The organism is Sphingopyxis sp. GW821-FHT12C06 (assembly GCF_058807415.1).
In genome coordinates, this window is the sequence record NZ_JBXAQR010000001.1 from 343,543 (window position 1) to 401,213 (window position 57,671).

The 57,671-nt window shown below is 64.4% G+C and carries 49 protein-coding genes and 1 tRNA gene (2 of these 50 only partly in view); 34 read left to right on the forward strand and 16 right to left on the reverse strand.

The genetic code is table 11. The features are described 5' to 3' along the window. Together AC1RRJ_RS01465 and AC1RRJ_RS01470 are read left to right on the forward strand one after the other, a co-directional pair. Positions 1-1,891, forward strand: the 3' portion of a protein-coding gene (locus AC1RRJ_RS01465) for an RNA degradosome polyphosphate kinase (RefSeq protein ID WP_493119932.1). 287 nt of this gene lie to the left of the window's left edge; 1,891 of the gene's 2,178 nt are visible here — the last part of the coding sequence; the start codon falls outside the window, past its left edge; the stop codon is at positions 1,889-1,891. 4 nt (positions 1,892-1,895) lie between these two features. Beyond that, positions 1,896-3,380 carry a Ppx/GppA family phosphatase gene (locus tag AC1RRJ_RS01470; protein ID WP_493119933.1) on the forward strand — a complete coding sequence of 495 codons (1,485 nt, stop codon included), beginning with the start codon at positions 1,896-1,898 and terminating at the stop codon, positions 3,378-3,380. Between the two features lie 3 nt (positions 3,381-3,383). Here the strand turns inward: AC1RRJ_RS01470 and rnd are convergent, their stop codons facing one another. Continuing rightward, positions 3,384-4,574, reverse strand: coding sequence for a ribonuclease D (gene rnd / locus AC1RRJ_RS01475; RefSeq protein WP_493119934.1), 1,191 nt, complete (start codon positions 4,572-4,574; stop codon positions 3,384-3,386). A gap of 113 nt (positions 4,575-4,687) precedes the next feature. On the opposite strand from rnd, the gene AC1RRJ_RS01480 reads away from it, so the two are divergent. The 9 genes from AC1RRJ_RS01480 to trhO all read left to right on the forward strand — a co-directional run bounded on the left by AC1RRJ_RS01480 (position 4,688) and on the right by trhO (position 14,469). Next, on the forward strand, positions 4,688-5,026 hold the full coding sequence (locus tag AC1RRJ_RS01480; protein WP_493119935.1) for a hypothetical protein: 339 nt from the start codon (positions 4,688-4,690) through the stop codon (positions 5,024-5,026). Beyond that, positions 5,026-6,537 carry an FAD-binding protein gene (locus tag AC1RRJ_RS01485; RefSeq protein WP_493119936.1) on the forward strand — a complete coding sequence of 504 codons (1,512 nt, stop codon included), beginning with the start codon at positions 5,026-5,028 and terminating at the stop codon, positions 6,535-6,537. Before AC1RRJ_RS01480 ends, AC1RRJ_RS01485 begins: the two co-directional genes overlap by 1 nt. 102 nt (positions 6,538-6,639) lie before the next feature. Then, complete coding sequence (gene aspS / locus AC1RRJ_RS01490; RefSeq protein ID WP_493120680.1) at positions 6,640-8,421, forward strand: aspartate--tRNA ligase; 1,782 nt, start codon at positions 6,640-6,642, stop codon at positions 8,419-8,421. Positions 8,422-8,424: 3 nt separating this feature from the next. Further along, positions 8,425-9,300, forward strand: a complete 876-nt coding sequence (locus AC1RRJ_RS01495; protein WP_493119937.1) for an alpha/beta fold hydrolase — start codon at positions 8,425-8,427, stop codon at positions 9,298-9,300. A 61-nt stretch (positions 9,301-9,361) separates the two neighbouring features. After that, on the forward strand, positions 9,362-10,147 hold the full coding sequence (locus AC1RRJ_RS01500) for a polyphosphate kinase 2 family protein (RefSeq protein ID WP_493119938.1): 786 nt from the start codon (positions 9,362-9,364) through the stop codon (positions 10,145-10,147). Between the two features lie 54 nt (positions 10,148-10,201). Continuing rightward, a complete protein-coding gene (locus AC1RRJ_RS01505) occupies positions 10,202-10,738 on the forward strand; it encodes a J domain-containing protein (RefSeq protein WP_493119939.1) in 537 nt (178 codons plus the stop codon). Positions 10,739-10,917: 179 nt separating this feature from the next. Further along, positions 10,918-11,541, forward strand: coding sequence for a DJ-1/PfpI family protein (locus AC1RRJ_RS01510; RefSeq protein WP_493119940.1), 624 nt, complete (start codon positions 10,918-10,920; stop codon positions 11,539-11,541). 82 nt (positions 11,542-11,623) lie between these two features. Beyond that, positions 11,624-13,627: a GMC family oxidoreductase N-terminal domain-containing protein gene (locus tag AC1RRJ_RS01515; protein WP_493119941.1), complete on the forward strand. Its 2,004-nt coding sequence runs from the start codon at positions 11,624-11,626 to the stop codon at positions 13,625-13,627. A 113-nt stretch (positions 13,628-13,740) separates the two neighbouring features. Beyond that, positions 13,741-14,469, forward strand: a complete 729-nt coding sequence (gene trhO, locus AC1RRJ_RS01520; protein ID WP_493119942.1) for an oxygen-dependent tRNA uridine(34) hydroxylase TrhO — start codon at positions 13,741-13,743, stop codon at positions 14,467-14,469. Positions 14,470-14,472: 3 nt separating this feature from the next. Here the strand turns inward: trhO and AC1RRJ_RS01525 are convergent, their stop codons facing one another. Then, on the reverse strand, positions 14,473-15,813 hold the full coding sequence (locus AC1RRJ_RS01525) for a caspase family protein (RefSeq protein ID WP_493119943.1): 1,341 nt from the start codon (positions 15,811-15,813) through the stop codon (positions 14,473-14,475). A 15-nt stretch (positions 15,814-15,828) separates the two neighbouring features. Continuing rightward, the gene (locus AC1RRJ_RS01530; protein ID WP_493119944.1) at positions 15,829-16,455 is read right to left on the reverse strand and encodes a class I SAM-dependent methyltransferase; all 627 of its coding nucleotides are present in this window, start codon (positions 16,453-16,455) and stop codon (positions 15,829-15,831) included. A 93-nt stretch (positions 16,456-16,548) separates the two neighbouring features. On the opposite strand from AC1RRJ_RS01530, the gene trxB reads away from it, so the two are divergent. Further along, positions 16,549-17,514 (forward strand): thioredoxin-disulfide reductase, encoded by a 966-nt coding sequence (trxB, locus tag AC1RRJ_RS01535; RefSeq protein ID WP_493119945.1) that lies wholly within the window; start codon positions 16,549-16,551, stop codon positions 17,512-17,514. A gap of 45 nt (positions 17,515-17,559) precedes the next feature. Here the strand turns inward: trxB and AC1RRJ_RS01540 are convergent, their stop codons facing one another. From AC1RRJ_RS01540 to AC1RRJ_RS01555, 4 genes are read right to left on the reverse strand one after another with little or no spacing between them, the layout of a single operon-like run. Further along, complete coding sequence (locus AC1RRJ_RS01540) at positions 17,560-18,348, reverse strand: hydrolase 1, exosortase A system-associated (RefSeq protein ID WP_493119946.1); 789 nt, start codon at positions 18,346-18,348, stop codon at positions 17,560-17,562. Then, positions 18,333-19,013, reverse strand: coding sequence for an alpha/beta hydrolase family protein (locus tag AC1RRJ_RS01545; protein WP_493119947.1), 681 nt, complete (start codon positions 19,011-19,013; stop codon positions 18,333-18,335). Before AC1RRJ_RS01545 ends, AC1RRJ_RS01540 begins: the two co-directional genes overlap by 16 nt. A 17-nt stretch (positions 19,014-19,030) precedes the next feature. Next, entirely contained in the window at positions 19,031-19,309 is a 279-nt protein-coding gene (locus AC1RRJ_RS01550; RefSeq protein ID WP_237245981.1) for a phosphopantetheine-binding protein, read from the reverse strand. Next, entirely contained in the window at positions 19,306-20,301 is a 996-nt protein-coding gene (locus AC1RRJ_RS01555; protein ID WP_493119948.1) for a GNAT family N-acetyltransferase, read from the reverse strand. The genes AC1RRJ_RS01550 and AC1RRJ_RS01555 overlap by 4 nt, the downstream gene beginning before the upstream one ends. 35 nt (positions 20,302-20,336) lie before the next feature. Here AC1RRJ_RS01555 and AC1RRJ_RS01560 point away from each other — a divergent pair, with 35 nt between their 5' ends. The 19 genes from AC1RRJ_RS01560 to AC1RRJ_RS01650 all read left to right on the forward strand — a co-directional run bounded on the left by AC1RRJ_RS01560 (position 20,337) and on the right by AC1RRJ_RS01650 (position 40,307). After that, positions 20,337-21,866 carry an acyl-CoA ligase (AMP-forming), exosortase A system-associated gene (locus AC1RRJ_RS01560; RefSeq protein ID WP_493119949.1) on the forward strand — a complete coding sequence of 510 codons (1,530 nt, stop codon included), beginning with the start codon at positions 20,337-20,339 and terminating at the stop codon, positions 21,864-21,866. Then, positions 21,863-23,092, forward strand: coding sequence for a pyridoxal-dependent decarboxylase, exosortase A system-associated (locus tag AC1RRJ_RS01565; protein ID WP_493119950.1), 1,230 nt, complete (start codon positions 21,863-21,865; stop codon positions 23,090-23,092). The genes AC1RRJ_RS01560 and AC1RRJ_RS01565 overlap by 4 nt, the downstream gene beginning before the upstream one ends. Positions 23,093-23,262: 170 nt before the next feature. After that, positions 23,263-23,919 carry an XrtA/PEP-CTERM system exopolysaccharide export protein gene (locus tag AC1RRJ_RS01570; RefSeq protein ID WP_088473214.1) on the forward strand — a complete coding sequence of 219 codons (657 nt, stop codon included), beginning with the start codon at positions 23,263-23,265 and terminating at the stop codon, positions 23,917-23,919. Between the two features lie 53 nt (positions 23,920-23,972). After that, entirely contained in the window at positions 23,973-25,517 is a 1,545-nt protein-coding gene (locus AC1RRJ_RS01575; protein ID WP_493119951.1) for an XrtA system polysaccharide chain length determinant, read from the forward strand. Between the two features lie 14 nt (positions 25,518-25,531). Further along, complete coding sequence (locus tag AC1RRJ_RS01580; RefSeq protein ID WP_493119952.1) at positions 25,532-26,557, forward strand: AAA family ATPase; 1,026 nt, start codon at positions 25,532-25,534, stop codon at positions 26,555-26,557. Further along, on the forward strand, positions 26,554-28,254 hold the full coding sequence (locus AC1RRJ_RS01585) for a hypothetical protein (protein WP_493119953.1): 1,701 nt from the start codon (positions 26,554-26,556) through the stop codon (positions 28,252-28,254). Before AC1RRJ_RS01580 ends, AC1RRJ_RS01585 begins: the two co-directional genes overlap by 4 nt. A gap of 21 nt (positions 28,255-28,275) precedes the next feature. Continuing rightward, complete coding sequence (locus AC1RRJ_RS01590; protein WP_493119954.1) at positions 28,276-29,448, forward strand: XrtA/PEP-CTERM system-associated ATPase; 1,173 nt, start codon at positions 28,276-28,278, stop codon at positions 29,446-29,448. 42 nt (positions 29,449-29,490) lie between these two features. Beyond that, the gene (locus AC1RRJ_RS01595; protein ID WP_493119955.1) at positions 29,491-30,354 is read left to right on the forward strand and encodes an XrtA system polysaccharide deacetylase; all 864 of its coding nucleotides are present in this window, start codon (positions 29,491-29,493) and stop codon (positions 30,352-30,354) included. A gap of 11 nt (positions 30,355-30,365) precedes the next feature. Then, entirely contained in the window at positions 30,366-31,400 is a 1,035-nt protein-coding gene (locus AC1RRJ_RS01600) for a FemAB family XrtA/PEP-CTERM system-associated protein (protein WP_493120681.1), read from the forward strand. Beyond that, on the forward strand, positions 31,400-32,605 hold the full coding sequence (locus AC1RRJ_RS01605; RefSeq protein WP_493119957.1) for a TIGR03087 family PEP-CTERM/XrtA system glycosyltransferase: 1,206 nt from the start codon (positions 31,400-31,402) through the stop codon (positions 32,603-32,605). The genes AC1RRJ_RS01600 and AC1RRJ_RS01605 overlap by 1 nt, the downstream gene beginning before the upstream one ends. Beyond that, entirely contained in the window at positions 32,602-34,080 is a 1,479-nt protein-coding gene (gene xrtA / locus AC1RRJ_RS01610) for an exosortase A (RefSeq protein ID WP_493119958.1), read from the forward strand. The genes AC1RRJ_RS01605 and xrtA overlap by 4 nt, the downstream gene beginning before the upstream one ends. A gap of 11 nt (positions 34,081-34,091) precedes the next feature. Further along, on the forward strand, positions 34,092-35,987 hold the full coding sequence (locus AC1RRJ_RS01615) for an XrtA/PEP-CTERM system amidotransferase (protein WP_493119960.1): 1,896 nt from the start codon (positions 34,092-34,094) through the stop codon (positions 35,985-35,987). A 47-nt stretch (positions 35,988-36,034) separates the two neighbouring features. Next, positions 36,035-37,219: a GNAT family N-acetyltransferase gene (locus tag AC1RRJ_RS01620; protein ID WP_493119961.1), complete on the forward strand. Its 1,185-nt coding sequence runs from the start codon at positions 36,035-36,037 to the stop codon at positions 37,217-37,219. Beyond that, positions 37,216-38,082 (forward strand): cupin-like domain-containing protein, encoded by an 867-nt coding sequence (locus AC1RRJ_RS01625; protein ID WP_493119962.1) that lies wholly within the window; start codon positions 37,216-37,218, stop codon positions 38,080-38,082. The genes AC1RRJ_RS01620 and AC1RRJ_RS01625 overlap by 4 nt, the downstream gene beginning before the upstream one ends. Before the next feature lie 79 nt (positions 38,083-38,161). Then, positions 38,162-38,380: a translation initiation factor IF-1 gene (gene infA, locus AC1RRJ_RS01630; protein WP_010162480.1), complete on the forward strand. Its 219-nt coding sequence runs from the start codon at positions 38,162-38,164 to the stop codon at positions 38,378-38,380. Continuing rightward, positions 38,377-38,967, forward strand: coding sequence for a Maf family protein (locus AC1RRJ_RS01635; RefSeq protein WP_493119963.1), 591 nt, complete (start codon positions 38,377-38,379; stop codon positions 38,965-38,967). Before infA ends, AC1RRJ_RS01635 begins: the two co-directional genes overlap by 4 nt. Continuing rightward, positions 38,960-39,952: a ribonuclease gene (locus tag AC1RRJ_RS01640; protein WP_493119964.1), complete on the forward strand. Its 993-nt coding sequence runs from the start codon at positions 38,960-38,962 to the stop codon at positions 39,950-39,952. The genes AC1RRJ_RS01635 and AC1RRJ_RS01640 overlap by 8 nt, the downstream gene beginning before the upstream one ends. Next, complete coding sequence (locus AC1RRJ_RS01645; RefSeq protein WP_493119965.1) at positions 39,942-40,136, forward strand: DNA gyrase inhibitor YacG; 195 nt, start codon at positions 39,942-39,944, stop codon at positions 40,134-40,136. Before AC1RRJ_RS01640 ends, AC1RRJ_RS01645 begins: the two co-directional genes overlap by 11 nt. A gap of 95 nt (positions 40,137-40,231) precedes the next feature. Further along, positions 40,232-40,307: transfer RNA gene (locus AC1RRJ_RS01650), tRNA-Phe, on the forward strand. 340 nt (positions 40,308-40,647) lie between these two features. On the opposite strand, the gene AC1RRJ_RS01655 is transcribed toward AC1RRJ_RS01650, so the two are convergent. The 4 genes from AC1RRJ_RS01655 to AC1RRJ_RS01670 form a co-directional block, all read right to left on the reverse strand. After that, positions 40,648-42,156 (reverse strand): CRTAC1 family protein, encoded by a 1,509-nt coding sequence (locus AC1RRJ_RS01655; RefSeq protein ID WP_493119966.1) that lies wholly within the window; start codon positions 42,154-42,156, stop codon positions 40,648-40,650. A 29-nt stretch (positions 42,157-42,185) separates the two neighbouring features. Continuing rightward, the gene (locus AC1RRJ_RS01660) at positions 42,186-44,645 is read right to left on the reverse strand and encodes a TonB-dependent receptor plug domain-containing protein (RefSeq protein WP_493119967.1); all 2,460 of its coding nucleotides are present in this window, start codon (positions 44,643-44,645) and stop codon (positions 42,186-42,188) included. A 72-nt stretch (positions 44,646-44,717) separates the two neighbouring features. Further along, the gene (gene metC / locus AC1RRJ_RS01665; protein WP_493119968.1) at positions 44,718-45,923 is read right to left on the reverse strand and encodes a cystathionine beta-lyase; all 1,206 of its coding nucleotides are present in this window, start codon (positions 45,921-45,923) and stop codon (positions 44,718-44,720) included. Between the two features lie 4 nt (positions 45,924-45,927). After that, positions 45,928-46,635, reverse strand: coding sequence for an RNA polymerase sigma factor (locus AC1RRJ_RS01670; protein ID WP_493119969.1), 708 nt, complete (start codon positions 46,633-46,635; stop codon positions 45,928-45,930). Positions 46,636-46,950: 315 nt separating this feature from the next. On the opposite strand from AC1RRJ_RS01670, the gene AC1RRJ_RS01675 reads away from it, so the two are divergent. Together AC1RRJ_RS01675 and AC1RRJ_RS01680 are read left to right on the forward strand one after the other, a co-directional pair. Further along, complete coding sequence (locus tag AC1RRJ_RS01675) at positions 46,951-48,282, forward strand: dicarboxylate/amino acid:cation symporter (protein ID WP_493119970.1); 1,332 nt, start codon at positions 46,951-46,953, stop codon at positions 48,280-48,282. Next, positions 48,279-48,758, forward strand: a complete 480-nt coding sequence (locus AC1RRJ_RS01680; RefSeq protein WP_493119971.1) for an Lrp/AsnC family transcriptional regulator — start codon at positions 48,279-48,281, stop codon at positions 48,756-48,758. Before AC1RRJ_RS01675 ends, AC1RRJ_RS01680 begins: the two co-directional genes overlap by 4 nt. Before the next feature lie 28 nt (positions 48,759-48,786). On the opposite strand, the gene AC1RRJ_RS01685 is transcribed toward AC1RRJ_RS01680, so the two are convergent. The 5 genes from AC1RRJ_RS01685 to AC1RRJ_RS01705 form a co-directional block, all read right to left on the reverse strand. Further along, on the reverse strand, positions 48,787-49,989 hold the full coding sequence (locus AC1RRJ_RS01685; RefSeq protein ID WP_493119972.1) for an amidohydrolase family protein: 1,203 nt from the start codon (positions 49,987-49,989) through the stop codon (positions 48,787-48,789). A 52-nt stretch (positions 49,990-50,041) separates the two neighbouring features. Further along, on the reverse strand, positions 50,042-51,502 hold the full coding sequence (locus AC1RRJ_RS01690; protein ID WP_493119973.1) for an amidohydrolase: 1,461 nt from the start codon (positions 51,500-51,502) through the stop codon (positions 50,042-50,044). Between the two features lie 84 nt (positions 51,503-51,586). After that, positions 51,587-54,670, reverse strand: a complete 3,084-nt coding sequence (locus tag AC1RRJ_RS01695) for a TonB-dependent receptor domain-containing protein (RefSeq protein ID WP_493119974.1) — start codon at positions 54,668-54,670, stop codon at positions 51,587-51,589. Between the two features lie 195 nt (positions 54,671-54,865). Next, positions 54,866-55,330, reverse strand: a complete 465-nt coding sequence (locus tag AC1RRJ_RS01700) for a RidA family protein (RefSeq protein WP_493119976.1) — start codon at positions 55,328-55,330, stop codon at positions 54,866-54,868. A gap of 2 nt (positions 55,331-55,332) precedes the next feature. Next, entirely contained in the window at positions 55,333-56,613 is a 1,281-nt protein-coding gene (locus AC1RRJ_RS01705) for a dicarboxylate/amino acid:cation symporter (RefSeq protein ID WP_493119977.1), read from the reverse strand. 203 nt (positions 56,614-56,816) lie between these two features. On the opposite strand from AC1RRJ_RS01705, the gene AC1RRJ_RS01710 reads away from it, so the two are divergent. Continuing rightward, positions 56,817-57,671: the 5' end (the start) of an amidohydrolase family protein gene (locus AC1RRJ_RS01710; RefSeq protein WP_493119978.1), read on the forward strand. Its footprint extends 942 nt past the window's final position; 855 of the gene's 1,797 nt are visible here — the first part of the coding sequence; the start codon lies at positions 56,817-56,819; its stop codon lies off the right edge, out of view.

The following is a 57,671-nucleotide window of genomic DNA, read 5'->3' on the forward strand; positions in this document are numbered from 1 at the left end:
ACAGCAACTCGCCGAGATCGAGGCCGAGGTGAACCGCCTCGTCGATCAGCAGCAATCCGAATGGCGGTTGCTCAACCGCCTGCTCGCCGAACAGGGCATCGTCGTCCATGGCACGGGCACGGGTTCGGACGCCGAGAAGCTGCGCGCTTCGCTGCGCCAATATTTCATCGACCAGATTTTCCCGATCCTGACCCCGCAGGTGCTCGATCCGGCGCATCCCTTTCCCTTCATCCCCAATCGCGGGCTTGGGGTGATCTTCGATCTCGAACGCAAAGCGGGCGGCGAACATATTCGCGAACTGGTGATGATCCCGGGCTCGCTCGCGCGCTTCGTCCCGGTTCCCGGCGAACCCGGGGCGTTTGTCCCGATCGAATATCTGATCGAGCTGTTCGGCGATACATTGTTCCCCGGCTACCGCATCCGCTCGCGCGGGGTGTTTCGCATCATCCGCGACAGCGATATCGAGTTGGAGGAAGAGGCCGAGGATCTCGTCCGCCTGTTCCGCACCGCGATCCGCCGCCGCCGCCGCGGCCGCGTCATTTTGCTCGAACTCGAAGCCGACATGCCCGGCGAACTCGCCGCGGTGCTCAACGCCGATATTCAGGGGCATGAGGCGATCGTCGCCAAGATCGACGGATTCGTCGGGCTGGCGGCGCTGTCGGCGCTGGTCGACGTCGACCGTCCCGACTTGAAATTCCCCGCTTTCTCGGCGCGTTTTCCCGAACGCATCCGCGAACATGGCGGCGATTGCTTTGCGGCGATTCGCAGCAAGGATATTCTTGTCCATCACCCCTATGAAAGCTTCGACGTCGTCCTGTCCTTCCTGCGTCAGGCGGCGGCGGACCCCGATGTCGTCGCGATCAAGCAGACGCTCTATCGCGCGGGCAACCAGTCGCCGGTGATCCGCGCGCTGATCGAGGCCGCTGAAGCGGGCAAGTCGGTGACGGCGGTCGTCGAGCTCAAGGCGCGCTTCGACGAAGAACAAAATCTGCTCTGGGCGAACCAGCTTGAACGCGCCGGGGTGCAGGTCGTTTATGGCTTCATCGAGTGGAAGACCCACGCCAAAATATCGATGGTCGTGCGCCGCGAAGGGCAGGGCTATCGCACCTATTGCCACTTCGGCACCGGCAATTATCACCCTGTGACCGCGCGCATCTATACCGATCTCAGCTTTTTCACCGCCGATCCGCGCGCGGGGCGCGATGCAGCGCAATTGTTCAATTACATTACCGGCTATGTCGAGCCCGAGCGGCTCGACATGATCACCATGTCGCCGCTCAACATGCGTGCGCATTTGTGCGATCTGATCGACGCCGAAATTGTGGCGGCGAAGGCGGGCAAGCCGTCGGGCGTGTGGGCGAAAATGAACAGTCTCGTCGATCCCGACATCATCGACCGCCTCTACGCCGCGAGCGCTGCCGGCGTCCCGGTCGAACTCGTCGTGCGCGGCATTTGCTGTCTGCGCCCGGGTGTGCCCGGTCTGTCCGAGACGATCCGCGTCAAATCGGTCGTCGGCCGCTTCCTCGAACATAGCCGCGTCTGGGCTTTCGCCAATGGCGCCGCGCTCCCGCACCGCACCGCCAAACTCTATATTTCGAGCGCCGACTGGATGCCGCGCAACTTCGACCGCCGCGTCGAATATATGATTCCGATCGAAAATCCGACCGTCCACGACCAGATATTGGACCAGGTGTTGGTCGCCAATCTGATCGACAATGAACAAAGCTGGGTCTTGCAGCCCGATGGCACCTATGTGCGGCTGACCCCCGGCGACAAGCCGTTTAATCTGCATCATTATTTCATGACGAACCCGTCGCTGTCGGGGCGCGGAACCGCGCTGCACAAGCGGCAGGACGTCCCGACACTTGCTTTCCACACATACGAGGATTGACGCCTTGGGTTCGCAGCGCTCCTCCCGGCAGGCGGTCCATCGCTCTGCCGTCATCGACATTGGGTCGAACTCGGTCCGTCTGGTCGTCTATGAAGGGCCGGCGCGCGCACCGGCGGTGATCTTCAACGAAAAGGTTGCGGCGGGCCTCGGTCGCGGCCTTGCTGCCGACGGCCGCATCGCCGACGAGGATGCGACCCGCGGACTGGTGGCGCTGCGCCGCTATGCGCTGCTCGCGCAGCATATGGAGGTCAAGGACCTGCACTGCGTCGCGACCGCAGCGGTTCGCGATGCGGTCAACGGACCCGATTTCATCGCCTGCGCCGCCGATGCGGGCCTCGATATCCGCCTGCTCTCGGGCGAAGAAGAAGCCGCCGCCGCCGGCTATGGCGTGCTTGCCGCGATTCCCGACGCGCATGGCATTGCCGTTGACCTTGGCGGAGGGAGCCTTGAGCTTGCGGAAGTCGCGGGCGGTGAGGTTGGGCGCTGCGCATCTTTCCCGTTAGGTGTGCTGCGCCTTCCCGCCTTGCGCGCGGGCGGGCAGCAGTTGTTCGAGCGCGCAGTGCGCAAGATGCTGAAGGCGGCGGGCTGGCCCGGAAAGCTCAGCGGATTGCCGCTCTATCTGGTCGGCGGATCGTGGCGCGCGCTGTCGCGCCTCGACCTTGAACTGACGCATGATCCGCTCGCGGTGCTCGACCAGCATCATCTGCCACGCACCGCATTGCGCCGCCTGGTCCGCGCGACCAAGCGGCTGAGCTTCGAGGAATTGCGCGCGATCCCCGGCATGGCGTCGAACCGCGCTGCGAGCTTGCCCGATGCCGCCGCGCTGCTCGCCGCGCTCGTCAATATCATCGACGTCCCCGCAATGACGGTGTCATCGTCGGGGCTACGCGAAGGCTTGCTCTATCAGTCGCTCGACGCCGAAACCCGCGCGCAGGACCCGCTGATCGTCGCCGCCGAATTCGAAGGCCGCCGCCTTGCGCGCTTCGCGCCGCACGGCCGCGCGATCGCTGACTGGATCGCGCCGCTTTTTGCCAGCGAGGCGCCCGCCGACAGCCGCGTTCGCCTCGCCGCGAGTCTGCTCAGCGACGTTGCCTGGTCGGCAAATCCCGATTTCCGCGCCGAACGTGGCACCGAAATCGGGCTGCACGGCAATTGGCGCGGGATCGATATTCCCGGTCGCGTCCTGCTCGCGCGCGCTCTCCATGCGGGGTTCGGCGGCGCCGATGGCGATTTCCCGGCGATGGGCGAACTGGTCACGCCAGACCGGCTGGAGCGTGCGCGCCAATGGGGGCTTGCGATCCGGCTAGCCCAGCGATTGACCGGCGGGGTCGAGGCGCCGCTCCGCGCCAGTTCGATCGCGCGCAGCAACGGGAAACTGGTGCTCAGCCTCGATCCCGGCTGGCATCATCTGGCGGGGGAATCGGTCGAACGCCGCCTGCGTTCGCTGGCGCACGCGTTCGACATCAAGGCCGAACTCGCGCTGCTTTGACGATCAGGCGTCGTCGATGGGCGCCGCGTTGTCGATTTCGCTCATAACCAGCTTGCCGTCCTTGACCGCAAAGCCCATTCGCCCTTCGACGAGGTCGAGCGCGGCGTGGCCGAATACGTCGTTGCGCCAGCCCTGCAACATCGGGATGCCGTCGCGGCGCCCGGCGGCAAGCGCCTCCAACTCGTCGCTGCGCGCGATCAATCGCGCCGCGACGTTCAACTCGCGGGCACGGATTTTCAGCAACAGCTTCAACAGGTCGGCGACCAATGTGCCTTCCTTGCCCAGCCCGGGGCCACGCGGCGCGCGATCGGGCATATCGTCCTTGGGCAGCGGCTTGGCGTTGGTGAGTGCGTCGATCAGCCGCGCGCCGATATCGTTCGCCTTCCATGTCGCCGACAGCCCGCGCACACGGCCGAGGCCTTCCTGATCCTTCGGCGGATGCGCGGCGAGATCGGCTAGGGTTTCGTCCTTGACGATGCGGCCGCGCGGCAGGTTTTTTTGGCGGGCCTCGCGCTCGCGCCACGCCGCGAGAGCTTGCAGGCGACCGAGGACATCGGGCTTGCGTGACGGAATCTTGATCCGGTGCCACGCATTTTCGGGATCGACATTATAGTTGGCGGGGTCGGCCAGCTTTTCCATTTCCTCGTCAAGCCAATGGCCGCGGCCGGTCTTGACCAGCTTTTTCAGCATCATCGGGAAAATCACGGCGAGATGGGTGACGTCGCCGACGGCATAGTCGATCTGGCGCTTGTCGAGTGGGCGGCGGCTCCAGTCGGTGAAACGCGCGCCCTTGTCGAGCTGGATGCCCAGCCAGGATTCGACGAGGTTCGAATATCCGACCTGCTCGGCCTGTCCCAACGCCATCTGGCCGATCTGGGTGTCAAAGATCGGGTGCGGCGTCTTGCCGGTCAGGTTGAAGATGATTTCGACATCCTGCCCGCCGGCGTGAAAGACCTTCAGCACATCCTCATTGTTCACGAGCAAGTCGAGCAGAGGCTGCATGTCGATGCCGTTCGCCATCGGGTCGATCGCCGCAGCATGTTCGGCGTCGGCCACCTGGATCAGGCACAATTCGGGCCAAAAGGTGTTTTCGCGCATGAATTCCGTATCGACAGCGATGAAATCGCTGTTTTTGATAAGGTCGCAGAAGGCGGCGAGCGCGGCGCTGGTTTCGATGAGCGGATGGACTTGCATACCGCGCCTATACAGCTAGTTGGTTTGGACGCGCAGGAAAAATTGCCTGCCACTCTTCGGGTCGCGCAAGCCGGAATGCCGGCAGCCAGAAAACGGCATGAAACGCGAAGGGGATGGACGCCATGTTGTGGATCGGTTGGGGGCTTGCTGCGCTCGGTTTTGTGCTGCTTTTCGGGCAGTATCTGGCCGGGCAGGCCGATATTTTTCTGTCGATCGCAAACCCGCGTCCGCTCGACGAAGAGCAGATGGTGGTAACGTTGAAAGGCTGGGGCTTCGCCGCTCGCGCCGCGCAGCCCTTTATCACTCCCGAATCCGATCATGGCCTGTGTGACGTGCGCGTGTTCGCGACGCGGCGCCAGATGCTGGTTGCCATTGCCAGTTTCGGCTTCCTGCGTCCGGTGACGGTCGCGTGGCGCGCCCATGCGGGCGTGCAGCCATTGGGAGACGCGTGATGCCGATTGTCAGACTGGGCGAGGAAGGTCGCTGGACCAATTATCACGGCACCGGCACCTGCGAAGGCGCGACGCGCTTCGCGCTGCGCAGTGGCGATGCGGAGCGCGGCCGCGACGAGATCGCGATCGCGGCGCGGTCGGTAAAGGATTGGCTGGCTGAGGCTCAGGCGGCGGGGCGGCGTGTTCGCCCGATCGGCGCGGGCTGGTCGCCGTCCAACGTCAACATCGCCTCGGATAGCTGGCTGCTCCACACCCGCCGTTTCAACCGCTGTTTTCGTATCGGCGCCGACGAGGTTCGGCCTGGCGTTGACGCGGGCGGGCTGATGCTCGTCGAGGCGGGGGCGCTGGTCGATGAAGTGTCGGACAAGCTGGAGCAGCAGGGCCGTTCGCTGTGGACCAGCGGCGCGGGCAATGGCCAGACCTTCGCGGGCGCTTGCGCGACGGGCACGCACGGATCGATGGTCGGTCGTGGCGGGATTCAGGATCATGTTCGCGCGGTGCAACTGGTGACGCCGACGGGCATCCACTGGATCGAGCCCACCGCCGGGGTGATGAGCGACGCCTTCATCGCCGGATCGGGATCGGCGCCGCTGCGCGACGACGGCGTCTTTGCTGCGGTGCAGTTGCCGGTCGGCGCGCTCGGTATCGTCACCGGGCTGGTCGTCGACAGCGTGCCGAAATTCCTCGTGCGGCCGATCCAGAATTTGCGCAAGGTCGACTGTGCCGCGCTTGATTGGCTTTCCGCGGGCAACTTCCGGCGCTTCTCCGCCGCCTACGCGCTCGATCAGGAGCCCGATTTCGTCCAGATGATCGTCAATCCATACAAGCCGTTCAAGCGGCCGGCGATGCTGCGCTTCCTCTATCGCGAAGCGTGGCGAGACGATTATCCGCATGCAACGCCGGGCGAGCTTGGCGCAGGCTATGATGCGCTCAGCCTGCTCGGGCGACTGCTCGACGATTATCCGTGGGCGCGCGGGGCTTTGCTGCAGTTCGCGATGAAGCAGGGCTATGCCGCCGGGCCCGATGTCGACGACCCGGCGGTCTATGGCAGTTGGGGGGAGGGGCTCGATACCCACCGCCCGCTCGCTGACCTGTTCAACGCGTCGGTGACGATCGACCGCGCCGATCTCGCCCGTGCGTTCGAGTTGATTTGCGCGGTCTATGCGCGGCATGGCGGCTCGACCGTCGTCACGCTGCGCTTCATGGAGCGTGCCCAAGGTCTGCTCGCGCCCGCGCGCTTCCCGCACAATGCGGTGATCGACTTCGACGGCCCGCGCAGCGCGCGCACGGCGGAGGCCTATGCCCGCGTCGTCGAGCGACTCGATGCCGAGGGGATTGCCTTCACCCGCCACTGGGCGAAAAGCTGCCGTCTCGACGCCGCACGCGTCGCCGCCGATTATGGCGAGGATTTTCGCCGTTGGCGCGCCGCGCGCGACCGGCTTATCCCCGATCCGGTGCACCGCGCATTGTTCGGCAGCGCGGTGCTCGACGGGCTGGGTCTGACCTGCTGAAATACCCGTCCACCCTTGACAAATCGCTCGCCGACCTGCCTTAGGCGCGGCCATAACGGCGCGGTTTTCGGCCATGCCTCTCCAGCTTTGAAAGACGATCCCATGCACGCCTATCGCACCCATAATTGCGGCCAGCTTCGCGCCGAACAGGTCGGCCAGACCGTCCGCGTCTCGGGCTGGGTGCATCGCAAGCGCGACCATGGCGGGCTGCTCTTCGTCGATCTTCGCGATCATTATGGCCTGACCCAGATCGTCGCCGACAGCAGCGATGCGGTCTTCGCGACACTCGACGGCCTGCGCGCCGAAAGCGTCGTGACGGTGACCGGCGACGTCGTCGCGCGTTCGCCCGAAACGATCAATGCGAACCTGCCGACCGGCGCGATCGAAGTGCGCGCACGTGAAGTTTCGGTCCAGTCGGCGGCGATCGAACTGCCGATGCCGGTCGCGGGCGAACAGGAATATCCCGAGGATATCCGCCTGAAATACCGCTTCCTCGACCTCCGCCGCGAACGGCTCCACGCGAACATCCTGCTGCGTTCGAACGTGATCGCCAGCCTGCGCCGCCGCATGACCGATCAGGGCTTCACCGAATATCAGACGCCGATCCTGACCGCCTCGTCGCCCGAGGGCGCGCGCGACTATCTGGTGCCCAGCCGCGTCCACCCCGGCAAATTCTATGCGCTGCCGCAGGCGCCGCAGATGTTCAAGCAGCTGCTGATGGTCGCGGGCTTCGACCGCTATTTCCAGATCGCACCCTGCTTTCGCGACGAAGATGCGCGCGCTGACCGTTCGCCGGGCGAATTCTATCAGCTCGATTTCGAAATGAGCTTCGTGACGCAGGACGATGTGTTCAACACCATCGAACCCGTGCTCGCGGGCGTGTTCGAAGAGTTTGCGAACGGCAAGTCGGTGACCCCGGCCGGCACCTTCCCGCGCATCCCGTACCGCGAATCGATGCTGAAATACGGCAATGACAAGCCCGATCTGCGCAACCCGATCATCATCAGCGACGTGTCGGCGCACTTCACCGGTTCGGGCTTTGGCCGCTTTGCCGATATCGTCGCCGCGGGCGATGTCGTTCGGGCCATCCCCGCGCCGGGCACCGCCGAGAAGAGCCGCAAATTCTTCGACGACATGAACGGCTGGGCACAGGCCGAAGGCTTCGCCGGCCTTGGCTATGCGACGCGCAAGGGCGGTGAATGGGGCGGCCCGATCGCCAAGAACCATGGTCCCGAAAAGATGGACGCGCTCGCCAACGAACTCGGCCTCGGGCCAGACGACGGCATTTTCTTCGCTGCGGGCAAGGAAGCGATGGCGGCGAAGCTCGCCGGCCTCGCGCGCACCCGCGCCGCCGAACAGCTCGAACTGATCGACGCCAACAAGTTCGAAATGTGCTGGATCGTCGATTTCCCGATGTTCGAGGCCGACGAAGACACCGGCAAGATCGATTTCAGCCACAACCCCTTCTCGATGCCGCAGGGCGAACTGGAAGCGCTGGAAACCAGGGACCCGCTCGACATTCTTGCGTGGCAGTATGACATCGTCTGCAACGGCGTCGAACTGTCATCGGGCGCGATCCGCAACCACCGCCCGGACATCATGTACAAGGCGTTCGAAATCGCGGGCTATTCGCAGGCCGAAGTCGACGCGAATTTCAGCGGCATGATCAACGCGTTCAAGTTCGGTGCGCCGCCGCATGGCGGTTCGGCGCCGGGCGTCGACCGCATCGTCATGCTGCTCGCAGACGAACCGAACATCCGCGAGGTCGTGATCTTCCCGATGAACCAGAAGGCCGAAGATCTGATGATGAACGCCCCCGCGGCGGTCAGCGACAAGCAACTCAAGGAACTCGGCATCCGCATCGTCGACGGCCCCAAGGGCTAAGGCGTGATCGAGCCGCGGGAGCACCGGCTGGAAACGCCGGAAGGTGAGGTTTGCTGGTTCGAATGGGGTGCCCCTTCGGATCAGCCATCGATCTTGCTGCTCCATGCGACGGGTTTTCATGCGCGACTCTGGGATCGGGTTGTCGCGGCGTTTCCGCCCGGCACTCATGTTATTGCGCCCGACCATCGCGGTCATGGGCGCAGCTTCAAACCCGCGTCGCTGTCCGACTGGGTGGCGACGGCGGATGCGCTGTTGCCGCTCGTTGATCGCTTTGCAGACACGCCGCTGGTCGGCTGTGGTCACAGCATGGGCGGCTATGCGCTGACCCGGCTCGCGGCCGAGCGGCCCGATGCGTTCCGGCACATTTTCCTGATCGACCCGGTGATCATGGAGCCCGCGCTGTACGCCGGCGCGGCGGAGCAGCCGGTTCCCGATCCTGCGGCGCACCCCGTCGCACGGCGCCGGGCTCTGTGGGACGGCTGGGAAGCGATGAACGCCCATTTCGCGCAGCGCCCGCCCTATATGCATTGGCAGTCCGAAATTCTCGCCGATTATTGCCGCCATGGTCTGCTTGCCGCAGCCGACGGTGAAGGCTGGGAGCTTGCCTGTCCGCCGGCGCTCGAGGCTTCGGTCTATCTGAGCGCGGTCCGTACCGATCCGCGCGACTGGCTGGGGCGTATCGTGGCGCCGGTCAGTGTCATTCGCGCTCGCAATGGTGAACGCGCGAATGCGATTGATTTCTCGCTCAGCCCCACATGGCCCGGCCTCGGCGCCGCGCTTGGCGCGGTGCGCGACGAACAATGGGGCGAGCATAGCCATTTCATCCCGATGGAGGCGCCCGAGCGCCTTGCGAAGCTGATCGCCGACGAACTGGGTTAATCGCGTCGCATCGCCGCCGCGGCTATGTTAGCACCGGTGCCAGACCTTCAGGGGACAAGCGATGACGATCAGCCTTTCCGACTATGAAGCCGGCGCCAAATATGACGGTGACTATTCCGACGCGCTCGACGCGTTGCAGGAACGGCTGGAGCGCGTACAGGCGGCGCACATCACCCACGGCCACCGCAGCATCATCATGTTCGAAGGCTGGGATGCGGCGGGGAAGGGCGGCATCATCAAGCGGATGACCGCGCTACTCGACCCGCGCTATTTCGAAGTCTGGCCGATCAGCGCGCCGACCGAGGAGGAAAGCGCGCGCCACTTCCTCTGGCGTTTCTGGAAGCGCTTGCCGGGCAATCGCGAAATCTCGATCTTCGACCGCAGCTGGTATGGCCGCGTCCTGGTTGAACGTGTCGAGGGTTTCACGAGCGAAGCCGAATGGCGCAAGGGCTATGACGAGATCAACGAGTTTGAGGCGCAGTTGACGGGTTCGAGGACCAATCTCGTCAAGATTTTCCTCCACCTGACGCAGGACGAGCAGGACAAGCGTTTCGCCGACCGGCTCGACGATCCGTGGAAACGCTGGAAGACGGGCAAGGAAGATTATCGCAACCGGTCGAAGCGCAAGGAATATCTGGCGGCGATGAACGACATGTTCCAGCAGACCGATACGCGCTGGGCGCCGTGGAAGGTGATCGACGGCAATAATAAGAAGGCGGGGCGTATTGCCGCGCTGACCTATATTGCCGAAGCGCTGGAGCGCGCGGTGCCGATGATCCCGCCCGACCTTGACCCTGCGGTGGCAAAGCTTGCGGGCAAAGCATTTGGTTACAAGCCAAAAGCCTAGGTTTTTCGGTCCCCTCGGCTAGCAATCGTGGGTTCCAGTCGCTACATGGCGGGGATGAAACGCGCCAGACGATCCGATGATTGGGGTTTTCCCCGCTGGCGCCCCTATGGTTCGGGCCAAGAGGCGCAGCAGGTTCGCTTGTGCGACCGCCACGGTTGCAGCAACCCCGGCAACTGCCCCGCGCCCAAGTCGCCGAACAGCCCTGAACGCTGGTATTTCTGCGAAACCCACGCCGCCGAGTATAATCGTGGCTGGGACTATTTCGAAGGGCTCTCCGCCGAAGACGCCGCCGCTCGCGCCGCCGAGGAAGAGCGTGGCGCGCGCAGCTATGCCAAGGCGCAGCACTATGCTTGGGGCGGCCCCGGCGACGGCACCCGCAGCAGCGACGAAATGCTGGCGCTGGAGGTGCTCGATCTCGAATCCGACGCCGATTTCGAAACGATCAAAAAAGCCTGGCGCGCGCTTGCCAAGGAAACCCACCCCGATGTGAAGCCGGGTGATGCCGAGGCCGCGAAACGCTTTGCGGCCGGACAAGCAGCATTCGACGTGCTGAAACAGGCCGAAGAGCGCAAGAGCTGGAAGCCGGCTTAGAGGGTGCTCCCGGTTCGTCGCGCCCGCGAAGGCCGGGGCCGCTATCGGGGTAGTGCAAGGTCTCCGCCTTCGCGGTGGCAACGCCGTGGGCAATGCCCGCTTCCCACCCCAAAAACCGTCATTTCCTATTCATTGCCATTGCTGTAGCGCGGGTCTCATTCATTCAATGGAGACACCCCATGCAGATCGCGGTTTTGACGTTCGACGGTTTCAACGAGCTCGATTCGTTCGTTGCCGCCGCGATCCTCAACCGGCTGCGCGCGCAAGGGTGGGCGGCATATATCACTTCGCCGACGTCGCATGTGACGTCGATGAACGGCGTCACGATCGAACGGCAAAAGTCGCTGGAGTTCGCCGCCGAAGCCGACGCGGTGATCATCGGCAGCGGGATCAAGACGCGCGAATATGCGGCTGACACAGCGCTTCTGGGTCAGATCTGCCTCGACCCCGCGCGTCAGCTGATCGGTGCGCAATGTTCGGGTGCGCTGCTACTCGCGAAACTCGGGCTGATCGGCAGTCTGCCTGCCTGTACTGATCTCACGACCAAGCCGTGGGTGATCGAAGCGGGAGTCGACGTGCTCGACGCACCCTTCGTCGCGCACGGCAATATCGCGACCGCGGGAGGCTGCCTCGCGTCACAATATCTGGCGGCGTGGATCATCGCGCGGCTGGCAAGCCCGCGCGATGCGGAAGAGGCGCTGCACTATGTTGCCCCCGTCGGGGAGAAGGAACAATATATTGCGCAGGCGATGGCGGCAGTGCGGCCGTTCCTGCCCGTCGAGGCAATGGCCGGAGCGGCATAACCGCCGTTCCGGTACAATACGCCCTTGCCTTCACCTGCTATAACCCGGCATTTGCGATGCGGGGAAGACAGGGGGCAGGGCGATGGCGGCACCGTTTAATTTCGGACAACTCAAATTTCTGAAGGCGTTGACAGAGGCATTGTTTCACAATGCTGACATGTCGATTTCGACCGATCAGGTCGTCGCCAATATTTGCGATCTGTTCGCCAAGGTCGGCGGCACAAAGCTCGACGAGATTCGCCTGTCGCTGACCGCGACCGAATTGGTGCTGGGCGGACCTTTCTTCACCGAAGATGACGTCGCGGGCCGCGCCGAAAAGCTCACTGACCGGTTTCAAAACAGCCAGATCGACCTGTTTCAGGATATGGCGCGGCTGCGCGGGATCGTTTACGCCTGCTATTATGGTCATTGGAATGCGGGTGATCAGGACGCCAACGCCGCGAATCCGGTGCATGCGCAAATTGGCTTCACCCTGCCCAAATTCCGCCAACGGGGTGCGGGAGAGGTGCAGATCGAGCCGGTGACGGGGCGTGAGATCGACCCCGCGCATATTCTGAGCGCCGCCAGCCTCGACGACGAATATGATGTGATCGTCATCGGTTCGGGCTCGGGCGGCGGGGTCGCGGCCTATAATGTTGCGGCGCAGGGATATAAGGTGCTGATCGTCGAGGCGGGCCCCTTCTATCCCTCGCATGACATTACCCATCACGAACTCGACATGATCGCCAATCTTTACAAGCATGGCGCGCTGCAAACCTCGACCAACCGCGATTTCGTGGTGTTTCAGGGGCGCTGCGTCGGCGGGTCGTCGACGATCAACAATGGCATCTGCCTGCGCGTCAACGAGGCGGGGCGGACGCACCCCGACGCGCTCGACGTCCTCGCCAAATGGGCGAGCATCGGCGCGCCGGTCGACGCCGCGGCCTTTCACGCCAGCTATGACGCGGTGCAGGCAAGGCTGGGCATTGCAAAGATTGAACCGCGGAGCGGGCGGCACAATGGGCCGCATCTGATCAACGGCTGGGCGAACTATGCCGCGGCTTCGGCCGATCCGCAGGAAAAGCGCGCGGTCGCCGACTGGTTCGCCAAGAATTTTGGTCCGGCGGACACACCGGCCGCCTGTTCCTATTGCGGCTATTGCAATTCGGGCTGCGCCTATGGCCGCCGTATGGGTATCGCGCAAACCTATCTGCCTGCGGCGTGCCGCGACCATGGCGCGCGTATCCTTCCCGAAACCAAGGCCGACCGGATCGTCTGGCAGACGACGATCGACGGCCGGCGCGAGGCCGAGGCGGTGAAGCTGATCCTGCCTGATGGATCGAAAGCGCTCGTGCGTGCCCGCGTCGGCGTGATCGTCGCTGCCGGCACGATCGCTTCGTCAAAGCTGCTCGACCGCAGCGACATTTCGGGGACGGGCTATCAGGTATCGCTCAATGTCGCCTCGCCCGTTGTCGCGCTGATGCCTGACGGCGTCGGCGGCAATGCGTGGGACGAGGACCAGATGTCGAGCTATGTCGACTGTGGCGATTTCCTCCTTGAAAGCCATTTTCAGCCGCCGATGTCGATGGCGTCGCTGATGCCCGGCTGGTTCGACGACCATGCCAACCGGATGAAGAATTTTGGCCGCGTCCATTCGGCGGGTATCCTCTTTCCCGCCGACCGGCGCGGGCAGGTGAAGGACGGCAAGCTCGAATTCCGGCTCGACGCCAGCGACGATCTGCCTGTGCTGCGCCGCGCGATGGCAACGCTAACCAAGGTGCATTTCGCGGCGGGGGCGATCGAATGCTATCCGGCGCTGGCGCGGGGACAGACGGTCACGCGTGATATGGACGTCGACGCCTTTTTCGCCGGCGCAATCCGCGAACAGGATGATGTCACCCTGTCGAGCAGCCACCCGCACGGCGGCAACGCGATCAACGAAAATCCGCAATATGGCGTCGTCGACCCTGAGTGCCGCGTCCATGGCACGACCAATGTCCTCGTCACCGACGCCAGCGTTTTTCCCAGTTGCATCCGCGTCAACGCGCAATGGACAACGATGGCGATGGCGCATTATGCGACGGGCCGGGGCGATCCGTTCGGGTGAAATGGCCCTTCCAATTCCGTTCGTGTCCAGCGAAGTCGAGACGCCGGGGGGCCATGCATCAACGATGGGCATCTCGACTTCGCCTGATGCAAACGGGTAAGGGAGCGGCCATCATGACCTTCACCGTTGCCGCCCTCTACCAATTTTCGCCCTTCGATGATCCCGCCGCGCTGCGCCAGCCGTTGCTCGATCTCTGCGCTGCACAGGACATCAAAGGCACGCTGCTTCTCGCGCGTGAGGGCATCAACGGGACGATCGCGGGCAGCCCCGCCGGCATCGCGGCGGCGATCGACCATATCCGCGGGCTGCCCGGCTGCGCCGGGCTCGATGTCAAATATTCGGCCGCGGCCGCGCCGCCGTTTCAGCGGCTCAAGGTGCGGCTAAAAAAGGAAATCGTTACGCTCAAGGTCGACGGCATCGACCCTGCACGCGACGTCGGCCGCTATGTTGCACCCGCCGACTGGAACGCGTTGGTCGACGATCCGGACACCGTCGTCATCGACACGCGCAACGCCTATGAAGTCGATTATGGCAGCTTCTCAGGCGCCGAAAATCCCGAGACGCGAAGCTTTGGGGAGTTTCCCGACTGGTGGCGGGCCAATGCCGATCGCTTCGCGGGCAAGCGTATCGCGATGTTCTGCACCGGCGGCATCCGCTGCGAAAAATCGACCGCTTTCCTCCGCGCTGAGGGCGTCGAAGACGTCGCGCATCTGAAAGGCGGCATCCTTGCCTATCTGGAGCAGGTGCCCGAGAGCGACAGCCGCTGGAACGGCAGCTGTTTCGTCTTCGACGAGCGCGTCAGCGTCGGCCACGGGCTGGTCGAGGTTGGCGAGAAGGATTGAGGTCTACGCCAGGGTCAGCGTGTACGTGACCTTGTAATCGCTCGCATCGCCGCCCAGCGTCTTGCTGAATGTACCTGCCGTCTCGCCAAGGTCGATCGTGCCGATATTGTCGCTGCCGCCGATATCGTCGAATTCGCGAAGCTGGAAACTCACCGGCTGGTCGAAGGTGAAATCTTCATCGACCACCCAGCTTTCGCCCTTCCTGATCGAAAAAATATCGCTCTTGCCCTCGGGAAAGCGCTGCCCGGTGTTGAAGCGCAGGAACAGCTGGTCGGGCAAGCCAAGGCCGAGCCGTCCGGTCAGTTTGACGCACTCGACACGAATGTTCGAGAGGATGAATTTGCGCGCGCGCGGAGAAACGGGGGAGGGTAATGCCGCCGCAACCGTCGCCATGGCCACCGTCGGCGCTGCCGGTGCGGCCGGGTTTTTCAGCAAACGGCTCAGGTTTGCGCCCGCTTGCGTCGAGAATCTGCCCGAAGGAAATTCGGTCAGATAGGCGCTGAAGGCGCGCACGCTGTTTTCCGCCACTGCGCCCTTCCACAGCAATTCCTCCAGAGCGGTTCGATCTCCAGTTGGTGTCGCTGGCGCGGCCGCCGCGCGCGGGACGAGATAGACCGGCGTGCCGGTGATGCTCGCGCTCACGAACGGGCGCTGACTGCCGCCCGTCGCCTTCAGCACATCATCGCGGATTGCGCCGCCCAGCAGCTGCACCGGCAGGTCAGGCTGCGGCAGGCGTTTGGCGAGCGAAGTTGCGAAGGGCGAATTGCCGCCAGTCCCGTCGGCCGCTGTCTGCCCCGGCGCGGCGGCAAAGATGATCAGCACGTCGTCGGCCTCGACCCCCGCGAGCCCGTTCACGACCGCGCGCGTCCCCGATCGCCACGACCGGCCAAATGGATTGTTGCGGCACGAATCGAGCACAAGCATACGGATTTGCGCGCCCGATACCGCCTCCATCATCCGGTCGAGATTGATCGCCTCATAGGGGAGGTCGAGATCCGATTTCAGCTGTGCGTCGGTGGGGATCAGCCAGTTCTTGCCCTGCGCCTCGATCCCGTGACCGGCATAATAGACCATCGCGACCTCGGCGCCATCGGCCTTGGCGCGAAAATCGCGCATCGCTTTCTGGAAATCATTGACCGACAGGTCGGCCGCGATCGTCACATCGTCGAACCCGGCAGTCCGCGCCGCCGCTGCGATGATCTTGACGTCGTTGGCAGGGTTGGCGAGGCGGCTGGTGTTCGCATAGTCGCTGTTGCCGATTACCAGCGCGACCTTGCGCGCCTCGGCGGTCGTTGGCGCGAGCAGAAACAGCGCCAGAATTGCGGTAAGCCAGAATCGCGTCATCTCGCTTTCCTCTCGTCAAGGGGCCCGGCGTGCTGCTCCATATTCAATCCAGCCGAAGGGGCGCGGCGTTTTGGGCATGTAGGCGGCGGCCTGCCGGTCGACTGCAAAGCCCGCCTTTTCATAGGCATCGCCGATCGGCCGGGTCAGGTGGCAATTGCCCCCAATGCGTTTCCACAGCGGTTCGATCCGCCGTTGCCACTTGGCGACGCCGGCGTCGGGCGCCGCGCCATGCTCAAGGAACAGCGCGGTCCCGCCGGGCTTCAGCACCCGGCGGATCTCGGACAGCACGGCGACCTGGCTCGTGACGGAGCAAAGCGTGAAGGTCGTGACGACCGTGTCGAAACGCGCGTCGTCGAAGGGCATTGCCTCGCCGAACCCGCCCTGAATGTCGGCCGTCATGCCATGCGCTGCGGCCGCCGAACGGCTCATTTCAAGCAATTCGGGGGAGGGGTCGAGGCCGGTGAAACTTGCGATCCGCTCCGGCGCGTAAAATTCCATATTGATTCCGCCGCCGCAGCCAAGCTCAAGGACATCGCCTGCTGCGTGCGGCACCACCTTGCTGCGCGCCTTCATGATCTGCCCTTGCGAACAGGCGCACTTGATCAGTCGCGGCACCCCATGACGTTCCCACCAACCCGGCATTTGCTCGCCTCTCCCCTTGGCGCGGAAGGTGAGCCTTGCTAGCGCGCTTGGCAACACCCATTTAGGCGCATCCAGTCAAGTATAAGGACGATCATGGCCACCACCCACCACACCAAGATGCTGATCCTCGGTTCGGGCCCCGCGGGCCTGTCGGCTGCCATTTATGCCGCACGCGCGGGGATGAAGCCGATCGTCGTTCAGGGATTGCAGCCCGGCGGTCAGCTGACGATCACCACCGACGTCGAAAACTACCCCGGTTTTGCCGAGGTGGTGCAGGGTCCCTGGCTGATGGAACAGATGACGGCGCAGGCGACGCATGTCGGCACCAGCATGATCTGGGACACGATCGTCGATGTCGACCTGTCACAGCGTCCTTTCCGCATCACCGGTGATGGCGGCGACCTCTATATCGCCGAGACGCTGGTGATCGCGACGGGTGCGCAGGCGAAATGGCTGGGTGTTCCCGGCGAACAGGAACTCGGCGGCAAGGGTGTCTCGGCCTGTGCGACGTGCGACGGCTTCTTCTATCGCGGCAAGAAGGTTGTGGTGATCGGCGGCGGTAACACTGCAGTCGAGGAAGCGCTTTACCTCACCAACCACAGCGATGACGTCACGCTGATCCATCGCCGCGATCATCTGCGCGCCGAAAAAATCCTGCAAGACCGCCTGCACGCCAATCCCAAGATCAAGGTTCTGTGGAACAAGAAGGTGGATCGTTTCGTCGCGGGCGAGGGCGTTTCGGGGCTGGTCGGCGTCGACCTGATCGACACCGAAACCGGCGAAGCGAGCCACGAGCCGACCGACGGCGGCTTCGTCGCGATCGGCCACAGCCCCTCGACCGAGCTGTTCAAGGGCAAATTGCCGCTCGACGCCGACGGCTACCTTGAAGTCACGCCGGGCACCTCGCTGACGTCGATTCCCGGCGTGTTCGCGGCGGGCGATGTCACCGACAAAGTCTATCGTCAGGCGGTGACTGCGGCTGGCATGGGCTGTATGGCCGCGCTCGACGCCGAGCGCTTTTTGGCCGAGGCCGAATATCACGCGTTGGTGGATGCCTAGATAGCAGATAGCCTTAGCCCCCGTGAAGGCGGGAGCGACGGCTATCTACTTGAGCGTCGCCAAAATCCGCTCGACCAACCAGTCAGCATCATCACCGGCAAAGCTATGCGAAGGGCTGGCGAGGCGTTCGACTGCGATATGCCCCGGATCGCAATTCTCGATAAACGCCATCGCCGTCCGGTCGCCGGTCGCGAGCAGGATCGTCGCGGAATTGGCGAGCTCCGCCATGGCTGCATCGAGCCGCGCAGGCAGGCCGTCGGGGGCGGACGGCGCCGCCGACTTGCCGAGCGCCGACAGCCCGCGGACGAGCTTGCGAAAATCAACCTCGCCCTTCAACAGCCGCAACAGGCTCTTCGGGTCCTTCAGCCGCGACAGATAACGTGCGCGGATCGCCGCGGCCGGGGGCAGCGCGGGCTCATCGGATTCGGCCTCATCGCTCTCAAACGTCCACGGATTGGCGAGGATCAGGGCGTCGGCGGCCAGCGGTTGATGCAACAACAAAGCGCTCGCGGCATCGCAGTTGCCGAACGCGACCACCCGCGTGACGCCTGGCGCGGTCGCCCGAAATGCGTCGATCGCGGCGGCAATATCGTCGCGGCTGCCTTCAAAACCGGAATTGTCGCCCTCGCTGTCGCCAATCCCGCGCCGGTCGAAACGAAAGACCGGATACCCCGCCGCCGCGACGCGCTGCGCCAGCACCGCCATGCCGCGATGCGCGCCGCTGCGAATCTCGTTGCCACCTGACACGATCAGCAGGCCGGTCGTCCCCGGCGCATCGTCGAGGCTCGCGGCGAGCGTTGCGTCGCTGCAGGCAAAGCTCAGCTGATGCCGCATGTCTTGCTCCAGGCTGCGATGTCGGCGGCGATCGCCTCGGCCATTGCTGCATCCTCGCCGGGTTCGGCGCGCAGCCACAGCGGTGTTCCCGCAATCGCATCGTCGCTGCTGCCGAGGCTGACGGCGCGCAACGGCGCAGCTGGCTGAACCCCTGCGGTACCCAGCTGTGCGACCATCGCCGGCGAGAGGCAGTTGCCGGCGAGCAGCATCGGTTCGGTCTTCGCCGTTTCCTGAAGGCTTTCGAGCGACGAGGCGAAGCCCGCTTCGCGGTCGGCGGCGACGCGCGTGCGCATCAATGTTCGCAGCAATGAAGCGCCGCCAACGGGCGCGAGCCGCCACCAGGCCGCGGCCTCGGCGCTATGATCGATCAACGCGCCGCCGCGCACCGATGCGATGATGACGGGGTCGTCGAAAGTGTTCGCAGTATCAGCGAGGGCTGTTTGCCAGAGTGCAAGGTCTACTTCTTCAAGTGGCACGAGACTTTCGTTCTGCCCCGGCAGGTCGGGCAGTATGCTCGCGAAACCCCGCGCGGCGAGCGCGCGCATCGCGAGAACCAGCGTACGGCGGGTGCGATTCGCTTCCTCGAACAGCGGCGGGACGATCAATATGGTGGCGCGCGGGACGCCCGGTCCGGCGGGAGCGATGCGCAGATGATGTTCGTTCATGCGCCCCCGGACAATGTTCAGCCGGCAACCTTGCGCTGCGAGAAGGCCAGCAAGTTCCCATAGGTTTCGAAAATTTCGCCATCGATCTCGTCATCGTCGATGATAATGCCCAGCCGGTCTTCCATCTCGGTCAGCACCGTCGCAACCGCCATCGAATCAAATTCGGGCAGTTCGCCGAACAGGCCGCTGTCGGCGGTCAGCGCGGCGGCGCGTTCTTCGCCAAGGCCGAGAATGTCGGCGAGCAGTGCGCGCAGGGTGGCATCGACGCCGGATGCTTTGGGGGCGGTATCGGTCACGTATCTTTCCTCAGCATGGAACGCGCAAAGGCCTTCAATGCCGGTCCCCATGCCGCGACGCGCGCCGGATTGAAAGCCTCGATACGCCACAGCGGGTCGTGCCGGTTCATCCAGTCGCGCTTGTAGCCATCGTTTCCGGTGCCGAAATCGACGCGTTTTACACGATCGAATTGGATAACGTGATGAAAGAGCGCAGCCGACAAGAGCGTGCCGGGTGAGGCCTTCAAACTATCCTCGACATGTGCGAGCTTGTGGATGAAGGCGGTGCCGTCCTCGACCGTCCAGAACTGCGCCGCGACGGGCTTGCCTTCAATGCCGGCGAGCCCCATGCGGAGGGTGCCGCGAGCAGCTTCTGCCTCGGCAAAGGCACGAAGCAGCGCGGGATTACCCTCCTCGGGTTTCCAACTCTCTGTGTAAATGCTTTCATAGGCGGCCCAAACGTCAGCGTCGAAGGTTGAGGAAAGTGCGATATCGACCACGCCCTTCTTCGCCTTGCGTTGCACGGTGCTGCGCAGCGCGCCGGGACGGCTCGCCCACCAGGCGTCATGATCCATGCCGTCCAGGTCGAGCCAGTGGCGGTCGCCGGCGGGGGTCGCCGTCACCCACCAGCCCGCCTGGCGCAACGCGGCGACCAGATCGTCGGGATCGGCGACGGGATAGAGCGTCAGCCGGGCCGCCCGTTTGCGCAGCTGTGCGAACAAATCGTGCAGCGCGGCGCTTTGATCGCCGTCACCCGAAAAAAGCGGCCGGATCGCAAAGCTGTACCAATTGGTCAGGCCCGAATAGACATCGGGCTTTTCGGCCCGCAGCGGCAGCCATGCAGTCACATTCGCGGCGCTTCCACGCGCATCAAGACGCCCCTGGCCCGCGAAACCATAGGCCTCCAGCAGGTTGAACCACGCGGCGCGATCGAAGGGTGAGGCAAAGCCTGCCGCGCGCGCTATCGCGGGCAGCCGATCATCATTAGCCTGATCTTCACCGTTTCCTTGCATCGTGCGGCCCTCTATCACCGCAGTCCTAACAGCCGATGACCAAAGCCGAAAACCCTCCTTCGCGTCCGATCGACCACCTTGCCCGCTGCGGCGGTGCTGACGCGCCTGCGCTGCTGATCGGCGACAGGGTAACGAGCTTTGCGGATCTCGATGTCGGGGTCGGGCGGCTCGCGGCGTGGCTGCTTGAACAGGCGGGTGCGCCGGGCGAGCGCGTCGCCAGCTGGACTGCGAAGACGCGCCTCGCCTGCCTGATGCCGCTCGCCGCGGCGCGCGCCGGGCTGATCCATGTTCCGGTCAATCCGCTGCTCAAGGGGCTGCAGGTCGCACACATCCTCGCCGACAGCGGCGCGAAGCTGCTGATCACCAACGCCGCGCGCGCCGACATGCTGGGCGATGCGCGGCCGGCCGCTTGCACCCTGCATGATGTGAAGACTGGCGAAGCGGCGATCGATTCGGATCGCGAAGGCCTGATGCCATCGAACGCGGCGCCCGACGATCTCGCCGCGATCCTCTATACCAGCGGATCGACCGGGCGGCCCAAGGGTGTGATGCTGAGCCACGCCAACCTGTGGCTGGGGGCTGAAAGTGTCGCATCCTATCTGAAATTGGCTCCCGACGACCGGGTACTGGGGTTGCTGCCGCTCTCCTTCGATTACGGCCAGAACCAGTTGCTATCGACATGGTACGCCGGGGCGGCGGTCGCACCGCTCGATTATCTGACCCCGCGCGATGTTGTGAAGGCGGTCGCGCGGCACCGGATCACGACACTCGCGGGGGTGCCGCCTTTGTGGGTGCAACTCGTCGAGAGTGAGTGGCCCGTCGAAGCCTCCAGTCTGCTCAAACGCCTGACTAATAGCGGCGGGGCGCTCACCCCCTTGTTGATCGACGCGATGCGCGCGACTTTCCCCCATGCTGATATCTATCCGATGTACGGGCTGACCGAGGCGTTTCGCTCGACCTGGCTCGAGCCGAAATATGTCGCCGACCATCCGACCTCGATGGGCCGCGCGATCCCGCATGCCGAGATTTTGGTGTGCCGCGCCGACGGGACAATCACCGCGGACGAGGAGGCAGGTGAGCTCGTCCACTGCGGACCACTCGTCGCGCTCGGATATTGGAATGATGCCGAACGCACCGCTGAGCGGTTCAAACTGGCCCCGTGCGCCTCGCTTTATGGCGGGATGGCGGTTTGGTCGGGCGACACGGTGCGCCGCGACGCCAATCACCTGCTCTATTTTGTCGGTCGCGACGACGCGATGATCAAGACCGCCGGGAACCGTGTCAGCCCGACCGAGGTCGAGGAAGCGGCCATCGCGTCGGGGCTGATTTATGAAGCCGTGGCTTTCGGTGTGCCCGATGCGCGGCTCGGCGCGGCGATCATCCTGATCGTGCGCGGCAAGGGTGAGGAGCGCGGCGAGGAGCTGACGGCTTGGCTGCGCAAGGATCTCCCCAATTTCATGCAGCCGCAGACGATCGAATGGCGGGCCAGTCTGCCGCGCAATCCCAATGGCAAGCTCGACCGGGTGGCGATCGCCGCCGAATGGGCGCAGAAGGCGGCTCGATGAAACCCCATGGTCCGATCCCGCCCGGCTTTGCCGCCGATGACGATGCCATGCTGCTGATCGGTGGCGATCGCGCCGAGGCGCTGGTCGATGCCGCGGGCGACACGCCCTTGTTCGTCTATGACAGCGCGATGCTTCGTGCACGGGTCGCCGAATGGCGCGCCGCGATGCCGGCCGCGGTGCAGCTTCATTATGCGATGAAGGCGAACCCCTATGCGCCCTTGCTCGCCTTTATGGCGCGGCTGGTCGACGGGTTCGACGTCGCCTCGGGCGGCGAGCTTAAGGCCGCGCTTGATAGCGGCATGGCCGCCGCGGACATCAGCTTCGCCGGACCCGGAAAGCGCGACCGCGAGCTTGAGGCGGCGATCGCGGCGGGGGCGACGCTCAATCTCGAATCGGCGGGCGAGGCTGATCGCGCCTTGTCGATCGCCGCGCGGCTCGGCATCGCACCAAGGCTCGCGGTGCGGGTCAATCCCGACTTCGACCTCAAGGGGTCGGGGATGAAGATGGGCGGCGGCGCCAAGCCTTTCGGGGTCGATGCCTCCGAGGTTCCGGCGCTGGCGCGGCGGCTAATCGCGTCGGGCGCCGATTGGCAAGGTTTTCATATTTTCGCGGGATCGCAGGCGCTCGATGCGGCGGCGATCGCCGACACCCAGGCGCAGACCGTGGCGCTCGCGGCGCGGCTGGCGAATGACGTTGGCGTCACCCCGCCGCTCGTCAATCTCGGCGGTGGGATGGGGGTTCCTTATTTTCCTGGCGACAAGGCGGTCGATGCTGCCGCGGTCGGCGCAGCGCTCGCCGAAACGCTGGATGGGCGCGACGGGGCGCTCTCCGGAAGCCGCTTTGCGATGGAACTTGGACGCTGGCTCGTCGCCGAGGCGGGGGTCTATCTGACCCGTGTCGTCGACCGCAAGGCCAGCCATGGCGAGACCTTCCTCGTCACCGACGGGGGGCTCCATCACCAACTCGCGGCGAGCGGAAATTTCGGTACCGTGATCCGCCGTAACTATCCGATCGCACTCGCGAACCGTTTTGGCGTCGAACCGGCCGAGACCGTGACGGTCGTAGGCTGCCTGTGCACACCGCTCGACCGGCTGGGTGATCAGGTCGCACTCCCCGCCGCTGGAATTGGCGACCTGGTTGCGATTTTTCAGGCGGGGGCCTATGGAGCATCGGCAAGCCCTGCCGCCTTTCTCGGGCAGGGGCCGGCGCGCGAAATGCTCGTTTGAAATGGCAAGTCCGTCCCATTTTGGGACGATATTGTCGGGGCGCGGTCGGATTTGTTTCAATACTAACATTATGTTCACCCTTTTCGAGCAATGGCTGAACCTGATTTAATGGTTGTCGCGCAGACATTTGGGCTGCGTCATCCGCTGAACGCTCGAAAGGTTGATGGTTTATGGCTTCCTTCCCCCCGCTTCGCGCCGCTCGCGCTGCGCTGGCATGCGGCATTGCCGCGACCGCGCTGACCGGTTGCATGGGGGCCAATGGTGCCGCGCCGCAACTTCCCAGCGCAACTTTCGTCCAGAACCAGGAAGGGCCGGGCGAGGAATATATCATCGGCCCGCTCGACGAGCTCCAGATCTTCGTGTGGCGTAACCCCGAACTCGGCGGCAAGGTGCAGGTGCGACCCGACGGGCGCATCACCACCCCGCTGATCACCGACATGCCGGCGACCGGCAAGACGCCGACGATGCTGCAGCAGGATATCAAGCTGCAGCTCAGCCAATATATCACCGACCCGATCGTCAGCGTGATTGTGACCAGCTTCAACAGCACCTTTTCGCAGCAGGTGCGCGTCGTCGGCGCCACCGAAAAGCCCGCGTCGATCCCGTTCCGCGCCAATATGACCGTGCTCGACGCGATGATCGCGGTCGGCGGTCTCGGCGAATATGCCGCGGGCAACAAGGCGCGGCTTGTTCGCTATGACAAGGGCAGCGGCAAACAACAGGAATTCGGCCTGCGCCTCAACGACCTGATCAAGCGCGGCGACATCAAGGCGAACGTCCGGCTTCAGCCGGGCGATGTCATCATCATCCCCGAAAGCATGTTCTGACGCGGAAAGCAGCGACAGGCTTCCGATCCGCCCAGCGAGACAGAGACCAGAGTATGAACGGCCTTTACGACGAATTCCGGGTGGCGCTGCACAGCGTCTGGACGCGCCGGTGGCTGGTGCTGGCGGTCGCATGGGCGATTTGTATCCTCGGTTGGCTGGCGGTCGCATCGATCCCCAACCGCTATGATTCGCGCGCCCGTCTGCTCGTCGACGTCAATGAAATCCTGCCCGAAGAAGTCCAGGCGGGATCGTCGGGGCGCCAGCAGATCGACCAGATCCGCGAAACGCTGACCAGCGCGCGCAACCTCGAAAAGGTTGCGGTGACCACCGGGTTGCTGCCCGCAGGCGCGAACGAGCGGGAAAAGGCCGGCGCGGTCGGCATGCTGCGGGGAAGTATCAAGGTCATTCCGCAACAGGAAAATATCTTCGAACTCACTTCCAGTGTCGGGGTCACCAGCCTCTCGGACGCCGATAATGCGAAGCTCGCGAGCGGTATACTCGACAGCCTGATCACGGTGTTTCGCGACGATCAGTTGCGCGGTGGCCGGATGAACGCCCGCGAGGGACTTAAATTTCTCGATGCCCAGATCGCCGACCGCGAAAAGGCGCTGCGCGAGGTCGAAGCCCGCCGTGCGGCGTTCGAGGCGCAGAATATCGGCCTGATCCCCGGCGGTTCCGGCTCGCCGGCGCAGCGCGTCGAAGCCGCGCGGGCCGAACTCAGTCAGATTGATTCGCAGATGATCGCGGCGCAGGCGCAGCTTGCCGCCGCCAATGGTCAACTTGCCTCGACCCCCGCAACGATCAACGTTCCCGGCATGGGCAGCGTGGGTGGCGGCGTCGCCCGCCAACAGCTCGCCGGCGCGCAAAATGAGCTTTCGTCGATGCGCTCGCGGGGCCTCACCGACGCACATCCCGATGTTATCGCGTTGAAAAGCCAGATCGCGTCGCTCAAAGCCATGGCTGACCGCGAAGGCCCCGGTGCCAGTGGCGGCGGCAATGCGCAAAATCCTGCCTATGCCTCGCTCTCGGCGATGCGCGCCGAACGCCAGGCGACAGTCAGCGCACTGTCGACACGCAAGGCGCAGCTGTTGGCGGAGATCGCCAAAATCACTTCGCACCAGATCCAGAACCCCGGCATCGCCGCTGAATATGACCGGATCAACGGCGAGTATACCGCGTTCAAGGCGCAATATGACAAATTGCTCGCTCAGCGCGAACAGGTGCGCCTGCGCGGCGAAGTGCAGACCGAAACGGACGCGATCAAGGTCGAGTTGCTCGACCCGCCGTCGAAACCGACCAGCCCCGCATCGCCCAACAGCCCGCTGTTCCTGACCCTGGTGCTGCTCGCCGGCATCGGCGGGGGCATCGGCGCGGCCTTTGGCCTGTCGCAGGTGCGCACCAGCTATGCGACCGCGGCGAAGCTCGAACGCGCCAGTGGACTGCCGGTGATCGGATCGATCACCGAAGTCGTCACGCCCGAACGCCATATCGACCGGCGCAGGAAGTTCGTCTGGCTTGCCGGCGGAACCGGTGCGCTCATCGGTCTCTATGCGCTGCTGCTGGTCGCCGAATTCATTCAACGCGGCCTGGTTGCGTGACGGGGAAGAAGAAAATGACCGATCAACGCCCCGTCAAGCGCCCGCCGTCGCTGCTCGAACGCGCCGCCGACATGTTTGGCATCGACCCCGTCGCGAACGCGCCGACGATTGACGTGTCGAAACTGCCGCCCGAGCCGGTGAAAAAGGCGCGCAAGCCGATTTCGGCCGAGGAGCCTGTCGTCGCAGCGCCGCCACAGACCGAACCCGCACCGCCCGTCGTCGAAGCTGCTCCTGCGGTCGAGCCCGCGAAACCGTCGCCGCGCAAGGACATTGCCCGGGCCGCGCCCGCCGTCGTGCCGACGCGGCAGGGGACGATCGACCGTGCCCGGCTCGCCGCGCGTGGCATGGTTGTGCCCGGCGCGCCCGTCACCGGAATTTCCGAAGAATACCGGATCGTGAAGCGCGAACTGATCCGCAATTTCGCAGGCACCGCAGGACGCCCCGCACTGCCGCGTGGCCACCGTGTGCTGATCGCCTCGGCCAATCCGGGCGAGGGCAAGACCTTCTCCGCCGTCAATCTCGCGCTCAGCCTTGCGGCCGAGGCCGATCATGACGTGCTGCTGATCGACGCCGACATCGCCAAACCCAGTGTGCTCGAAACGCTGGGGCTGGATGATGGACCCGGGCTGATGGACGCGCTCGCCGATCCACATTTGCCGCTCGGCGACTGCCTGATCCAGACCGACGTTCCGGGGCTGAAGGTCATGCCGGCGGGCATGCAGCATATGGACGACACCGAATTGCTCGCTTCGGCGCGGACCGAGGCGCTGCTCGCCGAGCTTGAGCGGGGCGTGCCGGGCCGCATCATCATCCTCGATTCGCCGCCCGTGCTCGCGGCGTCTCCCGCTGCGGTGCTCGCGGGGCACGTCGGCCAGTTGATCATGGTTGTGCGCGCGGACCAGACACTCGAAAGCGGGCTGCGCGATGCGATCGGCCTGATGGGCGGTTGCCCGCATATCCAGCTGCTCCTCAACGGGGTCAAATTCTCGCCGGGCGGCCGCCGCTTCGGCACCTATTATGGACAGGGTGGCGGCGCGTGAGCTACAGGCAATCTTCGATACGCTCATTCGGAACGCTGGCGGTGCTGTTGCTCGCGGGGACGGCGACGGGCGCCCACGCGCAATTTTCGGGCGATGCCGGACCGGGCGGGCAGGATGCGCCGCGCGCTGCAGCCGACGCAGGGGGCGAGAGCAAGCGTCCGCGCGCCCAGCGTCAGGTCGACGTCAACCCCTATCTCTCGGTTGATCAGATCCTGACGGCCGACCTCAAAAATGGCGGCGACGTGCTGACTTATACGACCGTCGCGGTCGGGGTCGATGCTGCGGTCGTCACGCGCCGCGTCGAACTGTCTGCGACGCTGCGCTACGAACATCAGTTCGGCCTTTCGGCGGGGTTGGGTGATCGGGATGTGATCAGCGGGCTTGCGCGTGGAAATCTGCAATTGTTGCGCGGCCTGAGCCTCGAAGCGGGGGCGCTCGCGACCCGCACCCGCGCCGACGGTCAGGGCACCGACAATGGCATCGTCACCGGCCGGTCGAGCAATGTCGCCAATCTTTACTCGGTCTATGCGGGGCCGACGCTGGCGCGGAAAATTGGCGGGCTCGACGTCGGGGCCGGCTATCGCTTCGGCTACAGCAAGGTTGATGTCGAAACCCCCGCGCTGTTGCCGCCGGGTGCGGTGGCGCAGGATGTCTTCGACAGTTCGACCAATCACAGCGCCTGGGCCAGCATCGGCGCCCGGCCGGGCGATCTGCCGTTCGGCTGGAAGCTTTCGGGCGGCTATGACCGCGAGGATGCCAGCCAGCTCGACCAGCGTTATGAGGGCAAATTTGCGCGCGCCGACGTGACGGTGCCGATCAGCCGGACCGTCGCGCTGCTCGGCGGCGTCGGCTATGAAAATATCGAAATCGGCCAGCGCGACCCGCTGCTCGACACCAATGGCGTGCCGGTGCTCGATGCCAACGGCCGCTATGTCACCGACAAATCGTCGCCGCGCAAATTGTCATTCGACACCGACGGACTGATCTGGGACGCCGGGGTATTGTGGCAGCCGAGCCGCCGCACGTCGCTGACCGCCAGCATCGGCCACCGCTATGGCGACACCATTTACACTGGCAGTTTTTCCTATCGCGCCGACCATGCGACGATGGTGCAGGTCGACGTCTACAACGGATTGTCGAGCTTCGGCCGCGGGCTGTCGAGCGGGCTTTCCGCCCTCCCGACCCAATTCGACCCGACCCGCAATCCGGTCGGCGGCGAAGTCGATCCGTGCGTCTTCGGTGGGGAGGGCGGCAGCTGCCTTAACAACCGGATCGGCCATGCGACCTCGGCGCAATTTCGCAATCAGGGCGTCCAGGCAGTGCTGTCGTCGCGCTTCGGCGGCTGGAGCTATGGCGTCGGCCTCGGTTACGACCGCCGCCGCCTGCTCACGCCGCGCCTGTCGCCGATCGCCAATCTCAACGGCATCACGGACCAGAGCTATTATCTCTTCCTCTCGGCCGGACGCAGGCTCGACGCCGAATCGGACCTCAGCCTGTCGGGCTATCTTAACTATTTTGACAATGGTTCGCCGGGGGTCAGCAATGTCCAGTCGGCGGGTCTGTCGGCGACCTATTCGCGGCGCTTCTGGCGCGGCCTGACGGGGAGCGCGGGGGCCAGCCTCGATGCTTTCGATCAGGACGGCTTCAACAGCGAACTTATTGGATCAGCTTTGGTGGGGCTGCGTTACAACTTCTGATCCCGGAACAGGAATTTTACGATGTACGATCAGTTTTATGGCTTCACCGGACGCCCGTTCCAGCTGACGCCCGATCCGCATTTCTATTTTGAGAGCGGAACACACCGCAAGGCAATGTCCTATCTTGGCTATGGTCTCGCGCAGGGCGAAGGCTTTATTGTCATCACCGGCGATGTCGGCGCGGGCAAGACAACGCTCGTCGGCCATTTGATGAACACCATCGACCCCAGCCGCCTGACCGCGGTCAAGCTGGTGTCGACGCAGGTCGAGGGCGACGATCTTCTCCGCCTTGTCGCCGAACAGTTCGGCCTCGAATGGGAAGGGCAGAGCAAGGCCGAATTGCTGCGTTCGATGGAGCAATATCTGCGCGAACAGGCGCGCGCCGGAAAACGCACGTTGCTGATCGTCGACGAAGGACAGAATCTGGCCATCTCGGCGCTCGAAGAATTGCGGATGCTCTCGAACTTCCAGCTCGGCGGCCATTCGCTGCTCCAGATTTTCCTGCTCGGCCAGCCCGAGTTCCGCCAGACCCTCTTCCACTCGCCGGCCTTGGAACAGCTGCGTCAGCGTGTGATCGCGACGCATCACCTTGATCCGATGGAGCCCGAAGAGGTTGAGCCCTATATCCTCCATCGCCTTGGCAAAGTCGGCTGGACTGGAAACCCCAGCTTCAGCCCCGACGCGTTCGAGGAAATTTTCGACTATTGCGCGGGTGTCCCGCGCAAGCTGAACGTGCTGGTCAGCCGCCTTTTGCTCTATGGTGCGGTCGAGGAAATGAATCGTATCACCGGCCAGCAGGTTCGTTCGGTCGTCGCGGAGATCGAGGCCGATCGCGGCATCGACCAGACCGCGCTCGCACCGCCGCCGCCGCCGATCGAACAATTGATCGCCTATGCCGCGGCCGCCGCCGCGCCGACCGCCGAAGCGTCGCTCGAATGGCCAAAGGCCGTCCCGCCGGCGCCGCTTGCCGAACCTGACCCTGCCGACGACGACGTACTGGAACTGGGGCCGGCACCCGCGGCGGTCGACGAAGCACATGTGGCGGCGCTGCAAAAGCAGATAACCGATCTCGAGGCGCGGCTGACCGAACAGGATGCCGCGCTACGCCGCGTGATCGATTTGCTGATCGAATGGGTCGAACGCGATCCCGACAATGCCCCCAATCCGGCATCGTCACAGACTTGGGCGGCCTGACGGGCTAAGCATCGGCCGCCAGCGGATCGATGAAGGTGAGATATGATGCAAAACGGCCTGTCGGTCGATGTCGAGGACTGGTTCCAGGTCGGCGCCTTTGAACGGACGATCGATCGCGACGACTGGCCGCGCCTCGAATGTCGGGTCGAGGCCAATTGCGACGCGGTGCTTCAGATTTTCGCCGACGCCGGCGTCAGCGGTACTTTCTTCACGCTGGGCTGGGTTGCCGAACGCTATCCGGCGCTGATCAAACGCATCGTCGCGGCGGGGCATGAACTTGCGAGCCATGGTTACGACCATCAGCGCGTGTTCAATATGACCGCCGACAGCTTTGCCGCCGACCTCAAAAAGACGCGGGCGATCCTCGAGGATCTCGGCGGCGTCGCCGTTCGCGGCTATCGCGCGCCCAGCTTCTCGGTCGATCAGCGCACCCCTTGGGCACATGCTGTGCTCGCTGAACAGGGCTATGACTATTCCAGCAGCGTCGCGCCCATCGTCCATGATCATTATGGCTGGCCGCAAAGCCCGCGCCATGCCTGGCGCCCGCTGGCCGACAGCGAATTGCTTGAATGGCCGGCAACGACCGCGCGGGTCGCGGGCCGGACATTGGCGGCGGGCGGCGGCGGCTTCATGCGCATCCTCCCCTATGGCTTCACCCGCTGGGCAATCGCGCGGATGAATGAAGAGGGGCACCCCGCGATCCTCTATTTCCATCCGTGGGAAATCGACCCCGGCCAGCCGCGCGTCGCCGATGCACCGCTGAAATCGAAAATCCGCCACTACACGGGTCTCTCGGCGATGGCGGGCAAGCTGAAGCGGCTGCTCGCCGATTTCGAATGGACGCGCGCCGATGCGCTGCTCACCGCGCAGCAGGCGCGCGCGCAGCCGTGGCACGCAGCGGCGTGAACGCGCCTGCGATGGCTGCGGTACCGCTGGCCGATGCGGCTGCGTGGGATGCCTATGTCACGGCGCACCCGCACGCGACGCCATTCCATAGTCGCGCATGGTGCGAGGCGATCACCAAGGCAACGGGCCATCAATGCCATCTGGTGACCGCGCGCGACGCCGACGGAACATTGACCGGCATCTTGCCGCTCCACCATATCCGCTCGCCCTTGTTCGGGCAGGCGCTCGTCGCCAGCGGCTTCGCGGTCGACGGCGGCATCCTTGCCGACAATGATGCGGTTGCGGCGACGCTTGCCGCTGGCGCGGCCGACATCGCCCGGTCGCTCAGCGTCCCTTCGGTCGAACTGCGCGGCGGCCCGCTCCCGGACGGCGGCGACTGGCACCGCGAAGAGGGCGTCTACGCCGGCTTCGCGCGCGATCTTGCCGCCGACGATGACGCTGAACTGCTCGCCATCCCGCGCAAGCAGCGCGCGGAGGTCCGCAAGGCGCTCGCCAGCGGCCTCACCGTCACCACCGGCAGCAGCCAACGGGAGCGCCGCGACCATTATCGCATCTATGCGACCAGTGTGCGCAATCTCGGCACGCCGGTCTTCCCCAAAGCGTTGTTCGACGCAGTACTCGACGCGTTCGGCGACGCCGCCGACATATTGACCGTGCGCGAAGCCGGGCGGCCGGTCGCAAGCGTCCTTAGCCTCACCTGGCGCGGCACCGTTATGCCCTATTGGGGCGGCGGCACCGCCGACGCCCGGAGGCTGCGTGCCAATGAGTTGATGTATTTCGCCCTTATGCGCCACGCTCGCGAGAAGGGGTGCACCCGCTTCGATTTCGGCCGGTCGAAGGTGGGAACCGGACCCTTTGCCTACAAGAAAAACTGGGGTTTCGAACCAGAGCCGCTCGTCTACGCGCGCTGGCTCGCGCCGGGTGAAAAGCCGCGCGACACCAATCCGACCAGCGCCAAATACCGGTTGCAGGTCGACCTGTGGAAGCGGCTTCCCCTTTGGGCGGCGAACCGGATCGGCCCGCTGATCGCGCGCGGGCTCGGTTGATGGCCGAAATCCTGTTCCTCGTCCACCGCGCGCCGTGGCCCCCCGACCGCGGTGACCGCATCCGCAGCTGGCACATGTTCGAAGCGCTGGCGAAGCTCGCGCCGGTCCACGTGGCGGCCTTGGCCGACAATAATGCCGACGCCGACGCCGCGCGCGCGAAAATGGCGCCGCTATGTGCAAGTTCGGCGATCGAGGTCCGCAAAATGTCGCGCCCGGTCGCGCTCGCGCAGGCGGTGCTCCGCAGCGAACCGGTATCAAACCATCTGTTCAAAAATTCTGCACTCGCGCGGCACGTCAGCAAACTGCTGAGCGAAGGTCGGATCACCCATATCGTCGCCTTCTCCGGGCAGATGGCGCAATATCTGCCCGACCGGTTCGACGGTCCGGTGATCATGGATTTCGTCGACGTCGATTCGGCGAAATTCGCGACTTATGCCGAGCAGGACAGACGCCAACCGCTGAATTGGGTCCACGCGCGCGAAGCGCAAAAGCTGGGCGCGTATGAAGTCGCTGTCGCGTGCCGTACCGACGCCAGCCTGTTCGTCAGCGAGGCCGAGGCCGCGTTGTTCCGCGAGCGCAGTGGTCTTGGCACCGACAAGGTTCGCGCGGTCGAAAATGGCATCGACACGGACCGCTTCGACCCGGCCGCACCGCTACGATCGGTGGACGTGGGGGAAGGGCCGCTCGCGGTCTTCACCGGCCAGATGGACTATCGCCCCAACATCGACGCGGTGCGCTGGTTCGTCGCTGACATCCTGCCGCTGATCCGCTCGCGCCACCCGCAAGCGTGCTTCGCTATCGTCGGTCGCGCGCCGACCAATGAGGTGCGCGCGCTCGAAAAATTGCCGGGCGTGATCGTGACTGGCGAAGTGCCCGACGTCCGGCCGTGGCTCACCGCCGCTGATGCCGTCGTCGCGCCGCTGTTGCTCGCGCGCGGGGTGCAGAACAAACTGCTCGAAGCGATGGCGATGGCGCGCCCCGTGGTTGCAAGCGCTGCCGCAGCTCTGGGCATTGACGCAACGCCGGGGAAGCATCTGCGCGTCGCAGACGATGCGTGCGGCATCGCCGAAGCCGTCTGCGCGATCTTCGACGATCCGGTGGGGGCGTCGGAAATGGGCGTCGCGGCGCGCGAGCGCATGATCGCGCGCTATGGCTGGGATGCCCGGATGGCGCCGCTCGGCGAACTGCTGGGCCTCGGCGCATGACGATATGGCAACGCCACCTCACTGCGCTCGCGATGCTCGCAGGCGCGATGCTTGCGATCTTTCACCGCGACGCCGCCGATATGGCGGGCATCTGGTGGCACAGCTCGACCTTCACCCACTGCCTGCTGATGCTGCCGATGATCGGTTGGCTGGTGTCGCTGCGCGCGCCGCTGATCCGACCGCTGACGCCCGTATATTGGTGGCCGGCGCTGGTCTGGATCGCGGGCGCAGGATTGGTGTGGCAGGTTGGCGAGGCCGCCGGGGTGGCGCTGTTCCGGCAGCTCGGGCTGGTCTTGATGCTGCAGGGCGCCGTCGCGGCGACGCTGGGCGAAAAGCTCGTGCGCGCGCTGCTTTTTCCGCTCGCCTATGCGTTTCTGCTCGTGCCCTTCGGCGAGGAACTGGTGCCGCTGCTCCAGACGCTCACCGCGCATATCAGCGTCTTTCTGCTCCACCTGTCGGGCTTGCAGGCCGAGATGGAGGGGGTGTTCATCACCACCCGCGCGGGCTTCTTCGAGGTGGCCGAGGCCTGTTCGGGGGTCAATTTCCTGATCGCCATGCTCGCCTATGCGGTGTTTGCCGCGCACCTCTGTTTCAAAAGCTGGACGCGGCGTATCGTCTTTGTCGTGGCGGCGCTCGCGACGACGATCTTCGCCAATGCGCTGCGCGCCTATGGCACGATGGTCGCCGCCGAGATCTGGGGGATCGAGGCAGCGGGCGGGATCGACCATATTTTCTATGGCTGGATTTTCTTCGGGCTGGTGGTGCTGATCGTGATGCTCGTCGCGCGGCGCTGGTTCGATCGTCCCGCCAATGACGTCGCGGTCGATGTGGCTGGACTGGGTGGCACAGTGCGCTTCACCGGTTCGGCAAAGGCGGTTCTTCCCGCCGCGCTTGCGCTGCCGCTGTCCTTCATGGCATGGGCGGCGCTTGTCGGAGGCCGCACGGCGCCCTTGCCTGCTACGATGGCGGTCGAAACGCCTCCCGGCTGGAGCGAGGCGCGCTCCGGCGGTGCGGCATGGACGCCGCGTTTCGATGGCGCCGACCAGCGGTTGCTGCGCCACTTCATCGACGCCAACGGACGCCGGGTTGCCGTGGCGATCGGCGGCTATGAACGGCAGGCTGAAGGGCGCGAGGTCGTGAGCTTCGGGCAGGGCGCGGTCGATCCCGACAGCCGCTGGGCGTGGAGCGCGGCGCTGCCCGCGATCGAGGGCGCCAAGACTGAACGGCTACTCCACCCCGGCCCGGTGCTGCGCGACGCCGCGACCTGGTATGTCGTCGACGGCCAGGTTACCGGCGATCCGCGTCGCGCCAAACTTGCGGGCCTGAAGGCGCGGTTGCTCGGCGGCGATCCGCGTGCATTGTCGCTGATCGTGTCGAGTGAGGCGGGGCAGGGCGGCGATACTGCGATTGCCGGTTTCGTCGCCGCCTCGGGCGGAGCGCAGGCAATGGCTGACCGCGCGCTCAAAACCCGCTAAGCGTTCGGAATATGTGCGGCATTGCGGGTATCTATCATCTGGAGACGGCCAAGCCGGTCGATCCCGCGCGGCTGCGTGCGATGCTGTCGCCGATGCAGCATCGCGGCCCCGACGGATCGGGCGAATGGACCGCGCCCGGGGTTGGTCTCGCACACCTGCGCCTGTCGATCATCGACATTGCGGGCAGTCCGCAGCCGATGGCGAGCGATGATGAACTGATCACGCTCACCTATAATGGCGAAATCTATAATTTCCGCGAGTTGCGTGCCGAGCTCGAGGATCGCGGTCACCGTTTCCGTACCAGCGGCGATACCGAGGTCATCATCGCGGCGTGGCGACAGTGGGGGCCCGAATGCCTGTCGCGGCTCAACGGCATGTTCGCCTTTGCGCTCCACGATCATGCGCGCGGATGCCTGTTCCTTGCGCGCGACCGACTGGGGGTGAAGCCGCTCCACCATGTTCGCCTGTCCGACGGGTCGGTGGCCTTTGCGTCGGAGCTAAAGGGCCTGCTTCGTCATCCGCTGCTTCGGCAGGAAGCCAACCTCACCGCCATCGAGGATTTCTTCGCCTTCGGTTATGTCCCCGATGACAATTGCATTGTTGCGGGGGTCGAAAAGCTCCCTGCGGGTCACTTCCTGCTGCTCGAACGCGGCAAGCCGGTTCCGGCGCCGACCTGCTGGTGGAGGCCCGATTTCTCGCGCCGCATCCGCGCGAGCGAAGGCGAGGCGGCCGAGCATCTGACCTGGTTAATGCGCCAGGCGGTGACCGATCGCATGGTCGCCGATGTGCCGCTCGGCGCCTTCCTCTCGGGCGGGGTGGATTCGAGCGCGGTCGTCGCATTGATGGCCGAGGCGAGTTCGAAGGCGGTCAAAACCTGCACCATCGGTTTTGACCAGGCGGCGCTCGACGAGACGGCCTATGCACAGCAGATCGCCGGGCGTTTCGCGACCGATCACCGCACGCGCACCGTGTCGGCGAGCGACTTCGCGCTGGTCGACAAGATTGCCGACATGTTTGACGAACCCTTTGCCGACGCGAGCGCATTGCCGACTTACCGCGTGTGCGAACTCGCGCGTGAGGAAGTGACAGTGGCGCTGTCGGGCGATGGCGCCGACGAAGCGTTCGCCGGGTACCGCCGGCTGGTGTTCCAGCATCAGGAGGAGCGGTTGCGCGGACTGATCCCGAGCTTCCTGCGCCGCGGTGTCCTTGGCCCGCTCGCGCACATCTGGCCGCAGATGGACTGGGCACCGCGCCCCTTGCGCGCCCGCGCGACGCTCGCCAGCCTGTCGAAAAGCGGCGCGGAGGGTTATGCCGAGGCGGTCGGCGTCACGGGGCTCCAGCAACGATCGCGGCTGTTCAACGACGCCGCACATCGCGCGCTGGGCGATCATGTCGCCGAGACGCGCTATTGGAAGGCGATGCACGACGCCCCGGCGCGCGAGCCGCTCGACCGCGCGCAATATGCCGACCTCCAAATCTGGCTGCCAGGCGATATATTGACCAAGACCGACCGGATGAGCATGGCTGTGGGCCTTGAGGCGCGCGAGCCTCTGCTCGATTATCGTCTGGTCGAATTCGCCGCGAGCTTGCCCGCGTCGATGCGCGTCAAGCGCGGGACGGGGAAGGCGATCATGAAGCAGGCGATGGAACGCTATCTGCCGCACGACATTCTTTATCGCCCCAAAATGGGGTTTGTGACGCCGGTGTCGCAATGGTTTCGCGGGCCGCTGGTCGAACAGGCGCGCGCATTGGCTGCATCATCGACGCTGGCGCGTTCGGGCTGGTTCGACATGGCCGAAATCGAGCGGATTGTTGCCGCGCACCAGTCGGGCCGTCGCGATCATGGCCGGCTGATCTGGCAATTTTTCATGCTCGAAAAGTCGCTGGCCAAATTGTTCGGGATCTAGGATGTGGCGCCACCCGTTTTTAACGCTTCGCTGTTAGCGCGCTGTTGATGACGGTCCATCCTGCCTTTCCCCTCGACGCTGCTCCGGCTGCGCCGCTGACCGTGCGCATCGTCGATCCGCTCGCCCTGTCGCCCGAACTCGCGGCGGCATGGGACCGGTTGGCCGACGAGGCGAGCGAGCCCAATCCCTTTGCTGAACGCTGGTGCCTGCAATCGGCGCTGCATTTGCTCGATCCCGAACGCCATGCGCGGTTGGTGATGGTCCGCGACGGTCACGATGGGGCGGTGATCGGGATAATGCCGGTGGCGCCCGCGCGCCGCTATGGCCGATTGCCGTTGCGCCATGTCACGAGTTGGACGCACGCCAATCATTTTCACGGCAGTCCGCTCGTACGTGCAGGCTGTGAAAGCCTGTTCTGGTCGATCTTGATCGGTTGGTGCGACGCCTCGCCTTGGGCGCACACGCTGATGCATGTGCCGCGGTTGACTGAGGGCGGGGCGCTGCACCGCTCACTGGTTGACGTTGCGCGGGTACGTGGCGGCAAGGCGGAGGTCGTCCACCAAGAGGAGCGGGCGCTGCTCGAAAGCGACCTGTCGCCTGAAGCCTATTGGGACATGGCGGTGAGGGCCAAGAAGCGCAAGGAGCTGCGGCGTCAGGCGAACCGGCTGGCGGAGCAGGGCGTCGTCGCATTTCGTTGCTGGCAGGAGGGAGAGGCGATCACGCCGTGGGTCGATGCGTTTCTTGAGCTCGAATCGCGCGGCTGGAAAGGGCGGGCCGGCTCGGCGCTCGTGAGCCAGAATGATACCGAGGCGTGGTTTCGCTCCATATTATCGGCCGCAGCCGATGCCGGAAAACTCGACATGCGCGCGCTCGATCTCGACGGTCGTCCGCTTGCGATACTCGTCAATTTTCTATGCCCGCCGGGAGGTTTTTCATTCAAGACCGCGTTCGATGAGGATTATGCCCGCTTCTCCCCAGGCGTATTGTTGCAACAGGCGAACCTTGTTCTGCTGGACGATGCGCGGATCGACTGGGTCGACAGCTGCGCCGCCCCCGGCCATCCGATGATCGACAGCGTATGGCGCGAACGGCGTCGGCTCGTCTGGGTCAATGTCCCGCTTTCGGGTGCTGCCAACCGGCTGCGTTTTGCGATGCTGGTCCGGGCCGAACGTGCCTGGCGTCGCTGGCGAAGGCCCGTGCCCCTCGCGCCCATCGCACAGGATCAGCCATGACCGGGCACCGGACCATCGCTGCTCCCGTCTTTCCCGCCGAAACGCTCGTGCGGATGGCGACGCTCTATCCGGCGCAGGCGGGGCTGTTGCGCCATCATTTGCCCAACCATCCATTGCTGTCGCTTGAAGCTCTGGCGCGGCTCGCCGAAAGCCTCCCCGTCGGTCAGATCGAATATAATCCGGGGGACGTCCCCATCGGCATCCGCCCGGAGGATGTGCCGTCGAACGGCCTGTCGATCGGGGAAACGATCCGCACCATCGACACCAATCGCAGCTGGGCGGTGCTCAAAAATATCGAAAGCGACGCGGCCTATCGCACGCTGTTGATGGACCTGCTCTGCGAACTGAAGCCGGTGGTCGAGCCGCGCACCGGCGCGATGCTGACGCCGCAGGGCTTCATCTTCGTTTCATCGCCCGGATCGATCACGCCGTTTCATTTCGATCCCGAACATAATATCCTGCTCCAGCTCAGGGGTGCGAAGATAATGAATGTCTGGCCCGCCGGCGACGAACGCTTCGCGCACCGCCGCGAGCATGAGCGCTATCATAGCGGCGGACACCGTAACTTGCCGTGGCACGATGACTATCACGATGATGCGCAGCAGGTGCCGCTGGTGCCAGGCGATGCGGTGCTGATGCCCGTGATGGCGCCGCATTTTGTCACGAACGGCGACGCCCCGTCGATCTCGCTGTCGATCACCTGGCGCAGCGAATGGAGCTATCGCGAGTCCGAAGCGCATGCCGCCAATGCTGCGCTGCGTCGCATGGGGCTCGATCCTGCCATGCCGCCGCGCTGGCCGGGTTATGCGCGGGCGAAAACGATCGGTTGGCGCGTCGCGCGCAAGCTGCGGATCGTGTCCTGAGCCGTTTGATGCCAGCTTTCCTTTTTCTGCAATCGCGGCTATGGGCGCCCATCACCGATTTTGACCCGACTGAGGATTGATGGCGAAAGAAGAACTTCTGGAAATGCGCGGCCAGGTGGTCGAACTGCTTCCCAACGCGATGTTTCGCGTCAAACTGGAAAATGACCACGAGATTCTGGGTCATACCGCCGGCAAGATGCGCAAGAACCGCATTCGCGTGCTGGTCGGCGACGAAGTGCTCGTCGAACTCACTCCCTATGACCTGACCAAGGGTCGGATCACCTATCGCTTCAAGTGAGTAGCGCGGCGAACTTTCCCGCGCTGGTGCTCGCTTCCTCCTCGCCGCGTCGCCGCGAACTGCTGGCGCGAATCGGCGTGGAGCCGGTACGCATTGCGTCGCCCGACATCGATGAGACTCCCCTGAAGGCCGAGCTTCCCCGGGACTATGTCGCGCGGCTCGCCAAAGCCAAGGCGCTCGCGGTCGAACGCGCGCCGAACGAGGCCGTGCTCGCGGGCGATACCACCGTCGCGGTCGGGCGCCGCATATTGGAAAAGCCGGCCGACGAGGCCGATCTGCGCCGCATGCTCGGCCTGCTCTCGGGCCGGCGCCACCATGTCTATTCGGGAATTTGCGTCGTCGGGACCGATGGGCGCGCCCGCGTGCGCGTCGTCGACACCGTCGTCGCGTTCAAGGTGCTGACCGCTGCGGAGATCGACTGGTATGTCGAATCCGGCGAAGGCATGGGCAAGGCGGGCGGTTATGCGATCCAGGGCCGCGCCGAAACCTTCGTGCGTTTCCTTTCGGGCAGCCATTCGAACGTCGTCGGCCTGCCGATTTATGAAACCGGGGTCTTGCTGACCAGCGCGGGAATAGCCCTTGGCTGAATGGCTCTACGAAGCCGGGATCGGCGAGGCGAGAGCGGCGCTGGTCGACAATGGTGAAATCATCGAAGCGCGGATCGAGCGCGATGGCGAAGGGCCGCGGATCGGCGCGATCGTCCGCGCGAAGCTGATTGAGGCGGGCCGCGGCGGCAAGGGCGCGCTGGTCGCGCTCGACTGGCCGGGCACGCCAACGGCCACGCTTGCCCAACTGCCATCTGCAACGTCAATCGGTGCGACACTGGTCGTTGAGGTCACCCGCATGGCGCTGCGCGAACGCGGGCGCGACAAGCCCGCGCGGACGCGCCTTGCCGAAGCGGAAGCTGCGATCGGCGACGGCCCTGATCTGCGCGCGCGAATTGCCGCCGGCGACGTTCCTGTCGTCGATCTGCGCCCGACCGGTGTCGATCATCTGGAACATGCAGGCTGGTCCGAACTGATCGATCATGTCCGCGCTGGCCATTGGCCTTTCGCCGGCGGCGCGCTGTGGGTCGATGCGACGCCGGCGATGCTGCTCATCGACATCGACGGCGATGGCAATGCGCTCGCGCTCGCGCAGGCAGGGGCGAAGGCAGCGGTCGGTCTTATCCGCCGCTGCGACGTCGGGGGATCGATCGGGATAGATTTTCCTTCACTTGGTGGTCGGGCCGAACGGCTGGCGATCGATGCGCTGATTGACGAAACGCTGCCGCAGCCTTTTGAGCGCACTGGAGTCAACGGCTTCGGCCTGATGCAAATTATTCGCCGCCGCGACCGGCCCTCGCTGATCGAGCAGGTGCGATTCGACCCTGTCGCGACCGATGCTGCTCTGTTGTTGCGGTGTGCCGAGCGTGCGGTGGGAGCAGGGGCGCTGCAACTGACGGCGCGCCCGGCTGTAGTAGAGCATATCACTGCGCGGCCCGAATGGATCGATGCGCTGCAAAAACGTACTGGCCGGCCGGCGAGAATGATCGCCAATACCGAGGTAAGAGGAGTGGGCCATGCCCAATAATGTGAACGCCAAGCCGCGCCGCTGCCCGTTGTGCAGTCAGCCGCGCGTCGAGGAATTCAAGCCATTTTGTAGCCGCGGCTGCCGCGATCGCGACCTTTTGAGCTGGTTTGGCGAGGGCTATCGCGTGCCTGTCGACCAGGCGCCCGACGGCACCGCCGACGACGATCGTTTCGACGAAGGCTAGGTGCGCAAAAAGCCGTTACAAAGCCTCTGGACATGCACGAAAGCCGTGCCTATAGCCGCCGCTCGCCAGCACGACCGTCCGGTCGCAGCGGCATTGCCCGGGTAGCTCAGTTGGTAGAGCATGCGATTGAAAATCGCAGTGTCGGCGGTTCGAATCCGTCCCCGGGCACCATTTCTCTTCATCGGGTATCTCGAAGCATCCCGTGAGAAACAGCCATTTTCTGTGAAATATAGGGCTTGTTGACCCTTGGCGTCTCAGGGAGACGATTCGCATCCCGGCCCTTTCGCTTTTCCTGGTTGCCCGTGGCTGAAAACGCGGTTGCCGTCAGGAATCGTCGCCACGCCATTGGGCCCCACCGCCGTCGCTCATGCCAAACCGCAAGCCACACCCTGCAAGTTTTGGGGCGAGGGCGGCCTTTCTCTGATCGCCGTTCCCGATGCATCGTCACGCATGCAATTCGGCTATCTGGCGGGCGGCGGCTAGCCCACAGACCGGCGCGCATATCGGCGCGTCAGGGTTCGGGCAGTGCCTGTCGTTCGCGGATGACGAGCTCGGTTCCGGCATAGCGCGTCGGCCGAATATCCTTGATTCTTTGTATCGTTCGGACCGTCTTGCCCATGAAGCTGACCTCCACGGTCACCGGCGCCGTCGAGGCGAGGCCGAAATGGAGGGGTTGGGTTCCTTGAGCGTTATAGCCACCGCCGGTCGACACCTGGCGGGTGGCGAGAATCGTGCCGGCCCGGTCGTAGAGCCGCACTTCGGCGCCCATACGCGTAAAGCGTCCGGCCTGATCCAGGACGCGCACGGCGAGACTGCGGCGTGCGGCTACTTTGCCTAGGTCGTTGTGGAAGAGGAAATGCCCGCCAGTGTCGGTGTAGCCGCGGGTCAATGAGAGATCGAGCGCGCCGTCGCGGTCATAGTCGACCCATTGGACGCCGTGATCCGCAACGTTGAGCGCCGCGCCCGGGGGCAGGAGGTTGGCAAAGCCCTTGCCGCCGAGATTGCGGAAAAGCCGGTTGGCGGGCTGCTGTTGGCCCGACTTGCCAGTGTAGGCGGCCACGAACAGATCGAGCCAGCCGTCGTTGTCAAAATCGCCCCATGCGGCGCCGACAGCATGATTGTTTTCGGCCAGCCCCAGTTGCTGGGCGACATCTTCGAAGCGTCCATCGCCCAAGCTGCGGTAAAGGATGTTGACGCCATAGCTTGCGACAAAGAGGTCGAGATGGCCGTCATTGTCATAGTCGCCGACTGCGCAGCCGACGCTGCCTTCCTCGGCCGTGCGGCCCGGACGATCCATGCCCAGTGAGGGGCCCACGTCGACGAAACGGTCGCCATCGTTGCGCCACAGTGCATCGGTCGCGCCCGCCTGGTTGGCGAGGAAAAGGTCGAGATCGCCGTCGCGGTCATAATCGAACCAGCAGGCGCCCACGGTCGGCCGCACGTCGTCGCCCGCCTGCCCGGCGCTGACGCGCACGAAACGGCCTGTATCCTGGCGGAACAGCGCATTGGGCCCGGCGCGATCGGTGGTGAAAAGGTCGAGGTCGCCGTCATTGTCATAATCGACCCAGTTCGATTGCCGTGCCGAGCGTCCGGCCGCTGCGGGCGCGAAGTCCTGGCGAGAGAAGCGGTGACCGCCTTCATTGCGGAACAGGAGGTTGGCTTCGGTAGCCCTGGTAGCGCCGGCGTAGAGGTCGAACCAGCCATCGCCGTCATAGTCACCCCACGACAGGCCGCGCATTTCGGCGCCCGAGACGGGAAGGCCAAGCGTGGGGCCGATGTTGGTGAAGGCGCCGCCATCGTTGCGGTAGAGACGAATCTCGCCGTTCTTGAGCGAGACCGCAAGATCGGGATCGCCATCATTGTCGAAATCCGCCCAGCTGTTCGAGAGCGATCCCGCATTGGCGAAATCGCCGGGCTGGACCGCCGTGAAGGCCGGACGGGGGGTCGCGGTCGCCCCGCCGCCGGCGATGCCGGCGGACAGGACGACCCACGACAGCAGTTGCATCAGCTCATGGCGCATGATGCAGGCCGCCGGGTGAAGGGGGCAGATCAGAAATCGAGCGAAACCCGGCCATAGTAGTATCCGCCATATTGGCCGAACGGTCCGGCGCCATAGGGCGCGAGCCCGATCGTGTTGGCGATGGTCGTCCGGTCGGGATAGACGTCGAAGATGTTATAGGCGCCCGCCGCGACCCGCAATTTCTCTGTTACCCCATAGGAGACTTCGAGATCGGTGATCCACTTGGCGCCGAAGCTCTGGTCGTTCGCCGCGGCATTATCGAGCGAACGGAACTTGTCGTAGCGGGTTTCCTTCACGTTGATCGCGAACGGACCCGATTCGAAATTGGCGCCGAGGATGAGCTTGGTCTTCGGTCCTTCGGTGAACCAGCCCTGCGTGCGGCGGTCGAACAAGGTCAGGCCGAGGCCTGCGAGTTCGGGCGGGTTGGCGGCGATCTTCTTGATGTCGGTGTCGTTGTAGTTGAACCCGACGCTCGTGCGCAGGCGCCCGGCACTGCCGACGTCGAACGCATAGGTTCCGACCACGTCGATACCGCGGGTGCGCGTATCGACCGCGTTGGTGAAGAAGCGCACCGACTGATCACCCGAAAAGCCATTGGCGACTAGGATATTCTTGATGCCATTGCCTGACAAAAGGCCGGTGAGGGTGATGCGATTGTCGAGATCGATCTGGTAGGCGTCGACCGAGAGCGTCAGGCCCGCCGCCGGGGTCAATGTGAAGCCGAGGCTGTAGTTTTTCGACTTTTCAGGCTTGAGCGGTTTGGCGCCAAGCGCTTGCGCGACCGGTGATCCCGTCTTCACGATCTTGGTGAGGACCGGAATATAGACGCCGCCGACGAGGTTGATCGACGTCGAGGTCTGCGCGAAATCCTGTTGGGCGAGCGACGGTGCACGGAAGCCGTTGCTGAATGCCCCGCGCAGCGCGAGCCAGTCGGTCAGTTCGTAACGCGCGCTGACCTTGCCGCTGAAGACGCTGCCCGAGCTGTCGTCGAAATGCTCGAAACGGCCCGCGGCGGTGACGAGAAAGCGCGGTGAGACGTCGAGGGCAAGGTCGACATAGCCTGCCCACACGTTCCGGTTCACGTTCGCGGCATCCTCGGGGGTGACAACGATTGCGCCCTGTGCGCCGACCTGTGCGGGCTTTCCGGCGAATTCGCCGGTCGGGTAGAAATAGCCCCCGCTGCGGTAGCTGTCGACATCGAGCGGCTTGGTGACATAGGATTCGTAGCGATATTCTGCACCCATCGAGACCTGGAGCGCCATGTCTCCGCCGAACTCGAGGCGGCGCGTGAGGTCGAGATTGTTGGTCCACTGGTCAAAGGCCGAACTGAACGTCTTGAACTCGGTCGGGCTCGACGGTCCGAGCGACGCGTTGAGCGTGTTTTCGGCGCCATTCTTCGCATAGTTGCGACCGTAGGTGCTGCTGAGATCGATGTTCCAGCCGCCTGCTTCACCGCGCAGGCCGCCGGTCAGCTGGAAGTCGGTTTCGTTCAGCGTGTAGAAGGGCGAAAAGCCGTCGGGATAAATCTCGAGGATATTCTGGTTGCTGCTCGGGCGGCGGCCGGCCTGACCGACGCGTGCATCGCGATACCCGAACGTGCCGTCGGAGTAGAATGTGACGTTGCCGAGCGGCAGGACGAGGGTCTGCGCGACCTTGACGTCCGTCACTTCGGGGAGGCCGCCGAGATAGGTGCGGCGGTTTGCGGTCAATTCGCGCGGGTCCTGTGCACCGCCCGGTAGCAGCGGATAAAGCCGGCCTGTCACATCGGTGTTGCGGATGGCGGCTTTCGCCTTCTTGCCTTCGACCGACAGGGTGAACGAGCCGCCGTCGCCGAGTGCGAAGCCGTGCGAGATGCTGCCCGATATGGTTTCGCCATCGCTGCCGCTGCCGTCGCGGCCGTAGCGCTGACCGGCTTCGATGCTGCCGCGGCCACCGCTGTCATTGGTTTTGAGGATGATGTTGATCACGCCTGCGATTGCATCGGAGCCATATTGCGCCGAGGCGCCGTCGCGCAGGACTTCGATGCGCTCGATCGCGCTCGAAGGGATGAGATCGAGATCGACCGGGTTGCCGCCCTGCGAGGTCGCGCCCGAGTTGAAGTCGATGATCGAGCTGTTGTGGCGGCGTTTGCCGTTGACGAGCACAAGGACATGGACCCCCGAGAGTCCGCGTAGCCCGGCTGGACGGGTCAGGCTGTTGAACGATGAACTGCCGACCGTGGTTGACTGAAAGGACGGTACGAGCTGGGTCAGCGCGTCACGAAGCTGCATGCCCCCGCCGAGCTTCTCGAGTTCTTCGCCGCCGATCACATCGATCGGCGTCGGGCTCGAAATGACCGTGCGGCCCTGGCCGCGCGATCCGGTGACGATGATTTCGGATGACGAAGCGGCATCGTCGGCATCGTCGCCAGCGCCCTGCGCGAAGGCGGGTGTCGACATCGCCGCGGCGATGCACGAGGCACCGATCAGCAGTTTGCTCGTTGTTTTCATGGTCTTGCTCCTCAACACGGAAAAATGTCCCCCAAATTGAACCTACTACATATGATCCGCCGTTTTCGGCGCTTATCCGGCTGCCCGCAATTTGCGCTGCGAAGTGGCGATGTTCTGGGAAAGGGTGTCGAGCCCTTGCCGCAAATCCGCGATGAGGTCATCCACACTTTCGAGCCCGACGTGCAATCTTAACAGCGGCCCCGGATAGCTCAGCTTGTGGGTCCGTGCCTTGAGCTGCGGATTGCTCGGAATGGCGAGGCTCTCGAAACCGCCCCAGCTGAAACCGAGCCCGAAAAGCCCGAGCCGCTCAACCATGCGCGCGACCGCTGCGTCGGACGCGGGTTCGAGAACCGCACCAATCAGCCCGCAAATGCCTGTGAAGTCGCGCTTCCAGATCGCATGGCCGGGATCGCTCGGCAGTGCCGGGCACATGACCGAATGGACTTCGGGCTGCGACTCGAGCCATTCGGCGACCTTGAGCGCCGCCACGCCATGCTGGGCCAGCCGCGTGTGAAGCGTCCGAAGGCCCCTGATCGCCATATAGGCGTCGTCGGGCGAGACTGCCCAGCCGGTTTCGTAGCTCGAACTGGCGAGCAGATCGACGGCGGCGCCCTTCGCTGCGGCGAGCCCCATGAAGACATCCGAATGGCCGCAGACATATTTGGTGAGCGACTGGATGCTGACGTCGACGCCGTGGTCCAGCGGCTTGAACAGCACGCCCGCCGCCCAGGTATTGTCGATCACGGTCAGGATGCCGGCTTCTTTCGCCATCGCGGCAATGGCGGGGATGTCCTGCATTTCGAAGGTCAGCGAGCCCGGGGACTCGAGGAAAATCACGCGGGTGGCGGGGGTGATCATAGCCCGGATAGCTTCGGCATCGTCGGCCGGATCGAAATAGCGGGCACGCACACCGTAGCGTGCGAGGGTTCCGGCGAGGAAGCGCCGGGTCGGATTATAGACGGTATCGCAGGCGAGGACTTCGTCACCCGCCGAGAGCAGGGCGAGCAGCGTGCCGGTAATGGCGGTCAGCCCGGACGGGTAAATAAAAGCTTCGTCGGCGTTCTCGAGATCGCGCAGTGCGTCGCGCAGCACTCGCTGCGTCGACAGGCCGACGCGGCCATAGGTCACTCTGCCGCCGTCATAGAGGGCCTCGCAGCTCGGGAGCAACACGGTCGAGCCGCGCTGCACGGGAGGGCTGGGTGTCCGCGCGAGCGCGTCGCACGGGCTGTCGCTATGGATCAGCCGCGTTTGCTCGTGGACCTTGCTGCAAAGCGTCATTCGATCATTCACTTTCTTGGATGGAAGCGGAGAGGAGTTTCTGCCGCTGCCGCGAGGGGCCCAGGCGGTGCGCAACGACAAGGTCGCTACGGCGGGCGACGGACAGGGCCTTGGCAGCCTTGGTCACATGTTTTTCAATCGCGCTCGTCGAGATATTGTAGCGGCTTGCGAGTGACTTGAGGCTCGAGCCTTCGACGCGAATGGCGACGAGGATTTCCTGCGTTCGTTTGGGAAGCTGGCCCAGCGTTTCCTCGACCGCTCTGACCTCGTCGCGCGCGAGCAGGATGCGAAGCGGCGACATCTCGTCGACGGGGTGGTCGGGTTCATCGAGCTGGCAATGGCAGGCTGCGCGGCGCGTGGTCTGACGGCGATGGCGATCGATGAGTGCTGCTTGCGCGGCCTGGAAGAGGTAGCATTTGGGATGAGTGACGACGGCGGCGTCGGCGCGGCGAACGATACTCAGCAAAACATCCTGCAACACATCGTCGAGATCCGAGGCTGGAACGCGGCGGCGCAGATATTTGCGCAGCAGCGGCACATGCGGCCAGAAGGCATCGATCAGATTGGCGCCGGTGTTCGCACCGGTCGTGGCCGGAGATGTTTCGACGGGTGATTTCGCGAGGGCGGGGCCGGCGACGTCGATCGTCCGCCAAGCGTCGTCCGTTACGACGTTTTCATTCCCGTAATCTGGCCCATAGGCGCTGAATGTCATCGCACGTCCCCTTGTGGAGACATTTTATGACACGGGAGCCGTGGTGAATTCATCACCGACTTTGGAGTGATATTCCGAAATATTGGTATGTTTGAACCAATAAACTGTCAATTTTCAGATTATATGTTCGATGAACCCGATCCATAGGCTAGCAACGATCGAATTCGCTGTCCCGGATTCGTCCTCGAAATGCAATATTGGGCCAGTCGCGGGAGAATTCGTCGCGGAATCGACGCCGGGGAGATGGGGTGATTGACGCGAGCCGCGTCAAAGTCAGGGGGCCTCCCTTGGCGTGGAGGCAGGAGGAGTGGTCGCATGGCGAGAACCTGGCTCATATTGTCGGCGCTGGTCGCCGGGCTCGCGCTGGGGGTCAGCTGGACGCGTCTGGGGCTTGCCGGACTTGCCGACGCCGTCGCACTCGCTGACAGCGTCGGCGGAATCTGGCTCGACGGGCTGCGCATGACGATCGTCCCGCTCGTCGTCTCGCTTCTCGTCACCGGGATCGCCAGGACGGTCGACAGCGCGCGCGGCGACCGGGTCGCATTGCGCTCGGTCGTCATCTTTGTCGGCCTCCTGTGGATTTCGACCGCCATGGCGGCGGTGCTCGTACCGACGTTGCTTGCCGCATGGCCGATGCCGGCCGAGGCCGCGCGATCACTGTCTGCCAGTCTTCAGACTTCCGTCACCCCCGATGCGCCAATCATCGGCATCGCTGCTTTCCTGCGGTCGATCGTGCCTACCAATCCGATCGCGGCGGCGGCCAATGATGCGCTGCTTCCGCTCATATTGTTCACCGCGGTGTTTGCGGTTGCGCTCGCGCGTCTGCCGGAAACCCAGCGTGAACCGGTCACCGCATTTTTCGATACGATTGCCAATGCCGTGCTGATCATCGTCGGCTGGGTGCTTGCGCTCGCGCCGATCGGCGTTCTCGCGCTGGCTTTTGCTGTCGGTGCAAGGGCGGGAACGTCGGCGATCGGCGCACTGGCCCATTATGTCGTCATCGTGTCGAGCGCGGGCCTTGCGGCCTGGGCGCTCGCCTATCCGGTCGCGACGCTCGGTGGGCGGGTTCGCCTGCTCGCTTTCGCGAAGGCGGTTGCACCTGCACAGGCGGTCGCGCTCAGCACCCAGTCGTCGCTCGCCTCGCTGCCACCGATGCTCAAGGCATCGGCCGATCTCGGTGTCGAGCGATCGGTCGCGCGGGTCTCGCTGCCCGTCGCGGTAGCGATCTTTCGCGTCACCAGCCCCGCGATGAACCTCGCGGTCGCCATCTATGTCGCGCACTGGCTCGGCATATCGCTCGCGCCCTCAACCATCGCGACTGGCGCAGTCGTGGCCGCGGTCACGACGATCGGATCGGTCAGCCTGCCCGGGCAGGTCAGCTTCCTCACTTCGATCGCTCCGATTTGCGTTGCCATGGGCATTCCGATTGAACCGCTCGCCTTGCTCATAGCGGTCGAGATGATCCCTGATCTTGTGCGCACGGTTGGCAATGTGACGATGGACGTCGCCGCGACGACCGCGATCGCGCGGATGGGGCCGGCAAACGACCCTGCCGGTGAGCATGACGTGGAGGAGATGACGCCCGCCTTGCGACCGGCCTTGGCTTTGCGCGCGGTTGGTGACCTTGTTGAAGGAGAGAAGCGATGAGCCGTGTTTCGCTTGACGATGCCGATATCCGGATACTGGGTATTCTCCAGGAGGATGCTACGCTGTCGGTCGCCAATGTCGCGATAAAGGCGAATATGTCGCAAAATGCCTGCTGGCGACGGATCAAGCGCCTCGAGGAAAGCGGGGTGATATCGAAGCGGGTGACGATCCTTGATGCGAGCGCGCTAGGCCTCGACCTGACCGTCTTCGTCAGCATGCGCGCGTCCGAGCATAGCGAGGCATGGCTCGACATGCTCAACGCGGCGGTACGCGACATCCCCGAGGTCGTCGAATTTTACCGTATGACGGGCGATGTCGATTACCTGCTCAAGGTGCGTGTCGAGAATATGGCAGCCTATGATGCCGTGTATCGCCGCCTCATCCGCTCGATTCGTCTCACTGATGTGAGCTCGGCTTTCTCGATGGAAGAGATTAAATGTACCACGGCGCTGCCGCTCGCGGCGCGCCCGTCCTGAGGGACAGGACAGGCGCGCCGCCGCCCAATCAGCGCGCCGGCGTGTAGCGCTTGCCGAGTTCGGTCGCGCGGGACGTGAGTGGCTGCTCGCGTCCCGCGATGAAGATGGCGGTCGGCTGGGTGAGGGGCTCGAGCGGATCGCCGTCCCAAATCACAAGGTCGGCAGCCTTGCCGGGCGCGATCGAGCCAAGCTGGTCGGCGACCCCGAAAATGCGCGCTGGCGCGAGTGTTAGCGCCTCGATGCCGGCTGCGTAGGGCAGGCCGCGCGACACGGCGAGGCCGGCATTATAACGCATATCGCGCACGCGATGCCCGCCGTCGTTGCCTCCGATCGCGATCTCGACGCCTGCCGCCTTGAGGATCGCGGCATTTTGCAGCGACGCCCCGAGCATGTCGAAGTTCGACGGGATGTTCGAGGTCGGGTTGACGAGGACGGGGACTTTCGCTGCGGCAATCTCTCCGGCGATGCGCCAAGCCTCTTCGGCGCCACTAAGGATGATCCTGAGCCTGTAATCGCGCGCGAGCTTCAAAACCTGCTGGATGTCGGCGGCGCGGTGCACGACGACGATTAGCGGCATCGTCCCTGCCAGCACCGGTTTCAGCGCTGCGACGTCGGCTTGCGAAAGCGCGAAGGGATATTCGTCGCGGGGCGGTTGACGAACGAGATCGAAAATCTGGCGCAATTGCACAAATTCGGCGGCGCGTGAGCCGCCGATGCGCGCGGCGCCGTCTTCGCCGAGTTCGAGCATCATGCCGATGCCGGGGCGGTGGAGGATGTTCGCGCCTTCGCCGAGCGAGATGAGCGCCGCCTTGCCTGCAAAGGGCAGTTCGCGTTCCTGGTCGCTGTCGTCATAGTCGGGCATGACGACAGCGCGGGTGACTCCGCCGAGGCGCGCGATCGGGATCAGCGTCGATGCGGGGTTGAGGCCGTACTGGACGTCGAATGACGCACTGATCCCCGAATTATGCGTCTTGGTGTCGACCGACCCGTCGACCGAATTGACCTCGACGAGGCCGAGCGCGGTGTTCACCGCGATCAGACCCGGCGTAACCGTCGCGCCGCGCGCGTCGATGGTGCGGATGTCCGCCGGCACCGCGATTGACACACCGGCGGCAGCGATGCGGCCGTCGCGAACGATCACTGTGCCATTCTTGACCTCGCCTACGGGGCCGGGGGTCACAAGATGGGCGTTGGTGATGGCAAAAGTCTGCGCCGCGGCCGGGAAGGCCACCGCAGCGAGAGCCAGGGCGAGAGCCGGTAAAGCAGGGAGCCGTCGTTGCATCTCATTCCTCCCCGACCGGTTGGCCGATTTCAAAATCGCTTTTGTAACGCGTTGCCGGATCGCTCGTGTCGAGGACCAGTGCGCCATCGATGAAGACCTTCTCGGCGATGGCATAGACGCTGAACGGATTCTTGCTCCACAGCACCACGTCCGCCATCTTGCCGGCCTCGATCGAGCCGGTGCGATCGGCGATACCCATGATCTTTGCGGGATTGATGGTGATCCACTTGATCGCCTCCTCCTGCGCAATGTCGATGCCTGCGCGACGCCCGGCGGCGATTGCAACCGCGCTTTCGACGTTGAGGCGCTGGATCAGGCGCTGTTCGTCCGAATGAATCGCGACGCAGACGCCGGCCTTGCTCAGGATCGCGGCATTTTCCTCGATTGCGTCATAGGCTTCCATCTTGAAGCCCCAGCGGGTCGCCCAGGTCGCGATGCAGACGTCGTCGGCGACAAGCAGATCGGCGATCTTATAGGCTTCGACGGCATGGTGGAAGGCACGCGTCCTGTAACCGAACTCGCGGCCTACATCGAGCATCACCGCCATTTCATCGGCGCGGTAGCAATGATTCTGGATGAGGATGTCGCCCTTGAGGGCGCCCGCGAGCGTTTCGAGGCCGAGGTCGCGCTTGGGCGCCTCGGCGGCTTCGCCGCGCGCGCGCTTCTTTTCATAGGCGTCGACTTTGCGGCCATATTCGGCGGCCTCGATCCAGGTGCGGCGAAAGCCTGCGACATTGCCCATGCGGGTCGCGGGCGCGCGCCCGCGACTGCCGTATCGGCCCTTGGGATTCTCGCCGCACGCCATCTTGAGCGTATAGGGCGCGCCGGGGAATTTCATTTGCTGGACGGTGACTGCCGGCACATTTTTCACGCTGACGCCGCGGCCGCCGAACAAATTGGCCGAACCGGGCAGGATGAGCAGGCTGGTGACGCCGCCCGCGCGCGCCTTGGTGAAGACGGGATCTTGCGGCCAGACTGAATGCTCGGCCCAGACATGCGCGGTATAGGGATCGATATTCTCGTTGCCGTCGGCATGTCCCTGGACCCCGGGGGCGGCGAAAACGCCGAGGTGTGAGTGAGCGTCGATGATGCCGGGCGTGACCCATTTGCCGCTGCCGTCGATGATACGGACGCCCGCCGGGACGGAGACATTGGCGCCGACCGCAATGATCTTGCCTGCGGCCATCAGTACAGTGCCCTTGTCGATCCGCGTCCCGGTTCCGGTAAAGATCGATGCGCCGACAATCGCCGTGTCGGGGGCGGGGCGAGGCTGATACGTGCTGGCGAAGGGCGCAGCGGCGGCGATCGCTGGCTCGGCCGGCGGCGGCGTGTCGGTCGGGCGCGCTGAGGTCGTGGCCGCCGAGCAGCCGGCGAGGACGGCGAACCCGGCGGCGAGAAGGGCGGCGCGTGTCGGGCGGCGGCCGAACGGCCGGGCGGATTTTTCGAATAATGGTTGTGTCACGCCGGGGTCACCTTGTCCGGAACGATGGGAGGGCGGCAATCTGCCCGCCGCGCCGGGAGGCGAGGCGGGCAGACAGAAGATGCGTTAGAAATTCTTCTTCACGCTTGCATACCAGTAGCGTGGATTGGGCGAATAGAGCGAACCCATATAGCCGAAGGCACTTGAATCGAGCGGGGGCTGCGCATTGGTGATGTTGCGCACCCCGACGCGCAACTGGGTGCCGTTGGTGAAGCCGCCCTTCAGCTCATACTGAAGATAGAGGCTCCCCGTCGTATAGGCCTTCAGCAGCAGGTTTTCGCCGCCCACCGAAATATCATTGTCAAGAACGCTGCCGGTATAGCTGACGAAGCCGCCGGCGGTAAACTGGCCGAGCTTCCACGTTAGCGAGGCCGAGCCGCGCCACTTGGGCAGGCCATCCTGCCGGACCAGATTGCCGCCTTCGGGAATGATTGTGTCGATATTGATCTTTCCGGCCGCGCGCGCATCGAGCAATGTCTGGATGTCGGGCGATGCGTCGCGGAAATATTTGAGCAGATAGGCGGCATTGGCGCTGAAATCGAAGGTGCCGATGCCGGTGTCGCGCACCGACAGGTTGAAGCCGAAGTCGAGGCCGCGCACCGTCTGCGGTTCGAGATTGCGGTAGATGTCATCGACATATTGCACCTGTCCGACTGGCGCGATGCCGGTTCCTGTGAAGAGCGCGATGTCGTCGGCGGTTGGCGCGGCGCGCACGACATTGGAATCGGTCGAACCCTGCAGGCGCTGAAGATAGTCGTTGATGAGGGCATTGCCTTCGCCATAGACGCCGACGATGCCCTTCTGTTTCACCTGCCAATAATCGAGGGTGAAGGTCGTGCGAACGGTGCCGCTGTTGAAGATCGGCGGTTGGAGCACCGTGCCGACAGTGAAGGTCGTCGACGTCTCGGGTTTGAGGTCGGGGTTGCCCGCGCGACGGCCCGTCGTCACGAAACTCTGTGCGCAATTGCCGAAGCTGCTGATGCGGCCCGCGCGCAGGTCGGCTTCGCAGCGGATATAGTCGGTCCGGCTGTTGCCGCGGGTGACGACGGTGGCATTGGTCTGCTCGAGATTGGGGGCACGGAATCCCTGCGCCCACGAGCCGCGGATGCGCCAGCCTTCGAACAGGTCCCACGCTGCCGCGACCTTGGGCTTCGCGATACTGCCGAAGTCCGAATAATGTTCGTAGCGTCCGGCGAGTTGCAGTTCGAGGCTGCGTACCAGCGGAATATTCATTTCGGGTGCGATCAGCGGGACCGCGAGTTCGGCATAGGCGGCGAAGACGGTACGCGACCCTTTGGTATCGGGGGTCGGACTGACCCCGAACAGGTCGCTGTCCTGGATGATGCCGGTGACTGTATCTGTCCATTTGATCGTCCCGTCGACGCGCTCGTCGCGGTCGTCGAGCTGCGAATCGCGACGCAGCTCGCCGCCGATCGCCATGCCGACATTGCCGGCGGGCAGCGCGAAGAGGTCGGGTTTTGAGGCCTTGAAATCCCACATCGCGAGCGTGGCCTTGCCGCGGCGAACCGATTTGATGCGGATCGCATCGAGCGCCGCCTGATTGCTTGGGCTTGTATCGATACCAGTGGGGTCAGCCGCATTGCCGCCGTTGAACGGATTATAGGCATCGGGAGTCGAAAGCGCGAGATTTCGCTGGAGCAGGGTGGCGCTGATCCCGTCCTGCACGTCGCGCACCGATGCTTCGGAATAGACCGCAGCGCTCTCCCAGTCGAAACCCAGTGCTTCTCCGCGCAGCCCGAGCACGGCACGGAACTGGCGATTGGTGACATCGACGATCGTTGGCCCGAGGTCGGTAAAGCGATAGCTGGTCATCGTCACCGGGAGCCCCGCGGCAGGCGCGTCGATCCCGGCGAGGCGGTTCGGATTGACGCTGCCATTCGCAAAAGTGACGGGCCCGAAAGGATTCCAGTAGTTGGACGCCGGAATCGTCATCCGGATCGAGCCGATGGTGAAGACGCTGTCCTGCACGCTGCGTGTCTTGCCGTAGTAATAGCCGGTCTCGCCGAACAGCGTCACATTGTCGCTGAGATCATAATGGCCGCTGGCGAACAGGTTGATGCGATCGAGCTTCGGCGAGATCGAGATCGGATAATTGGCCTGCGCATTCCAGCGGGTGTTGCGATCTGCACCGGTGGTCGCGCGCGTTCCGTCGTCGATGCAGATATCGCCCGCGAGCGCCGCCGAGCAGCCGCCGTTCACGGTCGGCTGGATCGAGAAAACACCGGCGTTGGTGGTGATGTTCGCGCCTGCGCGGCGCACGCGCACGCCCGTCGTGAAATCGCCCCAGGGCGACAGGGGGCTGCGGTCGTCGAGCGCATTATTGCCCGCAAAGACCGTGCCCGCAAAACCGGCGAAGTCACGGTGGTCGGCGGTGGCGGTGAAGTCCTGGTCCTGCGAGGTGAGCGCGGTACGCCGCGTATAGTTGAACAGGAGCGAGATGTTGCCGCGGTTTTCCGCAAGGTCCTTGCCGAGATAACCCGAGGCGTTGAATTCGCGAAGCCCCGTGCCTTCGCCGCCGCCATATTGCAGCGAGAGGCTGCCGCCATTGATATTGTCGCGCAGGACGGTGTTGACCACGCCGGCGACGGCGTCGGTGCCGTAAAGCGCAGCCGCGCCATCGCGCAGCACTTCGACGCGCTGGATGCCGTAAACGGGGATTGCGTTTGTGTTGTAGGTGATCACGGGCGCGAGCGAGGCGCTGGCCTGGCTGCCTGGATGCTGGACGACGCGGCGGCCGTTGAGAAGCACGAGCGTGTTACCCACGCCAAGGCCGCGCAGGTCGACCGACCCGATGTCGCCGCGGGCAAAATTGCTGCTCGTCTGGCCGTTGCTGCTGTTGAAGGATACATCGCCCATTTGCGGGATCGATCGGAACAGCTCGTCGCCCGAGACCGCTGCGGTCGCGGCGATCTCGCTTTCGCCGACGACGGTGACGGGTAGCGCTTCGGTGATTTTCGAGCCGGCGATGCGGCTCCCCGTCACGACGATTTCGGAGCCTGCGGCGCTGGCCGAGTTTGTATCGGGCTCGGGGCTCGTGTCCTGGGCGAATGCGGTGCCAGCGCCCGCGAGGCACAGCGACGAAGATGCGAGCAGCAAGGCCCGGCGAAGCGGTGAATGAATGAAATGCATGCGATGTCCCCTTTGTTCGACCCTGTGTCGTCCTCCATGCGAGCGGATGGATCGTTGACGCCCATCTCATCCTGCTTTGACGCAACTCCGGCCCGAATCCCTACCGTCCTGCGGCGGAAAGTCTCAACCCGTTGCACAGGAAGGCAATTTTATGTGAGGGAGCCCATAACAGCGCCATTTTCATTGTCTACTATTTCAATCGACAATTTCGATGGCTGCATCGACCTCGACTGCAAAGTTGAAGGGCAGGCGATAGACGCCGATCGCCGAGCGGGCATGTTTTCCGGCTTCGCCGAAGATATCGACGATGAGGTCCGAACAGCCGTTCATCACGGTCGGAATGTTGAAGAATTCGGGCCCCGCCTGGACATAGCCGCCGAGACGAAGAACGCGCGCAACGCGATCGAGATCGCCGCCGGCCGCAGCCTTGAACTGGGCGACAAGGTTGATTGCGCACAGCCGCGCCGCGTCGACGCCGTCGGCAAGGCTGCAACCGGCGCCGACAATCCCCTTGATCCCGCCTTGGGCTTCGGTGGAAAGCTGTCCCGAAATCTGGACGACATTCCCTGAACGCGTCGACGAGACATAGTTGGCGACGGGCGGACACATTTCGGGAAGCGCGATGCCGAGGCGGACGAGGCGGTTTTCGATTCTGGACATGATCACTCCTTGGTTGCGAGAGAGGGGTGCTGTTCGGCAGGGGCGGGTTCACTGGCGATGGCCTCGTGCGCCATGCTGCGCCCTTCCCAGCGATCGATGACCGCGGCGGCGACCGAGTTGCCGACGACGTTGGTCGCCGAGCGCCCCATGTCCAGCAGATGATCAACCGCGAGGATCAGCAACAGCCCGGCTTCGGGCAGCTTGAAATAGGCGAGTGTCGCCGAGATCACGACGAGCGAGGCGCGCGGAACCCCCGCCATGCCCTTCGACGTCACCATGAGCAGGAGGAGCATCGTGATCTGCTGGCCGATGCTGAGGTCGATGCCATAGGCCTGTGCGATGAAGAGTACCGCGAAGGTGCAATACATCATCGAGCCGTCGAGGTTGAAGCTGTAGCCGAGCGGCAGCACGAAGGAGACGATCCGCCGGTTGACGCCCAGCTTCTCGAGCACCTCCATCGTCCTGGGATAGGCGGCTTCGGAGCTGGCGGTCGAAAAGGCGAGCAGGACGGGGGTTCGGATCCCGCGGAAAAGGCCGAAGGCGCGTGCGCCGATGATCGCGAGCGCGGCGAGGAAGAGGACCAGCCAGAGCACGCCGAGCGAGAGATAGAAGCCGCTGACGAAACCGGCATAGGTCACGAGCACCCCGGGGCCCTGTGTTGCGATGGTCGAGGCGAGGGCGGCGAAGATGGCAACGGGCGCGGTCTTCATCACATACCCCGTCACCTTGAGCATGATCGCGGCGACCTGTTCGACGAGGGCGAGCACTGCGGGGGCCTTGTCGTCGATGGCCGCGACCGCCGAACCGACGAGGACCGAAAAGACAACGATCTGGAGAATCTCGTTCTGCGCCATCGCCTCGACGATCGACTGGGGGACAAGGTGAGTGACGAACTGCCTGAGCGAGAAGTCGCCGGCCGCAACGACGCCGGCAGCATCGCCGGTCGGCAGGTCGAGCCCGGTGCCGGGCTGGAGCAGGTGGACCATGACGAGGCCGATCGACAGCGAGATGATCGAAGCGCCGAGGAACCAGCCCATCGTCTTCGCGCCGACGCGCCCGATCGCGGCGGTATCCTCCATATGGGCGATGCCCGCGACGAGTGTCGCGAAGACGAGCGGTGCGATGATCATCTTGATGAGGCGCAGGAAGAGGTCGGTGAGGATCGAGAGATTGTCGGCGATTTCCGCCGCCCTGGCGGCGGGGAACTGGGAATTGACGAACCAGCCTGCGGCGATACCCGCGACCATGGCGAAGATAAGAATGAAGGCGAAGGCTCTGTTCATGGCTGTCCCGTTTCCGCTTCGCCCCGGTCGGGGCGTACAGGAGGCAGAGACGCAGGACCGGCGCGCTTCCGCAGCAGCATCGCGGTCGACAAGCGCATTTTGTTGCGACATGGCGGGCGCGACCCGACCCACGCGGTGGGGACAAGTGCCGCGACTGCGTCACAGCAGAGCAGGGTGAAATTCAAGCAACAGAGGAGACGCGCGTGGCCAGTTTTCGGAAGATGCTCGTGGCAGGAACGGCGATCGCTGCCGGGCTTGGCTGGGCGAGTCAGGCGGTGCTTGCCGAGCCGGGCGACCAGATCGTCGCGATCACCGGTGCGACGATTTTCGACGCGACGGGCAAGGAGCCGTTTCGCGGAACTGTTATCCTGCGCGGTGGGCGGATCGATGCTGTGGGCGCCGATGTGAAAGTGCCCAAGGGAGCGAATATTGTTCGCGCCGATGGCAAGGCACTGCTTCCGGGTTTCATCGACGTCCATACCCATTGGTCGCCTGCGGGCTCGCCCGGCAGCTTGCCCCAGATTGCGAACGCCTATCTTGCGAGCGGCGTGACGACGGTGAACGACTTCCACCAGCAACCCGAAGCCTTTGCGCCGCGCCGCGCTTGGCTCGCCGACATTTATGCACCGCACGTCAATTTCGTCGCGCGGATGAGCACGCCGGGCGGGCACGGCGCCGACTGGGCCGACACCAACACCACCAAATGGGTCGCGACCGCCGAGAGTGCGCGGCGCGAGGTCGTTGCGCTCCAGCCCTATCGCCCCGACTATATCAAGGCGTTCGCCGATGGCTGGCGCTACGGCCAGCTGCCCGAGGAAACGTCGATGAATGTCGAGACGCTCGCTGCGCTCGCCGACGAGGCGCACAAGCATGGCCAGCGCGTACTTACCCATACGGTGACGGTGGAGCGCGGTAAAATTGCGGCGCAGGCCGGTGTTGACGTGATTGCGCACAGCATTCAGGACGCGGTGCTCGACGCCGATGCGATCGCGCAGATCAGGAAGGCTGGCACCTTCTACGCCCCGACGCTCGCCATCTATCAGCTCAAGGCGGACGAG

Coding starts and splice junctions, on each gene's coding strand:
- AC1RRJ_RS01525 (WP_493119943.1), bottom strand. CDS start 15,813: ATGACGCGATTCTGGCTTACCGCAATTCTGGCGCTGTTTCTGCTCGCG.
- AC1RRJ_RS01485 (WP_493119936.1), top strand. CDS start 5,026: ATGCCGATTGTCAGACTGGGCGAGGAAGGTCGCTGGACCAATTATCAC.
- AC1RRJ_RS01615 (WP_493119960.1), top strand. CDS start 34,092: ATGTGCGGCATTGCGGGTATCTATCATCTGGAGACGGCCAAGCCGGTC.
- AC1RRJ_RS01590 (WP_493119954.1), top strand. CDS start 28,276: ATGTACGATCAGTTTTATGGCTTCACCGGACGCCCGTTCCAGCTGACG.
- AC1RRJ_RS01575 (WP_493119951.1), top strand. CDS start 23,973: ATGAACGGCCTTTACGACGAATTCCGGGTGGCGCTGCACAGCGTCTGG.
- metC (WP_493119968.1), bottom strand. CDS start 45,923: ATGACGCTTTGCAGCAAGGTCCACGAGCAAACGCGGCTGATCCATAGC.
- AC1RRJ_RS01680 (WP_493119971.1), top strand. CDS start 48,279: ATGAGCCGTGTTTCGCTTGACGATGCCGATATCCGGATACTGGGTATT.
- AC1RRJ_RS01555 (WP_493119948.1), bottom strand. CDS start 20,301: ATGCAAGGAAACGGTGAAGATCAGGCTAATGATGATCGGCTGCCCGCG.
- AC1RRJ_RS01705 (WP_493119977.1), bottom strand. CDS start 56,613: ATGAACAGAGCCTTCGCCTTCATTCTTATCTTCGCCATGGTCGCGGGT.
- AC1RRJ_RS01565 (WP_493119950.1), top strand. CDS start 21,863: ATGAAACCCCATGGTCCGATCCCGCCCGGCTTTGCCGCCGATGACGAT.
- AC1RRJ_RS01480 (WP_493119935.1), top strand. CDS start 4,688: ATGGACGCCATGTTGTGGATCGGTTGGGGGCTTGCTGCGCTCGGTTTT.
- AC1RRJ_RS01595 (WP_493119955.1), top strand. CDS start 29,491: ATGATGCAAAACGGCCTGTCGGTCGATGTCGAGGACTGGTTCCAGGTC.
- AC1RRJ_RS01560 (WP_493119949.1), top strand. CDS start 20,337: ATGACCAAAGCCGAAAACCCTCCTTCGCGTCCGATCGACCACCTTGCC.
- rnd (WP_493119934.1), bottom strand. CDS start 4,574: ATGCAAGTCCATCCGCTCATCGAAACCAGCGCCGCGCTCGCCGCCTTC.
- AC1RRJ_RS01695 (WP_493119974.1), bottom strand. CDS start 54,670: ATGCATTTCATTCATTCACCGCTTCGCCGGGCCTTGCTGCTCGCATCT.
- AC1RRJ_RS01540 (WP_493119946.1), bottom strand. CDS start 18,348: ATGCGGCATCAGCTGAGCTTTGCCTGCAGCGACGCAACGCTCGCCGCG.
- AC1RRJ_RS01605 (WP_493119957.1), top strand. CDS start 31,400: ATGGCCGAAATCCTGTTCCTCGTCCACCGCGCGCCGTGGCCCCCCGAC.
- AC1RRJ_RS01620 (WP_493119961.1), top strand. CDS start 36,035: ATGACGGTCCATCCTGCCTTTCCCCTCGACGCTGCTCCGGCTGCGCCG.
- AC1RRJ_RS01500 (WP_493119938.1), top strand. CDS start 9,362: ATGACGATCAGCCTTTCCGACTATGAAGCCGGCGCCAAATATGACGGT.
- AC1RRJ_RS01600 (WP_493120681.1), top strand. CDS start 30,366: ATGGCTGCGGTACCGCTGGCCGATGCGGCTGCGTGGGATGCCTATGTC.
- AC1RRJ_RS01510 (WP_493119940.1), top strand. CDS start 10,918: ATGCAGATCGCGGTTTTGACGTTCGACGGTTTCAACGAGCTCGATTCG.
- AC1RRJ_RS01545 (WP_493119947.1), bottom strand. CDS start 19,013: ATGAACGAACATCATCTGCGCATCGCTCCCGCCGGACCGGGCGTCCCG.
- AC1RRJ_RS01670 (WP_493119969.1), bottom strand. CDS start 46,635: ATGACATTCAGCGCCTATGGGCCAGATTACGGGAATGAAAACGTCGTA.
- AC1RRJ_RS01660 (WP_493119967.1), bottom strand. CDS start 44,645: ATGAAAACAACGAGCAAACTGCTGATCGGTGCCTCGTGCATCGCCGCG.
- aspS (WP_493120680.1), top strand. CDS start 6,640: ATGCACGCCTATCGCACCCATAATTGCGGCCAGCTTCGCGCCGAACAG.
- AC1RRJ_RS01530 (WP_493119944.1), bottom strand. CDS start 16,455: ATGCCGGGTTGGTGGGAACGTCATGGGGTGCCGCGACTGATCAAGTGC.
- AC1RRJ_RS01675 (WP_493119970.1), top strand. CDS start 46,951: ATGGCGAGAACCTGGCTCATATTGTCGGCGCTGGTCGCCGGGCTCGCG.
- AC1RRJ_RS01570 (WP_088473214.1), top strand. CDS start 23,263: ATGGCTTCCTTCCCCCCGCTTCGCGCCGCTCGCGCTGCGCTGGCATGC.
- AC1RRJ_RS01645 (WP_493119965.1), top strand. CDS start 39,942: ATGCCCAATAATGTGAACGCCAAGCCGCGCCGCTGCCCGTTGTGCAGT.
- trxB (WP_493119945.1), top strand. CDS start 16,549: ATGGCCACCACCCACCACACCAAGATGCTGATCCTCGGTTCGGGCCCC.
- AC1RRJ_RS01700 (WP_493119976.1), bottom strand. CDS start 55,330: ATGTCCAGAATCGAAAACCGCCTCGTCCGCCTCGGCATCGCGCTTCCC.
- AC1RRJ_RS01625 (WP_493119962.1), top strand. CDS start 37,216: ATGACCGGGCACCGGACCATCGCTGCTCCCGTCTTTCCCGCCGAAACG.
- AC1RRJ_RS01515 (WP_493119941.1), top strand. CDS start 11,624: ATGGCGGCACCGTTTAATTTCGGACAACTCAAATTTCTGAAGGCGTTG.
- AC1RRJ_RS01580 (WP_493119952.1), top strand. CDS start 25,532: ATGACCGATCAACGCCCCGTCAAGCGCCCGCCGTCGCTGCTCGAACGC.
- infA (WP_010162480.1), top strand. CDS start 38,162: ATGGCGAAAGAAGAACTTCTGGAAATGCGCGGCCAGGTGGTCGAACTG.
- AC1RRJ_RS01655 (WP_493119966.1), bottom strand. CDS start 42,156: ATGCGCCATGAGCTGATGCAACTGCTGTCGTGGGTCGTCCTGTCCGCC.
- xrtA (WP_493119958.1), top strand. CDS start 32,602: ATGACGATATGGCAACGCCACCTCACTGCGCTCGCGATGCTCGCAGGC.
- trhO (WP_493119942.1), top strand. CDS start 13,741: ATGACCTTCACCGTTGCCGCCCTCTACCAATTTTCGCCCTTCGATGAT.
- AC1RRJ_RS01505 (WP_493119939.1), top strand. CDS start 10,202: ATGAAACGCGCCAGACGATCCGATGATTGGGGTTTTCCCCGCTGGCGC.